Source organism: Gordonia metallireducens (assembly GCF_021245825.1).
In the GTDB taxonomy this organism is placed as follows: domain Bacteria; phylum Actinomycetota; class Actinomycetes; order Mycobacteriales; family Mycobacteriaceae; genus Gordonia; species Gordonia namibiensis.
Genome location: NZ_JAJQJP010000014.1, coordinates 1 through 57,149, shown reverse-complemented (window position 1 = coordinate 57,149; position 57,149 = coordinate 1). Strand labels below are relative to the sequence as shown.

Here is a 57,149-nt window from a genome sequence, read left to right as displayed (position 1 = left end):
CTGTCGGCGCGGCAGCGGCCGTGCCCGGGGTCGGGACGATGACGGCCTTCGGCGCGATGACCGGTGACACCGCCTTCTTCCTCGAGGCCTCGGCGCTGCTCGCCCTGTCGATCGCCGAGGTCCACGGCATCGGCGTCCACGAGACCGACCGACGCAAGTCGCTCGTCCTGGCTGTCGCGCTCGGTGAAGAGGGAGTGCTCGCCCTCGGCCGGGTCGTCGGCACGCGTGGCGGTCCCCTGCGTCGCCTCGGCGGTGCCGCTCTGCCGTCGGGCGCGATCACCAAATTGAACAAGACCCTGATCAACAAGCTCGTGCGCAAGTACGCGATCCGGCGCGCGCCGTTGATCTTCGGCAAGTTGATGCCGGCCGGCATCGGTGCGGTCATCGGTGGCGCGGGTAGCCGCGCGCTCGGCCGCAAGGTGGTGCACAACGCGCGTGAGGCGTTCGGGCCCGCTCCCGCCTTCTGGGTTCTCGACGCCGAGGTGGTGAACGAGACGAGCCCGCTGCCGCCCGGTTCCCGGTGATCCCGGAGTCCACCGCGCCTCCCGCCACCGGGAGCACCCCCACCACGTCACCGGGCTGGATCCGGAAGCTGCTCGACGAGGCGTGGCGTTACCGTCGCATCGTCATCGTGACCCTGACCGTCACGATGATCGCGGTGGGCGTCGACGTCGTGATGCCCCTGCTGGCCAAGGCCGCGATCGACCGGGCCACCGGCGTCATCGACGACGACCTCGCCCTGTCCACCATCATCACCGGCCTTATCGCCCTCGCGTTCGTGCGCTACGCCTGCCACTTCGGACGGCGCGTGTACGCCGGCCGTCTCGCGATCAACGTGCAGAACAACCTGCGCCGGCGCCTGCTCGACACCCTGCTGCATCTCGACGGCCGCAGTCAGCACCAGATCCGGACGGGGCAGATCGTCTCCCGCTCCATCTCCGACATCCAGGTGGTCCAGGGATTGCTGGCCATGGCGCCGCTTTCGATGGGCGCGGCGGTGCAGATGGTCGTCGCGCTCGGTGTCATGGCCTATCTGTCCCCGTTGCTCACCGCGGTTGCGCTCGTGATCGCGCCGCTGATCGCCCTGGAGGTGTTCCGGACCCGCCGGAAGCTCTTCGCGGCGACGTGGTCCGCGCAGCAGTCCGCGGCCGACGTGGCCCAGCACGTCGAGGAGACCGTCACCGGCGTCCGTGTCGTCAAGGGCTTCGGCCAGGAGGACCGCGCCGTCGACGGACTGGTGACGCGCTGCCGCACCCTGTTCGCCCGGCGTCTGCGCGCGGCACGCATCAACGCCCGGTTCGGGCCCACCCTGAGCGCCATCCCCCAACTCGGCATGGTCGGCGTGATCGTCGTCGGCGGCTATCTGACGATGACGGACGCGATCACCGCCGGCACGTTCCTCGCGTTCACCACCTACGTCACCGCGATGACCGGCATCGCCCGCCTGCTCACCAATCTCATCGTCAACGCCCAGCTCGCCCGCGCCGCGGTGGAACGCGTCTACGACGTCATCGATCACCCGCGCGATCCCGGCGAGACCGCCACCGGCACGCTTCCCGACGGCCCACTCGGGGTCGAACTGGAGAACGTCTCCTTCGCCCACCACACCCATGAGGCCGACGATCCGCCCGCCGTGCTAACCGGGATCGACCTGCGTATCGAACCCGGCGAGTGCGTGGCGATCGTCGGGCCACCCGGCTCCGGGAAATCGACCATCGCCGACCTGGTCAGCCGCTTCGAGCGACCCGATGCCGGCACGATCTCCCTGGTCGGCGCCGACGGCCCGCACCCGGTGGACTCGCTGACGCCGACCGCGCTGCACGAAGCCCTCGCCACCGTCTTCGACGAGCCGTTCCTCTTCTCCGACACCATCACCGCGAACATCGCCATGGGCCCGGGCGCCACCGCCGACCCCGCTTCCCTCGCCGACCGGGTACGAGCCGCAGCAGCCGCAGCCGAGGCCACCGAGTTCATCGAGGCACTCCCCGACGGCTACGACACCGTCGTCGGCGAACGCGGCCTGACCCTCTCGGGCGGACAGCGCCAGCGGATCGCACTGGCCCGCGCCCTCTTCGCCGACCCGCGCGTCCTGGTGCTCGACGACGCGACGTCGGCGGTCGACGCCACCACCGAGGCCCGCATCCTCGGCCGCCTGCGCGACCAGAAACGGACCATGCTGGTCCTCGCCCACCGGCGGTCGACGCTCGTGCTCGCCGATCGGGTGGCCGTGCTCGACGAGGGCCGGATCACCGCGATCGGCACGCCCGCCGACCTCGAGGCCTCCTCGGCGCGGTTCCGCGAGCTGATGTCGAACGCCTCCGTGGAGCCGCACAACGACGGAGCCGCACCCAACCCGTCGAGCGTCTCCGACGACCTCATCGAGAGCCTCTGGCCCACAACGCATCTCCCGGAGGAGCAGGCCTACGCCCGGACCGGTGCGCCGGTCGGCGCCGGACCGCGGGCCGGGCAACGGGGTGGAGGCGTCGCGAGCGCACTGGGTTCGATGCCGGCGACCCCCGAACTCCAGGCACGGGTCGACGCCCTGCCACCGGCCGTCGAGGACCCCGCCGTGGATGTCACCGACGCCCGCCGCGAGAACCCGCGCTTCACCCTCCGCGGACTGCTCAGACCGGTCCGCTGGCTGCTCGCCTTCGCACTCGTGGCCATCGCCGTCGACACCCTCGTCGGCCTGGCCTTCCCCAGCATCGCCCGCGCGGTCATCGACGCGGCCGGCGATCACGACCAGCACACCCTGTGGTGGGCGGCGATCGGCGGCGTGGCACTCGTCGGCGTCGGGTGGGTCGCCGCGTCCCTGCTGACGATGACCTCCACCCGAGCCGGTGAACGCGTCCTGTTCGGACTGCGCATCCGCAGCTACGCCCACATCCAGCGCCTCGGCCTGGACTACTACGAGCGCGAGCTGTCGGGCCGGATCATGACGCGCATGACCACCGACATCGACGCGCTGTCGACGTTTCTGCAGACAGGTCTGACGTCGGCGATCGTCGCGCTCCTGACCCTGGTGGGTGTCACGGTCGCATTGCTGGTCACCGGGCCGTTGCTCGCGCTGCTGGTGCTCCCGGTCTTCCCGCTGCTCATCGTCGCCACGGTGGTCTTCCGGCGCGTCGCGAGCGCCGCCTACACGCGGTCCCGCGAGCTGATCAGCACGGTGAACGCCGACTTCCAGGAGAACATCGCCGGGATCAAGACCACCCAGACCTACCTCCGCACCGACGACGCGCAGAAGCGTTTCGGCCTGCGTTCGGCGGCGTGGGTTGCGGCCCGGATGGTGTCGCAGCGGGCGATCGCCTCGTACTTCCCGTTGATCATGTTGATGTCGGACATCGCCACCGCGATCGCACTCGGCGTCGGCGCCGGCCAGGTGGCCGACGGCTCGCTCACCGCGGGCACCCTGGTGGCCTTCGTCCTCTATCTCACGATGCTGTTCGGTCCCGTCCAGCAGCTCTCCCAGGTCTTCGACGGCTACCAGCAGGCGGCGGTCGGACTCCGGCGTATCGGCGATCTGCTGCGGACCCCGAGTTCGCTGCGGGTCAACCCGGACGCCACGACGCCGCCGGCCACCGGCTTCGACGGCGAGGTCGAGTTCGACGGGGTCGGCTTCCGGTATCAGGGCGCGGAGTCCGACGCCCTGCACGACGTCGACCTGAACATCCCCGCCGGGTCCTCGCTCGCCCTCGTCGGCCGGACCGGCGCGGGCAAGTCGACGATCGTGAAATTGCTGGCCCGCTTCTACGACCCGACCACCGGACGTGTCCTCGTGGACGGCACCGACATCGGCGACCTCGTCCTCTCCGGATACCGCAGCCGCCTGGGACTCGTCCCGCAGGAGCCACACCTCTTCACCGGGACCGTCGCGGACAACATCGCCTACGGCCGGCCGGATGCCGACCGCGCCGCGATCGTCGAGGCCGCGGCCGCGGTGGGCGCCCTACCGATGATCGCCGGCCTACCGGGGCGCATGAACCATCCCATCGGCGAACGCGGCCAAGGCCTCAGCTCCGGTCAGCGCCAGCTGATCGCCCTGGCCCGCGCCGAACTCGTCGACCCCGACCTCCTCCTGCTCGACGAGGCGACCGCCACGCTCGACCAGGCCACCGAGGCGCAGGTCCTGGCCGCCGGACGGGCGATGACGCGGCGCCGGACCTCCGTCATCGTCGCGCACCGGCTGGCCACCGCGGCCCGCGCCGATATGATCGCCGTGGTCGACGGCGGCCGAATAGTCGAACTCGGAACACACGACGAACTCCTGGCGTTGCACAGTTTGTATCGCGGCTTCTGGGAGGCCGGTGTGGATCCCGACGAGGCCGCGGTGACGGAGCCCGGTGGAATGGTGCCCGCTGCGCGTACAGACGCAGTGGATGCCGACTCCCGAGCGGGCTCGAAACAGGACGCTCGACGTGGCGCGTCCGCAACCGACAACCAGACCATCCGCGCCGGATCACCCGAGATGACGATCTGACTTCGTAGTAGCAGGTCGGTGGGTGTGACGCACCAGACGACGCGTAGCATCGGCAGATGGTTCACCGATAGTCTCCACAAGGGACGTCAGCGTGGCAGAGAACCCGGCACCTTAAGGGAATTGAGGCGAGATACCGCTGTGAGCAGCAGTTCGATTTCTGACTTCGGACAGAACACCTGGCTGGTCGAGGAAATGTACCAGCAATTCAAAGAGGACCCGAGCTCGGTGGACCCGAGTTGGCATGAACTCTTGAAGAGTTACAAGCCCGGAGACAACGGTGGTTCCGCGTCCGCCGCACCGGCCTCCTCCACCCCCTCCTCCAACGGCAGCGCACCGGCGAAGCCCGCGGCCGAGTCGGCACCGCGCAAGCAGGTGACACTCGACCAGGAGCCGACGCGGACCACCTCTGCCCGCAAGCCCTCCCCTGCCAAGGAGTCGACCGCGACCAAGGCCGCCTCCGGCCACAGCGTCGCGAGCCGTGACGGTTCCGCCCGTTCCCAGCCGAAGCCTTCTGCCGCTGCCAAGCCCGCTGCCGCCAAGCCTGCAGCCGCCGAGTCCAAGAAGGATTCCGCAGACGGCAACAAGGTGCTCCGCGGCCCCGCCGCGGCCATCGCCAAGAACATGGCGCTGTCGCTGCAGATCCCGACGGCCACCAGTGTCCGCGCGGTTCCCGCGAAGGCGATGATCGACAACCGCATCGTCGTCAACAACCACCTCGCCCGTACCCGCGGCGGCAAGATCAGCTTCACCCACATCCTGGGTTACGCGATCGTCCAGGCCATCAAGGCCTTCCCGAACATGAATCGGCACTACGCCGAGATCGACGGCAAGCCCAACGTCGTCACCCCTGCGCACACCAACCTCGGTCTGGCCATCGATCTGGTCGGCAAGGACGGCAACCGCACGCTCGTCGTCGCGGCCATCAAAGAGTGCGAGACGATGGGCTTCGCCGAGTTCTACAACGCGTACCAGGACATCGTCCGTCGTGCGCGTGACGGCAAGCTCGGCGCCGACGACTTCTCCGGCGTCACCATCTCGCTGACCAACCCCGGCACCATCGGCACCGTGCACTCCGTGCCGCGCCTGATGAAGGGTCAGGGCGCGATCATCGGCGCAGGTGCGATGGAGTACCCGGCCGAGTTCCAGGGCGCCAGCGACGAGCAGATCGCCGAGCTCGGCGTCGGCAAGCTGATGACGCTGACCTCGACCTACGATCACCGCATCATCCAGGGTGCGGAGTCGGGCGACTTCCTGCGCACCATCCACGAGCTGCTGATCGACGACGCGTTCTACGACGAGATCTTCACCGCGTTCCACGTGCCCTACGAGCCGGTCCGCTGGCGTCGTGACATTCCGGCCGGCCTCGTCGACAAGAGCACCCGCGTCCTCGAGCTGATCGCGGCCTACCGCAGTCGCGGCCACCTGATGGCCGACATCGATCCGCTGATGATGAACAGCGATGCGCGCAGCAGCCATCCTGATCTCGACATCGCGACCTACGGCCTGACCCTCTGGGATCTCGACCGCACCTTCAAGGTCGGCGGTTTCCACGGCCAGGAGAAGATGAAGCTCCGCGACGTGCTGTCGATCCTGCGCGACGCCTACTGCCGCCACGTCGGTGTGGAGTACACCCACATCCTCGAGCCGGAGCAGCAGAAGTGGCTGCAGGAACGTGTCGAGGTCAAGCACGTGAAGCCGCCGGTCGGCGAGCAGAAGTACATCCTGAGCAAGCTGAACGCGGCGGAGGCCTTCGAGACCTTCCTGCAGACCAAGTACGTCGGTCAGAAGCGCTTCTCGCTCGAGGGTGCCGAGTCGGTCATCCCGATGATGGACGCGGTCATCGACCAGAGTGCCGAGCACAACCTCACCGAGGTCGTGATCGGTATGCCGCACCGCGGCCGCCTCAACGTGCTCGCCAACATCGTCGGCAAGCCGTACTCGAAGATCTTCTCCGAGTTCGAGGGCAACCTGAACCCGTCGCAGGCGCACGGTTCGGGTGACGTGAAGTACCACCTCGGAGCCGAGGGCAAGTACTACCAGATGTTCGGCGACAACGAGATCAACGTCTCGCTGACCGCCAACCCGAGCCACCTCGAGGCGGTCGACCCGGTCCTCGAGGGCCTGGTCCGCGCCAAGCAGGATCTCATCGCCGACGCCGACGACGAGAGCTTCCCGATCCTGCCGCTCATGTTGCACGGCGACGCCGCATTCGCCGGTCAGGGTGTGGTCGCCGAGACGCTCAACATGGCGATGCTTCCCGGTTATCGCACCGGCGGCACCGTGCACATCGTCGTGAACAACCAGGTCGGCTTCACCACCGCCCCGGAGCACTCGCGTTCCACCGAGTACTGCACCGACGTCGCGAAGATGATCGGCGCGCCGATCTTCCACGTGAACAGCGACGATCCCGAGGCCTGTGTCTGGGTCGCGAAGCTCGCCGTCGACTACCGCCAGACGTACCACAAGGACGTCGTCATCGACCTCGTCTGCTTCCGTCGCCGCGGCCACAACGAGGGTGACGACCCGTCGATGACGCAGCCGGCGATGTACGAGGTCATCGACACCAAGCGCGGCGTCCGCAAGAGCTACACCGAGGCCCTGATCGGTCGTGGTGACATCTCGACCAAGGAGGCCGAGGACGCCCTGCGTGACTACCAGGGACAGCTCGAACGGGTCTTCAACGAGGTCAAGGAACTCGAGAAGTACCACGCCGAGCCGTCGCCGTCGGTGGAGTCCGACCAGACCCTGCCGACCAAGCTGGTGACCGCGGTCGACAAGGAAGTGCTACAGACCATCGGCGACGCCTTCGTCAACGTCCCGGAGGGCTTCAACCCGCATGCGCGCGTGAAGCCGGTCCTCGAGCGTCGCGCCGAGGCCGCCCGCAACGGCGGCATCGACTGGGCCTTTGCCGAGCTCCTCGCATTCGGTTCGCTGGTCATGGAAGGACGCACCGTCCGCCTGTCCGGTCAGGACTCGCGTCGCGGTACGTTCACCCAGCGTCACTCGGTGCTCATCGACCGGGAGAACGGTTCGGAGTACACCCCGCTGAACCACCTGCTGCCCGCCGACGCCGAGGACAACGGCGGCCGCTTCATGGTCTACGACTCGCCGCTCTCCGAGTTCGGGGTCGTCGGCTTCGAATACGGCTACTCCGTGGGCAACCCGGACGCACTCGTCCTGTGGGAGGCGCAGTTCGGCGACTTCGTCAACGGCGCACAGTCGATCATCGACGAGTTCATCTCGTCCGGTGAGGCCAAGTGGGGCCAGCTCTCCGACGTCGTGTTGCTGCTGCCGCACGGTCATGAGGGCCAGGGTCCCGACCACACCTCGGGCCGCATCGAGCGCTTCCTGCAGCTGTGTGCCGAGGGCTCGATGACGGTGGCACTGCCGTCGACCCCGGCGAGCTACTTCCACCTGCTGCGTCGTCACGTGCTCGACGGCATCAGCCGCCCGCTCATCGTCTTCACCCCGAAGTCGATGCTGCGCAACAAGGCTGCCGTCAGCCCGCTGTCGGACTTCACCGACGACAAGTTCCGTTCGGTCATCGACGATCCGAAGTTCGCCAAGGGCGACGCCGACCGCAGCAAGGTCAAGCGCGTTCTGCTGGTGAGCGGCAAGCTCTACTACGAGCTCGCGGCGCGTCGTGACAAGGAGGATCGCGACGACATCGCGATCGTCCGCATCGAGCAGCTCTACCCGGTGCCGCACCGTCGCCTGCGCAAGACGCTGGAGCAGTACGGCAACGCCAGCGAGTTCCGCTGGGTCCAGGAGGAGCCGGCCAACCAGGGTCCGTGGCCGTTCCTCGGCCTGTGGCTGCCCGAGGTGCTACCCGATCTCCTCGGTGGCCTGCGCCGCGTCTCGCGTCGCCCGATGTCGGCCCCGTCCTCGGGTTCGAGCAAGGTCCATGCGGTCGAGCAGCAGGAGATCCTCGACGAGGCGTTCGGCGAGTAGCGAACCCTCACAGACGCTCAAGGAGGCCCCTGCCGGAATCATCCGGCAGGGGCCTCCTGCTGTTCAGGGGTTCACCGGCCGTAGTGCGTGAGATCAGCTTTCGATGCAGATGGATGTGCGGGGGGCGCGGCGTCCTTCGGCCATCCGCACGATCGCGGCCGACCGGCCGCCCGGATTGCCGCGTCCCGTGCTTCCCACGCACGAGATCCTCTCCTTCTAGACGATCGGCGCACCCCGGGTTTCATCCGCAGCACGGTGGTTATTCCTCCGGTACAGAGTTCGCCGTGGCCGAGCCCGTGCCGCGGCGCCGTCCGCCGACAACCGGAGGTCGATCCCTCATGTCAGCCGCGAACGTACGGGCCACCCGTTCACCCATCCGGACCGCAGCGCTCGTCGTGGGCGCGGTCTTTCTCCTGGTCGGAATCCTGGGCTTCATTCCGGGGATCACCACCGACTACGACACGTTGACCTTCGCCGGCCACCATTCGGAGGCCGCACTTCTCGGCACCTTCCAGGTGTCGATTCTCCACAACATCGTCCACCTGCTGTTCGGCATCGCGGGCATCCTGATGGCACGCGCGGCGTCGGCTGCGTTTCTGTATCTCGTCGTCGGCGGTGCCGTCTATCTCGTGCTGTGGGTCTACGGCCTGGTCATCGACCACGACAGCGGCGCCAACTTCGTGCCGGTGAACACCGCCGACAACTGGCTGCACTTCGTGCTCGGAGCCGGCATGGTCGCGCTCGGTCTCCTACTGCGTGGCCGCCGGGACCGACCCACGACGGCAGACGTCAATCCCGCGGGCGGTCCGGCGGTCTGAGGTCCGTCGCTACCCGGCTGCCTGCCCGGCGGCACCGGCCAGCGCCGGAAGGGCGGCGGTGATCAGGCCGAGGAGTTCGTCACGCGTGACCGTCGGCGAGGTCAGCCAGCCGATCGTCGTCTCCTCGACGAAGGCAACCCAGCCGTGGACGCTCAGCACGACGGTCGGGGTGACCTCGACGCCGAATGCCGGTGCGTGATCGAGAACCCGGCCGACCATCACCTCACGGGTGCGGTCGAAGACGTCGCGCATCGCGGGGTCCGAACTCGACGCCCCGCGGATGAGCGCGGTGTAGGCGGAGCGGTTCTCGCTGACGAAGTCGACGAACGCCGCCATCGAGGCGGTGAGGATGGCGATCGGATCACCCAGGGACTCGTCGGGCTCGGTGCACGCGAGCATCCGGTCGGCCTGGGCCTGCGCGATCGCTACGTGATAGTCCTGCTTGGAGGCGAAATAGTGGAACAGCAGCGCTCGCGACACCCCGGCCGCGTCGGCGATGGCGTCGATGGTGATCTCTTCCAGGGGGCGGTCCCGCACCATCTCCAGACCGAACTCCAGCAGCTGGTCACGACGCGCCTCCGGACTCATCCGGGTGCGCTTGGATGCGGTTCGCTTGTCCTCGATCACCGGCCCGGCAGCCGTTCCTCTACTGGTCACTCGGCCAGACTACTCCTATTGAGTGTTGTTCAATAACTATTGACACGTGTTCAGTATCACCCCTATGGTGGCATCATGACAACGAACGATGTAGAGATCGCCATCATCGGGGCCGGCTTCTCGGGGCTGGGTGCCGCCATCCGGATGAGGCAACACGGATTCGACGACTTCGTCCTGCTCGATCGCGGTAGCGACTTCGGCGGGACCTGGCGCGACAACACCTACCCCGGCGCCGCCTGCGACGTGCCGTCGCAGCTGTACTCCTACTCGTTCGCGAAGAACCCGACCTGGTCGCGGTCGTACTCGCACCAGCCGGAGATCCACGCGTACATCAACGACGTCGCGGCCCGCCACGACATCGCCGCCCGGTCCCGATTCAACACCGAGGTCACCAACGCAGCCTGGGACGAGGACGAGGGCCGCTGGATCATCAACACCGCACGCGACGGCAAGACCGAGCAGATCCGCGCCCGCGTGATGATCGGCGGCGTCGGACCGCTCTGCGAGCCGAACCTCCCCGACATCGAGGGCATCGAGTCCTTCGAGGGCAAAATCGTCCACTCGGCCCGCTGGGACAACGACCACGACTTCACCGGGCAGCGCGTCGCGGTCATCGGCACCGGCGCATCGGCCATCCAGTTGGTCCCGGAGCTCGCCAAGGTGACCTCACGCCTCGACGTCTACCAGCGCACCGCACCGTGGATCGTCCCCCGCACCGAGCGCGCCTACACCAAGCTCGAGCACTGGGCCTACAAGAACGTCCCGGGTTACCAGTCGGCCGTACGCGGCGGGATCTACGCCGCCAACGAGGTCGTCGCGTTCGGCCTGACCTACTCGCCGACCGCGCTCAAGCCCGTCGAGCTGCTGTGCCGGGCGAACATCCTGCGCGGCATCGGTCGTGACGCCGAGCTCCGCCGCAAGGCCACCCCCACCTTCCAGGTCGGCTGCAAGCGCATCCTGCGGTCCAACGACTGGTACCCCGCCCTCGCCCGACCCAACGTCGACCTCGTCACCGACGGGATCGACCGCATCACCGCGAACGGTGTGGTCGCCAAGGACGGCACGAAGCGTGAGGTCGACGTCATCGTCGTCGCCACCGGCTTCCACGTCACCGACTCCCCCGTGTTCGAGAAGATCGTGGGCAAGGACCAGCGCAGCCTCGCCGACGTCTGGTCCGAGATCGGCATGCAAGGCTACAAGGGCTCGTTCGTCCACGGCTTCCCGAACATGATGCTGATGGTCGGACCGTCGACCGGCCTCGGCCACACCTCGATGGTGTACATGATCGAGTCGCAGCTCAACTACCTCGTGGACTACCTGAAAACCGCTCGGGCACAGGGAATCACCCGGACCGAGGTGCGACTGTCGGCCCAGCAGGAGTACAACGCGGGCATCCAGCACAAGCTGCGCAACAGCGTGTGGGTCAACGGCGGCTGCGCCTCCTGGTACAAGGACGCCAACGGCAACATCACCACGCTGTGGCCGGGATTCACCTTCGCCTTCCGCAACACCACCCGCCGCTTCGACATCGCCGCATACGATGTCACCCGCGGTGCGCGTCGTCCACTGACCTCCGCCCCGGGCCGGGGCGACGAGTCGACGTCGGATCAGCCGGCGGCCGTGAACGCCTGAGCGTTTCCACGCCCACAGATTTCGACACCATCTCGAGGAGAGACAACTCATGAAGGACTTTCGCGACAAGGTCGTGGTGATCACCGGTGCCGGTTCGGGCATGGGCCGCGACATCGCCGTCAAACTGGCCGCACAGGGCGCCCGCCTCGCCATCTCCGACGTCACACCCGACGGGCTGGCGGAGACCGAGCGTCTGGTGAAAGCGGCCGGCGCAGAGGTGCATTCGCAGCTTCTCAACGTCGCCGAGCGCGAGGCCGTGCTGACCTACGCCGACACCGTCAAGGACCATTTCGGCGTGGTCAACGTGGTCTTCAACAACGCGGGCATCGCGCATCACGGTGAAGTCGAACGCACCGAGTTCAAGGACATCGAGCGCGTCATGGACGTCGACTACTGGGGAGTCGTCAACGGCACCAAGGCGTTCCTGCCGCACCTGATCGCCTCCGGCGACGGCCACATCGTCAACACGTCGTCGCTGTTCGGTCTGCTCGCCGAACCCGGTCAGGCCGCGTACAACTCGGCGAAGTTCGCCGTCCGCGGCTTCACCGAGGCGCTGCGCCAGGAGATGATCATCGCCAAGCACCCGGTGAAGGTGTCCTGCGTACACCCGGGCGGTATCAAGACCGCGATCGCCCGCAACGCGACCGTGTCCGGCGACCACGATCAGAAGGCCACCGCCGCCTTCTTCGACCGTTACCTCGCGCGGATGTCGTCCGAGGACGCCGCCGACGTCATCATCGCGGGCGTGCGGAAGGACAAGGCGCGCATCCTCGTCGGCGCCGACGCCAAGATCCTCGACATCGCGGTGCGCATCGTCGCGTCGAAGTACCAGTGGGTTTCGGCGAAGGCCACCAGCTGGGCGCTGTCGAAGGCCCAGTAACGCCTACAGGCCGTGCTCGGCCAGCCACTCGAGCGCGACCTCCCGCGGATCGCTGCCCGTCTCGACCTCGCCCGCCATCGTGGCGAGGTCGGCGGTGGTGATCTCGCCGGCGACCTTGTTCATGGTCTTGACCTGATCACGGTTGAGCGCGGCCGACCGGAAGACGGGCACGAGCACCTCGGCGCGCGGCCCGGACTGTTCGTCCGGAGCTGCCTCGGTGCTCGGCTCGTCGGCGGGCGGGTTGTCGGCGGTGTCACCGCCACCGGCCGAACCGCGTAGCGCCTGAACATCCGACGACGCGTTCTCGGCGTCCTCTCCCGCGATGTCGAGCGGGGTGAGGAGGCCGACCGCATTGCCCTCCGATGCTCGCCGGAGCACCTCGTCGGTGGTTCCGGCCGTCTGCACCGGCCCCAGACGGCAACCCGCGGAGGCGAACGCATCGAGCGTCGCCGGGTCGGGGTCGGAGGTGGCGACCACCGGCAGTCCCGGCGGGAGGAGTGCGCAGTCGTCGAGTCCACTAGCGCCGACGCTGCCCGCGAGGGTCGTCGACACGAAGATCTGCGGTGCACCGGACACCGGTGTCTCGTCGCCCACCGAGACCCCCTGCGGCAGCGAGCGGTTCAGTTCGACGTAGACGTCCTCGGCACCGACTGCGGTCGACGACGGGGCGAGCATCGTCAGGAGGTCCCCGGTGAAGGCCGGGAAGAGGTCGAGGTCGGCGCGGTCCATCTCGTCGAGCAGCTCCGCGTCGTCTCCGCGCAGTTGATCGGCGGACACGACCGAACCCGCGTTCCGCAGGGCGCCCGCGTACACCTCGGCCATCACCCGCATGGCGGGCTCTTCCGACGAGCCGATCACGATGCCCCGCGGCGGCGAGCCGGCTTCGTCCCCGCATCCGGCGAGGACGACGGCGAGGGCTGCGATCAGCCCGGTGACCACCACGAGACGCTTGCGGACGAGACGTTTACGCACGTTGTCACCGTATCTGTTGTGGGCCGCCATCTGTTCTGCCCCACCGGCTTCAGACGCCCTCGGCGATGAAGCCCATGATCGAGCTCGCGATGAGCTGGACGGCGATCGCGGCGAGCAGGAGGCCGGCGATCTTGGCCAGCAGGGTGATACCGCCGACGCCGAGTACGCGGATCAGGACCGTCGAATACCGGAGTACCAGCATCACCACGATGTGCACGCTGATGATCGCGGCCGCGATGGCGAGATAACCGGCGGTCTGACCGTCGACGCTGCTGACCTGGACGATGACCGCGGCGATGGCGCCCGGTCCGGCGAGCAGCGGGGTGCCGAGCGGCACGAGCGCCACGTTGACGTCGTCGGACGCCTTCGGGTTGCCCGCGTTGCCCAGTCCGGTGAGCAGCTGGAGTGCCACCAGGAGCAGTAGCAGGCCACCCGCACCCTGGAGTGCGGGGATGCCGATGTGCAGATAGTTCAGGATCGCCTTGCCGCCGATCGCGAAGACGCTGATCACCAGGAGGCTCACCAGGGGCGCCTGCCAGGCCGCGCGTCGCCGGTATTCGGGCGACCGCTGGCCGACGAGGCTGAGGAACAACGGAATCTGTCCGGGCGGGTCCATGATGACGATCAGCGTGATCAACGTGGTCGTGTACACGGTGACGTCGAAGGGCACGGCCGAATCTTACTGGGGAGGCGTGCCCGGGCCCCGCGGGTACCATCGGCAGGCGTGGCGACGATCCCCCGTTCCGGTCCGCGCGGCCTCCCGCCGCGCGGAGAACACCACCCGGCGCCCGCCTCCGAGAAGCCGGCGCGGGTGTCGCGCGCCGTCGTCGACTGCGCGGTCTACATCAACGGCCACCGTCAGCCGGGTGACATCTCCTATCGCGACGCGCTGTCGCAGGTCCGCGAATCCGGCGAGGGTTTCGTGTGGGTGGGCCTGCACTCCCCCGACGACTCCCAGATGACCGATGTGGGCACGACCTTCGGCCTGCACGAACTCGTCGTCGAGGATGCCGTGCACGCGCACCAGCGGCCGAAGCTCGAGGTGTACGACGACACGCAGTTCCTTGTGCTGAGGACCGTGCAGTACGTCGAACACGAGTCGATGGCGATGGCCAGCGAGGTCGTGGAGACCGGCGAGATCATGGTGTTCGCCGGGCCCGACTTCGTGATCACGGTGCGCCACGGTGAACACACCGAGTTGTCGGGCATGCGACGGCATCTCGAGGGCCGCCCCGAACGACTCGCCCTCGGACCGACCGCCGTCCTGCACGCCGTTGCCGACAAGGTCGTCGACAGCTATCTCGCGGTGACCGACCGTATGGACGTCGATGTCGCCGCCATCGAGGAGTCGGTCTTCAGCCGGCAGAACCGCTGGCTCGACATCGACCCGGTCTATCTGCTGCGACGCGAGGTGCTCGAACTCCGGCGCGCGGTCACCCCGCTCTCGACGCCGCTCCAGACCCTCACCGCGAGCGGTAACCCGTTGGTGCCCAAGGAGGTTCGACGACACCTGCGCGACGTCGCCGATCACCTCACGACCGTCATCGAACGGGTCCTGGAGTACGACGAGCTGTTGAACTCCATGCTGCAGGCCGGCGCCGCGAAGGTGGGTATCCAGCAGACCACCGACATGCGCAAGATCTCGGCGTGGGTCGCGATCGCCGCGGTGCCGACGATGGTCGCCGGCATCTACGGGATGAACTTCGACCACATGCCCGAACTGCACCAACCGTGGGGTTATCCGCTCGTCCTCGGTGTGCTGGTCGCGACGTGCGTCGCCCTGTTCGTCGTGTTCCGTCGCAGCCACTGGCTCTGACGGGCGTCCCCGGACACCGATGGCCGGTGAGTGCCGTGACCTAGTCGGTGGTCGACGGCCACCGGGAGGCCAACGTGTCGCACACGGAACGCTGCTCGCTCTCGTCCCGTGCGTGCATCAACAATCCCTCGACGGTGAACACGGCGATCATCACCTCGGCGTCGACGGTCTCCGGCGAGACCCCCGCCGTCTCCAGCTCGGCACGGAACAGGCTGCCCGTGAGCAGGTGGAAGTTGTTGTGCCACTCTGCCACCGCAGGTGAGTGCGGTACGCGGGCATGCACCGTCGTCACCAGACCGCGCATCTCGGTCAATCGCTGCACGATCCACAGCACCCGCGCGGCGATCGGCTCACCCGACACCGCCTGATACATGGGCCATACATCGGCCATCACGGCCGACAGAACCGCGACGAGCACGTCGTCCTTGTCGTCGAAGTACCAATAGATGGTGTTGGCCGCGACACCGGCTTCCTTGGCCAACCTGTTCATCGACGTCGCCTCGTATCCGCCTTCGATGAACAGCCTCCGCGCGGCGGCGACTATCTCCTCACGCTTCTCGTCGGCGGCTTGCGGCCTCTTGTTCCGCGCCACTGAAGAAGTCACCTCCACAGATTCTCTTGAATGCCGTTCAAGACGCTGCTACCTTGTTGAACACCATTCAAGATACCCGGCGAAGGTTTTACCCATGTCACCTCAGTTCAGTTACGTCCGCTCCGATGTCACGTTCCGGTCGGGCGACGCCCGGTGCGCCGCCTGGCTCTACCGACCGGATGGCGTCGAGAACCCTCCGATCGTCGTCCTCGCCCACGGCTTCGCGGCATTCCGGGAACTGCGCCTCGACGCCTACGCGGCACGGTTCGCCCAGGCCGGTTATGCCGCACTCGTCTTCGACTACCGCCACTGGGGCGCCAGCGAGGGCTCGCCGCGTCGCGTCCTCGACATCGCCAAGCAGCACGCCGACTGGGATGCCGCGATCGCCTACGTCCGCGGTCTCGACGGCGTCGACACGAGTCGAGTGGTGGCGTGGGGGACGTCCTTCGCCGGCGGCCACGTCCTGCGACTGGCCGCCCACGACCGCGACCTGGCCGCCGCGATCGTCCAGGTGCCGCACGTGAGCGGGCCCGCGTCTGCGTTCTCCCAGTCCCCGGCACTGGTGAGCCGCCTGATCCTCGCCGGAATACGTGACCAGGTGCGGGCATGGACGGGGCGGCCGCCCTACCGCATGGCCGCCGTCGGGCGACCCGGCGAGATCGCCATGATGACCTCGCCCGGCGCCTACGAGCAGGTCGAACACATGGGAGACATGCGCGAGGAGCTCCTCGCCGAGAACGATGTGGCCGCACGAATCGCGTTGCGGGTGCCCTTCTACTCGCCCGGACGCCACGCAGCCGACATCGATGTCCCGGTGCTGGTCCAACTCGCCACGAGGGACGACGTCACACCCATCGACAAAGCCCAGGCCATCGCGCGTCGTATACCGAAGGGTGAAGTCCACACCTACGACTGCGCCCACTTCGAGCCGTATCTCGATCCGTACTTCGACACCATCATCGAGCACCAGATCGACTTTCTCGACCGCCACGTGGGTGACCGTCGATGACCGCGACCGATCGTCGACGCACCGCGCTCGTCACCGGCGCCTCCGCGGGGATCGGAACCGCCTTCGCCCGACATCTCGCCGCCGCGGATCACGATCTGATCCTCGTGGCGCGACGCGCGGACCGGCTCGCGGAGCTGGCAGGCGACCTCCATCGGCAACACGGGATACGCGCCGAGATCATCGCGGCCGACCTCGGCGACCCGGCGGCTCCCGCCGCGATCGTCGATCGCGCTGCCGAGCTGGGCATGCCGATCGACGTCCTCGTCAACAACGCCGGCTTGTCCTCCGCCACGAAGTTCTCCGACACCCCCTGGGACTCGGTGGCCGCCGAACTGCAGTTGATGGTGACCGCGGTGACCGAGCTCATCCATCGGGTCGTACCCGCCATGAAGGCGCAGCGCTGGGGACGCATCGTGAATCTGTCGTCCCTCGCGGCGGTGTCGCCTCCGGGAGAAGGCCTGCTCTACACCGGGATCAAGAGCTACGTGCTGAACATGTCACAATCGCTCGACATGGAGCTCAAACCGTTCGGAATCCACGTGACAGCACTGTGCCCGGGCTTCACACGTAGCGAATTCCATGACGTCATGGGCACCCGTGACGCCGCGGACCGGCTGCCCGGAATCCTCTGGCAGCAGCCCGAGGACGTCGTCCGCGAAGGTTGGGCCGCGGTCACCGCAGGGAAACCCGTCTGCATTCCCGGAGTCGTCAACAAGGTGTCCGCGGCAGCCATGCGTCCCATCCCCGGACGCATCGGCTATTTCCTGGGTCGCACACTCAACCCCTTCAAGTGATGGCCGTCGTCATGGTCGACGACCGGGCGCGAACGGACCCGCCGCGAACGCGATTGTCCGGTGACCGCACCGGGTAGACGACACGGCATGAGCACCACCGACACCGATGCCACTGTCGAGGCCCTGATGGAGCGCGCCGGACGGACCTACGCCGACGACGCGGGGATTCCGCTGAAGGACACCCCGTCGCCGCTGTTCGAACTCCTGGTCCTGTCACTCCTGCTGAGCACTCGGATCTCCGCCGACATCGCAGTCGCCGCAGCTCGCGAGGTGTTCGTCGCCGGTTACCGCACGCCGGAGAAGATGGCCCGGGCGTCGTGGCAGAGCCTCGTCGACGCACTGGGTCGCGGACATTACAAGCGCTACGACGAGAGCACCGCCACCCGCCTGCAAGAGGCCGGCCACAAGGTCGTCGACGACTACCACGGGGATCTCCGTGAACTCGCCGCGAAGGCCGACTCCGACCCGGATTCCGCCGCGACGTTGTTGCAGGAGTTCACCGGAATCGGCCCGGTGGGCGCTGACATCTTCCTGCGCGAGGTGCAGTCGGTGTGGGATTGGGTCGCACCGCACTTCGACAAGCGAGCCCTCGCCGCCGCGAAGGAGCTCGGCCTGCCCGACGATCCCGACCGTCTCGCGGATCTCGCCGGCGGCAGGCCCGAGGTGCTCGCCGCCGCCCTGGTGCGGGCGTCGCTGGACAAAGACATGATCGACGACCTCAGGGCCGGCTGACGCGGGCATATCCTGGGAGGGCGGCCGCGGACATCCAGGTTTGAGTGCTGCGCTCTTCGGGCATTCGAGGACCCATTCGCGTCCACTGCGGACAACGAACGTGAGGAGTGCTGGTGTCAGCTGAGGCGATTGCAACCGATCCGACGACGGATGGGGTCTTTCGTGTCCCGACGCTGCCCCGCGCCCGCGGTCCGCTGTCCCGAGCGGTGATCGATCTGCTGCGCAGCAAGCCCGACGCGACCCCGGCGGTCGAGATGCCGGGCGCGCTACACGATGCCGACCCGTACGGCGACGACCTGCAGCTGGCGCTGTACCTCTGCTACGAGATGCACTACGTCGGTTTCGCCGATGCCGATGTCGACTGGGAGTGGCAGCCGGCGCTCCTGTCGCTACGCGCCGGTCTCGAGCGGCGGTTCCTGGACGCCCTCCACCGCGACGTACCCGCCGCTGCCGAGGACGAGTCGGTGCAGGCCGAGATGGACGACCTGTGCATCGAGAACCTCGACGGCGACGGCGCGTCGTACTTCCTCCGCGACAACGGAACCTGGGAGCAGTACCGGCAGATGTTCGCACTGCGGTCGCTGTATCACCTCAAGGAGGCCGATCCGCACGCCTGGGCGATCCCGCGACTCCGCGGGCAGGCCAAGGCGTCTTTCGTAGCAGTCGAATTCGATGAGTTCGGCGGCGGTCGCGGACGTGCCGTCCACCAGGAACTCTTCGCCGACCTGCTCCGCGCGTCGGACCTGTCCGCCGACTATCTCGGCTACCTCGACACCGTCCCCGCCGCCGCTCTCACGCCGGTGAACCTGATGTCGCTGTTCGGGCTGCACCGACGCTTCCGCGGCGCGGCCGTCGGTGATCTCGCCGCCACCGAGATCACCTCGTCGCCGGGGTCGCAGCGGCTGCTCGCCGGACTCGAACGTCTCGACGCACCCGAGGCGTGCCGGCATTTCTACCGTGAACACGTCGAGGCCGACGCGGTCCATGAGCAGATTCTGCGCACCGACGTGGTCGGCGACCTCGTCCGAACGGATCCGGGTGCCGAGGCCGACGTCATCTTCGGAATCCGCACGTTCCTGTTCGTGGAGGACGCACTCGAAGCGCACGTGATGGGTGCGTGGGAACGCGGCGAGAGCGCCTTCCCCGGGATTTAGGCGGACGGACTAGTCGGCCGAGCGCCGACGCCGCTTGCGATGACTCGTGTCGCACAGCGGATAGTTCTTGCTTCGCCCGCATGCACAGATGGCCACCATGAAGCGGTCGGACTGCACCCGGCAGCCATCCGGTAGTTCGATGTCGACCGGGCCCTCGACGAGCACCGGTCCCCCACGTACCACCCGCACCGCGGTGCGCTCGGCGCCCGCGCCGTTCTCGGTTCGCGCCACGGTGACGTCCTCCAGGGTCATGACTGTTCCGTGTCAGCAGTGTGACCCTCGGCCGGCTTCCCGTCGACCTTCTTGCCGCTCGGTGCGACGGCCGCGATGCCGACCAGGCGCTCGACGCGGCATCCCCGCTCGAGCAGTCCGCGTTCCTCGAGCCACTCGGCCCGCGCGGTCATGACGGGGCCGAACGGGATGAATCGCTCCGAGACGACCTCGGCGTGCAGACCGCCGTCTCGAAGAGCACGCAGCGATGCCTCCTCGTCGGCGAACTCCGAATGCACCAGCAGGAACGCTCCGCCGGGACGCAGCAGCGCCGGGACGTGCGCACACAGGAGGTCCAACACCACCCGACCGTCGAGACCCGCATCCCAGGCGTGCGAAGGTCCCGCCGGGTGGTACCGGGGATCGTCGACCGGGGGCGTCGGCACGTAGGGCGGATTGCAGGTCACGACGTCGTACTGCCCCACGTGGCGGGTCAGATCACCGTGCTCGACGGTGATGGACACCCCGGCCGTCACCGAGGCCCGGCGAGCGTAGGCGACCGCGTCGGCGGAGGCGTCGACGGCGGTGACCTCGGCTGCGCCCCGGCGGGCGGCGGCGATCGCGATCGCACCGCTACCGGTACACAGGTCGAGGACGTTCTTGCCGTCCACGCCCAGCGAACGCACCATGTCGATGAGCAGTTCGGTGTCCTGCTGGGGCAGATAGACCTCGCCGACCGTGGCGATCCCGGAAATGGCGGTGGTTGCCCGCGGCGTTGCGGGCGATGCGGATGTGAGCGTCACCAGTGCATCGTTCCCGTTCGGGACGGTGGTGAAACCTCAGCCCGGCGTGGCCGAGGCACGATTCGGCTCCGTGACGTCGATACCGGCCTCCCGCCACGCGTCCCGGAGAGCGTCCGCGCCCTTGAGCCGCACCCAGGCCGCCTCGTTCGCGGTGATCGGCACCGCCCGGAGCAGACGGACGGGGTCCATCCGATCGGGCAGCTCGACCTCGCCGAGCTCATCAGCGGACAGCAGCACCGCCGTGCAGGTGGCGCCGTCCCACAACGGTTCGCCCAGATCGACGAGCGCGTCGGAGTCGAGGATCAATCCCTCGACGGCCGGTGCGGCCGCCAGCGTCGCCAGGCGCTTGTGCAGGCCCGGGAGCGGCGTACCCGCACGCATTCGGACGACCAGTTCCGCGCGTGGCCCCTTCACGGGATCGGCGTGGAGATCGGTCGGATCCGACATCGGATGGCGTGCACATCCCGATGTCACGTAGACCAGCTCGCCGGGAGCCGGGTCGTCCAGCACGAATCGCAGTACATCGATCGGTTCGACGCCGAGGAACGTCACCGACGCCCGCTGTGGTTCGGCGCCCAGCCGATCCCGGAGATGTTTCCCGACGAGGTCGGTCACCGCTTCAGTCACGTCCGACAGGCTACCGAGAAGTCTGCGACCGATTTGAGCCCTCGTCTAGCCTGGAGCAATGGTCCGGGTTCTGGCGGTCGCCGACGAGGTGGTGGACTCTCTCACCTACGGCGTCGGTATCGAGGGGCGCCCCGACCTCATCCTGGGCGCCGGCGACCTCCCGTTCGACTATCTCGAGATCCTGTCCACGCTGTGCGATGCCCCGTGCGTCTACGTCCCCGGCAACCATGACCGGGAACTACGGGGTTACCGTCGCGGGCGTACCGGGTGGACCCGCGCGGGCCTCCCCACCGAGGACCCGGGTCCGTGCGGCGGCATCAACGCCGACGGCCGCACCGTGACGGTCGCCGGATTGCGCATCAGCGGACTCGGCGGTAGCCGCTGCTACAACGGCGGGACCAATCAGTACACCGATATCCAGCAACGTCTACGGTCGATGCGGCTGCGCTGCGGCAACGTCTTGTCGAAACCCGCGCAGGCGAACTCGGGCGGCACCGACATCCTGCTCACCCACAGTCCCGCGCGCGGCGTCGGCGACGGGGACGACACCCCGCACCAGGGTTTCGACTGCTATCACCCGCTCGTGCGCGCACTGCGCCCGACGCTGCTCGTGCACGGGCACGTCCACCCCTACGGCAGCCGCCCGCGCGACCTACCGATCGGCGAGACGACGACGTCGATGAACGTCGTGGGCTTCTGCCAGTTCGACATCGATCCCGCGACGCGGAAGGTGGAGATCGTGAGGCGCAGACATGGCGCGTGACACCGGATTCCCCGAGGCCGACGCCGGCTACGACTTCGCCCGGTTACGACGTCAGGCCGAACGTGCCCGTCTCGCACAGTGGTTCATGCGGCAGCCGGCCGACGTCAACACCATCCTGCCGTTCGACGAGGTCGTCGCGGCGCTCGGCGCCACGGGCAAGACCGTGATCGGACTCCAGGTCGTCGAGGTGTCCTCGATCGTCGGAAGCGTCGACCGCACCAAGGATTTCGACCGGTACTTCCGTCCCACCTCGTCGCACATGCGGGAACGGTGGCAGCGGATCGCCGCCGCCCAGCGCCGCGGCGAGTCGGTGCCGCCGGTGCAGCTCTACCGGGTCGGGTCGATGCATTTCGTCATCGATGGGCACCACCGCGTGTCGATCGCCATCGCGCGCAACCTGACCACGATCGACGCCTACGTCACCGAGATTCACACGCGTATCTCACCGGAGGGCATCAACGCACCGTCGGACCTGATCCTCAAGGACCACCGGCGGTTGTTCCTGTCACGGGTCCCGCTCGAGGGTGCACAGGCCGAGGCGATCAAACTGACCGACGCCTTCGACTACGCCGAACTCGCGGAGAACGTTGAGGCGTGGGGTTTTCGGCTCTCCCAGGAACTCGGCGAGTTCCTGAGTCGTACCGAGGTCGCCCGACGCTGGTTCGGCGAGGAGTTCCTGCCCGTCGTCCGCATGGCCCGTCGGGCGGGCATCCGCGACGATCTGACCAGCGACGCCGAGCTCTACATGTGGGTGGCCTGCGAACGCTATCGCCTGGTGCGCAGGCACGTCTGGGACGAGAAGGTCTTCGACGAACTGCGCGACCACTCCGACCGTAAACGGCGGTAGTGGTCGCGCAGCGACGTGACGCGGGCCCGGATCAGCGGCGGCGCAGCGATTCTCCCGAGCTCTGGTCGAAGACCGCCACCTTCGAGGCGTCGTAGAACAGCTCGGCGGTCGAACCGCGGGTGACCTTCGAGTCCGGCGACAACCGGGCGATGAGCTGGTTACCACCGAGATCGGCGCCCGAGTCGGCGGACAGTTCGGCGAGCGCATCGCTCGACGCCCGGTTCGACCCGTTGCCGATACCGAAGTAGGCGTAGATGTCCGACCCCATCGACTCCAGGACGTCGATGTTCGCGGTGAACGTCGCACCCTGGCGGCGAGTGGTGTCGTCGACGAGGGAGGCGTCCTCGAGGTGCTCGGGGCGGATGCCGATGAGAACCTCACCGCTGCTTCCGACGTCGCCGGCGCGCGAGACCACGGCGCGGTGGTCGTCGAGGGCGATCGTGCCGATCGCGGTCTCGATGCCGTCCGTGCCCAGGCGACCGGACAGGAAGTTCATCGCGGGCGATCCGATGAAACCGGCGACGAACACATTGGTCGGGTTGTTGTACAGCTCTTGGGGCGAGCCGATCTGCTGGACGTGTCCGCCGCGCAGCACGACGACACGGTCGCCGAGGGTCATCGCCTCGGTCTGATCGTGCGTCACGTAGACGGTGGTGGTCCCGAGTCGCTGCTGCAGCTGGGCGATCTCGGTGCGCATCTGCACACGCAGCTTGGCGTCGAGGTTCGACAGCGGCTCGTCCATGAGGAATGCCTTGGGCGAGCGCACGATCGCGCGACCCATCGCCACACGCTGACGTTGACCGCCGGACAGGTTGGCCGGCTTGCGGTCCAGGTACTGCCCGAGATCGAGGATGCGCGCGGCCTCGTCGACCTTGGCGGCGATCTGATCCTTCGACAGCTTCTGCAGCGTCAGCGGGAAGGCGATGTTGTCGCGCACCGTCATGTGCGGGTAGAGCGCGTAGCTCTGGAACACCATCGCGATGTCGCGGTCCTTGGGGGCGCGCTCGTTGACGCGCTCCCCGCCGATCCGCAGCTCGCCCGAGGAGATGTCCTCGAGTCCCGCGATCATGTTGAGCGTCGTCGACTTTCCGCATCCCGACGGTCCGACGAGGATGACGAACTCGCCGTCGCCGATCTCGATGTCGACCCCGTGGACCGCGGTGGAGCCGTCCGGGTACTGCTTGGTGACCTTGTCCAGAACGATGTCTGCCATGGGTTATCCCTTCACGGCGCCGGAAGTCAGACCGGCCACGATTCGACGTTGGAAGAACAGCACGAAGATGATGATGGGGATGGTGATGACGACCGCGGCGGCCGAGATCGAACCGGTCGGTTCCTCGAACTGCGAGCTGCCGGTGAAGTTCGCGATGGCCACCGGGGCGGTGATCGCTCGTTCGGTCGAGGTCAGCGACAGGGCGAGGAGCAGGTCGTTCCAGGCGAAGATGAACACCAGGATCGCGGCGGTCACCACACCCGGCGCGGCCAGCGGCGCGATCACCTTGCGGAACGCCTGCCACGGGGTGGCGCCGTCCATCTTCGCCGCCTTCTCCAGCTCCCAGGGGATCTCTCGGAAGAAGGCCGACAGCGTGTAGATCGCCAGCGGCAGCGCGAAGGTGATGTACGGCAGGATCAGGCCCGGCCAGGTGTCGAAGAGACCCAGTCGACGCTCGATGTTGAACAGCGGTGTGACCAGCGAGATCTGCGGGAACATCGCGATCAGCAGCGCCGCGCCGATCAGCAGCTTCTTACCCGGGAAGTCCAGGCGCGCTACCGCGTACGCGGCCATCGTGCCCAGGACCACCGCGATGACCGTGGTGATGAGTCCGACGCCGATCGAGTTGATCAGCGCCGAGGTGAAGGCGCTGGTGTCGAAGATCGACTTGTAGTTGTCGAGGGTGAACTCGGTCGGGATGAACTTCCCGTCGGTCACGCTCGACGCCGGCTTGAACGACAGGCTGATGATCCACAGCAGCGGGATGAGTGCATACAGGATCACCAGGATGTTGGCGATCGACCACCACGCCTTGGATTTTCCGCTCGAATTCACCGGATTACCTCCCCTCGTCGTCGGAACCCGGTGCGGCGGTGCCGAACCCCTTGATGAACACGAACGCGATGATCGCCACGCAGACGAAGATCAGGATCGAGATCGCCGACCCGACGCCCAGATTGAATGCGCCGAACAGGTTGTCATAGCCCAGCATCGACACCGAATAGGTGTTGTTGGAACCGCTGGTGAGCACGTAGATGTTGTCGAACACGCGGAACGCGTCGAGCGTGCGGAACAGCAGCGCGACGAGGATGGCGGGCTTCATCAGCGGAAGGATGATGCGCCACAGGCGCGTCCACGCTCCCGCGCCGTCGACCTGTGCGGCCTTCAGCAGATCGTCGGGCACCAGCGCCAGACCCGCCAGCAGCAGCAGTGCCATGAACGGCGTGGTCTTCCAGACCTCGGCGAGGATGATGATCGCCAGCGACGGCCACTGCTCGGTGAGCGGCGCGCTGCCGTCGGGCAGCAGGTTCGCCAGGTAGCCGGTGCCGGGCGTCCACGCGTAGTACCAGGAGAACGCCGCGGCCACGGTCACGATGCCGTAAGGGATCAGGACCACCGTGCGGATCGTGCCGCGTCCGAAGATGGTGCGGTGCATGACCAGGGCGATGGCCATGCCCAGGATGAGCTCGATGAGCACCGACACGACCGTGATGCCCACGGTGACACCGAATGCCGTCCACCAGTAGTTGTCGGTCAGCACCGTCGCGTAGTTCGAGAACCAGACGAACTCGCGCTCGCCGGGCGCCGACAGGCTCATCTTGTTCAGCGAGAGCCAGACCGCGTAGATGATCGGATAACCGGTCACCAGCAGCATCATCAGCGCCGCCGGGGCGACGAGCCAGAGTGCGAGTCGCCGCTCGGCGGTCTTGCCCTCACTGCGCTTTCGGGGCTTCGGAGCGGCCTCGGCGCGGGGTCGTTCGGCGACTGCGGTGGCAGCCCCCGATGACGGTGCGACGCCGACGGATCCGGGACTCGATCCCACCGGGTTCACCCCCGACGACGCCGACGGGGTCGAACCGGAGGGTGCCTCGTGGCGGCCTCCCGGAGGAGCCTTCCACAGCTCGTCGGAGTGGACCGGCGGGTTGTCGCCCACGATCGGGATCGGACCGGTCTGCGCCGGCGCATCGTCGGGCAGCGCGTGACGGCCGGCGCGGAACGTGGACTCGTCCGCGGAGTCGTCCTCGTTCGGCCTGCGCCCGGGTGTGTTGTCGTCGGTCACGGAACCAACCCTTCCCCGTCGATTGCCTTCTGGACGGCCTCGGCGAGTTCGTCCACCAGTGTCTCCGGATCCCACGCCCCGACCGGGCTCAGCTTCGCCTGCAGCAGGGTCGAGATCGCCTGGTACTCGGGCGACTTCGGCCGCACCGCGGCATGCTCGGGCTGGAGCTGGCGCTTGATCTCCTCCGCCATCGGGTAGGCGAGCCGGAAATCGGCGTCGTCATAGATGGATTCGATCACCGGAGGCGGGCCCGCATTGAGCGAGAAGCTCTTCTGCGAGGCCTCGCTGGTGATGCACTCGGCGGCCTGCCAGGCCAGTTCCTGCTGCTCGGAGGTGCTCGCGACGGCGATGTTGATGCCGCCGAGGGTCGTCTTGGTCGGCAAGCCCTCGAAGCCCGGGTACGGCGCGAAGTCGAAGACCTTCTGCATCTCGCGGTTGAGCGGGATGACGTCGCGGTCAGACGGCGGATTCGCGCTGTCGGCGTACAGGTTCGCGTACTGCGTCAGGTCGAGGAACGGCACTGCGCCGGAGACCGCGTTCTCGCGCATGCCGGGGAACACGAAGGGCCAGTTGACCTCATACAGGGCCTTACCGCTTTCCATGCCCAGTCGGGCCGCCCCCTCGTCGGAGTTGGTCAGCGACGGGTCGGCGCCCGGTGCGGTGGCCACCGCCTTGAGCGTGCGGAGTGCACGGACCGTGGCGGCGCGATGTTCCGGGGTGTCGTTGAGGGTGACCTGGTCGGGGTTGTCGGGGTCGACGACCTGGCCGCCGGCGCTGACGAGCACCGAGTTGAACCAGACCATCAGGCCCTCATACTGCCTGCCCTGCACCATGATGTAGGTCGGTCCGCCGTTGCGGCCGCTGACCAGAGCGTCCTCGAGCATCCCGTCCCACGTCGAGGCGGGGCGTCGGCGGTCGACCTTGTCCTCGAGGACATCCTTGCGGTACCAGAGCAACTGGGTGTTGGTGGAGAACGGGATCGCGTAGAGGCGTTCGCGCTCATCCTCATCCGTCTTCCACACCGCGGTGTCGAGGGGGCCGCCGAGCGAGCGCGCGGAGACCTCCGCGGCCATCGCGTCCGGCACCGGGACCATCCAGCCGGCGTCGGCGAACTCGGCGGTCCACACCACGTCCATGCCCATGAGGTCGAGCCCGGAGTCGTTGCCCGCGAGGCGACGGGCCAGCTGCAGTCGCTGATCGTCGGCCCCCTTGGGCAGCGGCGTCGTGACGACCTTGTAGGCACCGTTGGAGTCGGCCGAACACTTGTCGCCGATCGCGGCGAAGGTGTCGGCCCCGTCGGCCGGCGGATAGAAATTCAGTACGCCCGCTTCATATCCCGAGCCACACGCCGACAGCACGGGGAGCGCCGCGGCCGCGGCAACCGCTGCCGCGAGAACCTTTCGCCTTACGCGACTTGTGGTTCGAGAGCCGGGCGGGCCGCCCTCCGATCGCCGGGAAACCCCCGATCGGCCAGTGCGGCCCGTTCCATCATCAGTGCTGACCCTGCTCCGCACGCAGCCTCCTCGATGTCGTACGCGGCGAACACCCGAGGTGCTCCGCCGTGAGCGTCCGAGGTGCAACGCTATACGGCGCGATTCGTGACATGCAACACATCCGGGATGGGCGTGCCACTCCCCTTCTGATTGTGATCGCCCCGTGTCCCTCTAGGACAGGAGTCTCACATCGTCAGGCGGGCGAGCATGTCGCGCGCTTTCTCTGCGCTTTTCGGGTCGCAGAGGACGTCGTAGCGTCCGGCGACCAGTTGCATCGTCGATGCGAAATCGCGCTGTCCGCGGGTCGCCGCGTACGGAATCGTCGCCGAGATCACACCGAAGACCATGCCGCCCACGATGCCGGCGATGATCGGCCCGAGCGGCGAGCCGGTGAAGACGAGGGCGACGAGGCATCCGAAGAAGAACCCGAGCCAGGCGCCGGACACCAGACCGCCGCCGATCACCTTGCCCCACGTGAGGCGCCCGATGACACGCTCGACCTGCATGAGGTCGACGCCGACGATCGTGACGTCCTGGACCGTGAAGTTCTCGTCGGACAGGTAGTCCACCGCACGCTGGGCCTCGGCGTAGGTGCTGTAGGAGCCGATCGGCCAGCCCTTGGGCGGGGTCGGCAGGCCCGGCGTCTCCCGGCTCGGGCGCATGGGATTCGTCATTTTCGGGACCTCCCTTGTGGAAGTGAGTCGACGGACATCGCGGCTGATCCATACTCGCCGACGACGTTCGCCGAACCGTTGGCACTACCCTTACTCCCATGTCGTCGGTGAGCAAGGTGTTCGTGGCCAGATTAGTCGGGTTGGCCGTCCTTGGTCCCGATGGTGAATCCATCGGGCGGGTCCGGGACGTGGTGATCTCGATCCGATTGTCGGGTCAACAACCGCGCGCACTCGGCCTCGCCGTCGAATTGACCACCCGCCGAAGGATTTTCGTCCCGATGCTGCGCGTGACCGGCATCGAGCCGCGCGCGGTCACCCTCAACACCGGAACGGTGAGCCTCCGGAAGCTGCACCTGCGTCCCGGCGAGGCCCTGGCGATCGGCCAGATCCTCGACACGCGGGTCCGTGTCACCGATCCCGATCTCCCCGAGCTCGCCGACGCCGACGTGACCGTGGTCGATCTCGGTATCGAGCGCACCCGCACCCGGGACTGGGTCGTGTCGCGGGTGGCCGTCCGTGCGGGCCGCCGTGGGCTGCGCCGGCGTCACGAGACCCACGTCGTGGAATGGTCCAGCGTCCAGGGGATCACGCAGTCCTCCCTCGATCTGCCGGGACAGGGCGTCGCCCAGGCGCTGATGCAGTTCGAGGGGATGCGTCCGGCCGACGTGGCCAACGCCCTGCGCGAGCTGCCGCCGAAGCGACGTGGCGAGATCGCCGCCGCACTCGACGACGAACGGCTCGCCGATGTCCTCCAGGAGTTGCCGCCCGACGACCAGAAGGCGATGCTCACCGCGCTCGGCCGCGACCGGGCGGTCACGATCCTCGAGGAGATGGACCCCGACGACGCCGCGGACCTCCTCGGCGAGCTGCCCGACACCGAGGCCGAGGCCCTGCTCGAGGAGATGGACCCGGAGGAATCCGAACCGGTCCGCCGACTCCTGTTGCACTCCCCCGACACCGCCGGTGGTGTGATGACCTCCGAGCCGATCATCGTCACCCCGTCGACGACGATCGCCGAGGCGCTCGCCCGCGTCCGCAACCCCGACCTCACCCCTGCCGCGGCGAGCATCGTCTTCGTCGTGCGCCCTCCGACGTCGACGCCGACCGGCAAGTACCTCGGCTGCGTCCATCTGCAGGCGCTGCTGCGGGAGCCGCCCGCCCACCTCGTCGGCGGCATCCTGGACACCGACCTCGCCCAGCTGCACCCCGAGGACTCCCTGGAGACGATGACCCGCTACTTCGCCACCTACAACCTCGTCTGCGGCCCGGTGGTCGACGAGGCAGGCCACCTACTCGGCGCCGTCAGCGTCGACGACCTCCTCGACGAGATCCTGCCGCGCGACTGGCGTGAGACCGAACCCGAGGACATCGACAGGCCGTCCGGCGCCGGCGCCCAGGTGAGGATCCGATGAGCGAACAGGGCGGACGCAAACTCGACACCCCGAGCACGCGGCGCACCATCTCGTTCAATCTCGACTCCGACGTGGTCGGGATGTACAGCGAACGGGTCGCGCGGTTCCTCGGGACCGGCCGGTACCTGGCCATCCAGACCGTGGTCGTGATCGTGTGGATCGCGCTGAACCTGGTCGCGGTGACGATCCGCTGGGACCCGTATCCGTTCATCCTGCTGAATCTGGCGTTCTCCACGCAGGCGGCCTACGCCGCCCCGCTGATCCTGCTCGCGCAGAACCGCCAGGAGAACCGGGACCGGGTCGCGCTCGAGGAGGACCGGATGCGGTCGGCGCAGACCAAGGCCGACACCGAGTTCCTCGCCCGCGAACTGGCCGCCGTCCGCCTGGCCGTCGGCGACACCGTCACGCGCGACTACCTGCGCAAGGAACTCGACGACCTGCTCGACGGACTGACTGAACGGCTCGCGGCTCGCGAGGCGGAGAGCTCCGACGAAGCGGACGGCGACGACCGATCCCACTAGCGAACCGTCCCCGGGCCTCGTCCGATGACCGCTCGACATCACTCCGTTATGTCACTCCAGTAACTTCTCTCCCATGAGTTTGCCGCCGTAACTTTTCGCATCGCAGCGACGAAGTGAGTGACGACGAGCAAATGTGGAGTTCGCCATTGGGTCATCAGACCCGATATGTATGGTGGGTCACAGTTCGGCCGGGGCGGGGTGTCGGTCACATGGCACCAGAACCGGTCGGGCGCATTCGCTCTCGGCTCCAGGCCGTGCGGCCAGGAGCGGGCAATCACTGCGTCCTCGGGGGCAGACGTGTGGTGTTTTGACAACGGAGTACATGTGATCGTGCAGTCGGGAACGAAGAATCGGATGGCGAGCCATCCGCGGGGATCGGCGGTGAACCGCCGAGTGCACACAGCGGCGGGCCGCCCGGCGTACGGGCGCACAGCACACAACGGTGGCCGTCGGTGAGCCCGCTCGATTTGGTGCGGCGCCGTCGCGGGCCGCAGCGTCCCCTGCACTTCCCCCGCCGGGCCGCGACCATCGTCGTCGGTGGCGCCCTCGTCGGCACCATGGTCCTGGGCACCGCCTCGTCGAGCGCCCATGGCGTGCTCGCCGCGACCAACCCCGAACCCGAGGCCCCGGTCGTCGTGGCCGACGTCGTGCCGGGTTCGCCGGTCGCCCTGCTCGGTTTCGCACCGCCGCCGGAGAAGCCCGCGGCCGCCGCGCTGCCCGCTGCACAGTTCCGGATCGCGAACGATCTCCCCTCGGGTCCGCTCGGCATCCCCGGCGTGGTCCTGCAGGCCTACAAGCTCGCCGCCAACCGGGTCGGCGCCGAGAGCCCGCAGTGCAAGCTGCCCTGGTTCCTGCTCGCCGGCATCGGCCGCATCGAGTCCAACCACGCGAGCAACGGCTCGGTCGACCAGTACGGCACCACGATCAACCCGATCGCCGGTCCCGTGCTCGACGGATCGCTGGCCGGTAACGCCGTCATCAAGGACACCGACGGCGGCCGTATCGACGGTGACCCCAGGCACGACCGCGCCATGGGTCCGATGCAGTTCATCCCCAGCACCTGGGCGGCGTGGGGCTCCGACGCCAACGGCGACGGCAAGGCCGATCCCAACAACGTCTTCGACGCCACCTACTCGGCGGGTCGCTACCTGTGCGCCGGCGTCAGCGACATCATGGCCGAGGGCACCCGCGTCGCTGCCGTGCTGCGATACAACCGCTCGATGGAGTACGTGTCCAACGTGATCGGCTGGGCGACCGCCTACGCCACCGGCGTGATGCCCACCAACCCGATCCCGGAGGCCAAGCGCAAGGCGTCGAGCTCCAAGAGCAGCAAGAGCAAGTCGAGTTCGTCGTCGTCCTCGTCGACGCCGCCGTCGGGTCCGTCCTCCTCGTCGCCGTCGGTGCGCACGCCGGCACCGCCGCCGCAGAATTGCTTCATCGTCTGTCTGCCGACGATCACCCTGCCGGGACAGGCCCCGCCGCCGACCAAGAAGCAGGCACCGATCACCAAGAAGGCGCCGCAGCCGAACCCCAGGGTCGGGGTGCCCGGACCCGCGACGACTCCGGTGCCCGTCCGCTGATCCGGCCTCGTGCAACCGACCCCGGGACCACCACCGGGGTCACCCGGTGACGCCGGTACGCTGGAGCAGATGACTACAGGAGTTGCGCCCACGGAATCGGCAGTTCGCGCCGCTCTGGGCAAGGTGAAGGATCCGGAGATCGGCAAGCCCATCACCGACATCGGGATGGTCAAGTCGGTCACGATCAACGACGACGCGAGCGTCGACGTCGGGATCTACCTGACGACGTCGGGGTGCCCTCTGCGGACCGAGATCACCCAGCGCGTGGAGAAATCCGTCGCCGATGTCGCCGGTGTCGGCGCGGTTCGCGTCGAACTCGACGTGATGGACGACGAACAGCGCACCGAATTGCGCAAGAAGCTGCGCGGGGACAAGGCCGAACCGGTCATCCCCTTCGCCCAGCCCGGGTCCCTGACCCGCGTCTACGCCGTCGCCTCCGGCAAGGGCGGCGTCGGAAAGTCCAGTGTCACGGTCAATCTCGCGACCGCACTGGCCGAGCGCGGACTCACCGTCGGCGTTCTCGACGCCGACATCTACGGCCACTCCGTGCCGCGGATGCTCGGCAGCGACGCCAAGCCCACCCAGGTGGAGCGGATGATCATGCCGCCGATGAACCACGGCGTGCGGTTCATCTCCATCGGCCAGTTCACCGACGGGAACACCCCGGTCACCTGGCGCGGGCCGATGCTGCACCGCGCGCTGCAGCAGTTCCTCGCCGACGTCTACTGGGGCGACCTCGACGTCCTCCTGCTCGACCTGCCGCCGGGTACCGGCGACGTCGCGATCTCGATCGCACAGCTGATCCCGGGTGCGGAGATCCTCGTGGTCACCACCCCGCAGCAGGCCGCCGCCGAGGTCGCCGAGCGCGCCGGCGCGATCGCCCTGCAGACCCGCCAGAAGATCCTGGGCGTCGTGGAGAACATGTCCTGGCTCGAACTGCCCGACGGCACCCGCATGGAACCGTTCGGTTCGGGTGGCGGCGAGAAGGTCGCGGAGCGACTCACCCGCGCGGTCGGCGCTCCCGTCGAACTCCTGGGTCAGGTGCCGCTGGAGACCGCCCTGCGTGAGGGCGGCGACGCGGGTGTCCCGGTGGTCCTGTCGGCCCCCGACTCCCCCGCCGGATCCGCCCTGCGGGCGATCGCCGCGAAGCTCGCCGTGCGCAAGCGCGGACTGGCCGGCATGAGCCTCGGGCTCGACACCATCCGCCACTCCTGAGAGGAGTCAGGTCAGGTCGCGTCCCAGTCGGTGACGGCGGGACGACGACCGGGCCGGCGTTCGACCGGAGCACCACCCGAGGACGGCTCGGCCGACGGTGTGCCGGTGTTCTTGTCGAGCGACATCGGCGCTGACGCCGGTTTGATCGGCGGCGCCGGCGTGGTGCTGCGATCGACGGTCGTGGCGTCTTCTCCGAGACGGAACAGCGAGTCGTCACCGTCCAGCAGATGCTTGGTGACGATCGAGCGCGGTGTCATGCCGCGTAGCTCGTTGAGGTCGGCGAGCGGTTTGCGCAGGTCCTCGAACTCCGGACCCAATTCGTCCTTGAGCTGGTTGGTCGCGCCGGTCGCGTAATCGCGCACCTTGCGCAGCGACTGCATCGACCACGACACCGCGCCGGGGAGTCGTTCGGGCCCGAGGATGACGAGGGCCGCCACGATCAGGATCGCGATCTCGCCCCATCCGATACTGCTGAACATCTACCTCGTCCCGGTGTCAGTCGCTCTGCGGCGTGATCTTGCCGTTGAACGTGCGCCCGTCCCGCCAGTACTGGAACGGGATCTCCTCACCGATCTTCGCGGTCCGGACCGCGACATTCAACTCGTCGGCGCTTTCGATGGGCCGTCCGTTGAACGAGGTGACGACGTCGTTCTCGCGGACACCCGCACGTTCGGCCGGTCCGCCGGACACCACGTTGCGCACCTGCGCGCCCAGGACCCGCTCGTTGCGGACCGAGCTGGCGTTGATTCCGATCTGGGCGTGGTTGACCTTGCCGTCGCGGATGAGGGCCTCGGCGATGGGCTTGGCCTCGTCGATCGGGATGGCGAAGCCGAGGCCGATGGAACCGCCGCCGGCACCGAGCCGACCTGCGGTGTTGATGCCGACGACCTTGGCGTCGGCGTTGACCAGCGGGCCGCCGGAGTTGCCGGGGTTGATGGAGGCGTCGGTCTGGATCGCGTCGATGACCGCATCGGTGTCGGACTCGGCGTCGGGTGTGAGGGCCACCGCACGGTTGGTGGCGCTGACGATGCCGCTCGTCACGGTCCGGTTGAGGCCGAGTGGCGATCCGAAGGCGACGACCTCCTCGCCGATCTGCAGATCGGCGGAACTACCGAGGACCGAGACGGTGGGATTTTTCACGTTCTCGACCTTGAGCACCGCGAGGTCGGTCTTGGGGTCACGACCGACGATGCGGGCGGCAACCCGCTGACGGTCGAAGAAGATGACCTCGAGCTTCGCGGCCTTGTCGTTCGCGGCCATCGCGATCACGTGGTTGTTGGTGAGGATGTAGCCCGACTTGTCGATGACGAAGCCCGAACCGGTCGAGTAGGCCCCGGACGCGCGGACGTCGATGGCGACGACGGACTTCTCGACGGCCCGCGCGACCTCGGCGATCGACGAGCGCGGTGCCGATCCGTCACCGGAGTCGTCGGTGGACAGCTCCACCGAATCGGTGGTCAGCGGGGCCGCGACCTCGGCGGTCCAGCGCCCCATCAGGCCGCCGACGAGAGCGATGAGCAGGGCGATGATCGCGAGCGTTGCGAGCGCGCTCCAGCTGATCCGGTTGCCCAGCAACACATCTCGAACACCGAGCTTGGGCCCGGGGTCGGTGGCCGGCGCCGCCGACGAGGTCCGCAGTGCCGGGTCGACGAGCCGCGCCGGGCTCTCCGGGTCACGCCAGGGGTCGTTGCCTCGCGGCTCCTCCTCGGTCTGGCCGTAGGAGGCGAGCGGGTCGCGCTGGAGGGTCTCGTCGGAACCCGGCGGGCGGCCGAAGGCCTCGGCGAGCACCGGATCCGGATCTGCGACGTGGGGTTGCGGCGCGGACTGACTGTTCGGCGTGGTCGCGAAGGACCCGCGAACCCCGGAGGGCCGGCCGAAGACCTGCGCGGTCGACGGCGACACCGGGGAGTGCCGTGGCCGTCCGGGCGTCAGGCGTTGGGTGTTCGGGGGATCTTCGCGGCGGGCGAACTGCGCGTCACCACCGGGAATCGAGGTGTCCTCGTCCTGCGATCCGGTTCCGTCGGCCACGTTCACCGACCCCGACGGCGGAAGTTGCGGCCACGGCCGGTCTCACGCGTGAGCGGGTTCGCGGGCGGGCGCATCGCGTCGCGGGCGCCGGGGATGCCGTCGGTCGGGGCGTCCGAGCCGAGATCGATCTCGCGGGTCGGGATCTGGGAGAGCGCACCGAGCAGCGAGGCGGGCACCGACACCTGGCCGGACTCGCGGAGTCGGGTGCGGGCCAGGGACTGGGCGTCGACGGCTGCCACACATTCGGGGCAGAGCGCGAGGTGGTGGGAGGCGCGGGCGTGTGCCGACATACCGAGCTCACCGTCGACGAAGGCGGCGACCGCCTCGGGGGCGAGATGTTCGGTGGGTGCGAAGCGGCGCCCGCCGGCGGTGCCGGGCGCACGATAGCCGCGGTTGGGCAGGAAGGACGACGGGGCCGGTGTCCAGGAGTCCGCACTCCAGGAGGACCGCCGGCGACGAAGATTTGGGGTCGGGGGCTCGACACCGCCGCCCCGGGTCGGACGCCCGCGATCGCCGTCCATCATCGTCGGTCACCCCTCTCCACGACGTGTCCGCCGCAATCCGATCTCAGCCTGCCGAGTCTGTTCGCCACGGTACTCACCGCCGGCGGACTGTGCCGCCGCGCGTGGCGTGCACGCAACGTCTCAGCTTATCCGAGTCAGACAACGACGCTCGTCGTCTCGTGGTTCCCGGACCTCGCCGACCAGACAGCGGAGGTGAGGTGTCCGACGATCGACCGATGCCGGAACGGCACGTCAGCTGTGGGCGCCGATGGCGACGGAACGGCTGCTGGTGTGGCCCTGAGCCGCCAGCGCGTCCCGGATGCTCTGCCGGCCGCGATGAATGCGGCTGCGGACGGTGCCGAGCTTGACGCCCAGCGTGGCGGCGATCTCCTCGTAGGACAGACCCTCGATGTCACACAGGACGACGGCGGCGCGGAAGTCGGGCGCCAGCGAGTCGAGTGCGCGCTGCAGATCGGGATCGAGATTGGTGGCGTCGAAGATCTGCTGCGGGTCGGGAGTGTCGGCCGGCACCCGGTCGTACTCCTCCGGCAGCGCCTCCATGCGGATCTTGCTGCGGCGGCGGACCATGTCGAGGAACAGGTTGGTGGTGATGCGGTGCAGCCAACCCTCGAAGGTGCCGGGCCGGTAGTTCGACAGCGACCGGAACACCCGGATGAAGGTCTCCTGGGTGAGATCCTCGGCGTCGTGCTGATTTCCCGACAGCCGGTAGGCCAGGCGGTAGACGCGGTCGGCGTGCTCGCGCACCAGTTCGTCCCATGACGGCATCAGCATCTCGTCGCCGGTGGCGTCGAAGCCTGCCGTGCCCGCCGGAACGGCGGACGCGTCGTCGATGGAATCGCGGGAATCGGTCATGGTGGGTGGTCGGTTCCTCTCTCGTGAACACAGCCCGGTGACCCTGAGCACTCACCGTGTGGAACAACGTCGCACCGATCGGGTATTCCCCGTTCGGCGGGCGTTCACACCAACCAGGAACGGAAATACCGTCAACCGGACGCCTTTACCCTCTCCTACCGGAGTGTGGTCGCCGTATGAGTCGGCTGAGTGTTCCCTGAGGATGTGGAGCGGCCCGGATTCGCGCAGGTCGGCGTGCCATGTCCGGGTTGTAGCGACCGGCGGTTAACCTCGACGCGTGACCGAGTCAACCCCGTCCGCCGGCCCCGATCTGATCGCCTACGCCGAGTCGGCGATCGTCGAGGACGATGCCGTCATCGCCGCCCGTGCTCGCGCCGAGGAGCTGGGCGCCACGCCCGTGAGCCCCGCGGTCGGTGCGCTGCTCGCGCTCCTGGCCCGTACCGCAGATGCCAAGGCGGTCGCCGAGATCGGGACCGGCACCGGCGTCAGCGGCCTGTGGCTGCTCAACGGCATGGCCGCCGACGGTGTCCTGACCACCATCGACCCCGAGCCCGAACACCATCGCGCCGCACGGGCGTCGTTCGCCGGGGCCGACATCTCCCCCGGCCGTACGCGTCTGATCAACGGCACGCCCTCCGATGTGCTGCCGCGCCTGTCCGACTCGTCGTACGACCTGGTCTTCATCGACGGTCCGTTGCTGGACCTGCCGCGGTTCGTGACCGAGGCGGTGCGCATGCTGCGCGACGGCGGCGTCGTGGTGGTGCACAACGCGACCGCCGACGGCACCGTGGGCGACCCGTCCCGCACCGACCCGCCGACGGCCGCTGCTCGCGAGGCCGCCCTGCTGATCGCCGACGACGAGCGCCTGCTGCCGGTCGTCATCCCGCTCGGACCCGGTGTGCTGGCCGCCGTCAAGACGCGCTGACCCGAACACAAACCCACCCTTTTTCGGCATATCCACCCCCTCGAGGGGTGCTGGGTTTGCCGAAAAAGGGTGGGTTTGCGGATTCTACACGCTCGCCGAGCTCGCGAGGCGCCTCTACACGTCCGTCGAGAAACGGATTCCGTTGTCGGGGATCTCGATTCCCGGCCAGACCCGGGCGCCGCGCAGGAGTTCGCAGCGCGCGCCGATGTCCGCGCCGTCGCCGACGACGGTGTCGCGGATCAGTGCCCGCGGACCGATACGCGCGCCGAACCCGATGATCGAGCGCTCGACGACCGCGCCGGCCTCGATGACCGCACCGTCGAAGACCACCGCACCGTCGAGGCGGGCGCGGGGGCCGACCTCGGCTCCGCGGCCGACGACGGTGCCACCGATGAGCAGCGCACCCGGGCCGACGCCCGCACCCTCGTGGACCAGCGACTCACCGCGCCGGTCACCGAGTGCCGGCGACGGCGCGATGCCGCGAACCAGGTCGGCCGAACCGCGGACGAAGTCCTCCGGGGTGCCCATGTCGCGCCAGTAGGCGTGGTCGACGTGCGCGTGGACGTGCTTGCCCTCGGTGAGCAGACGCGGGAACACCTCGCGCTCCACCGAGACGGGCACGCCGTACGGGATCGATTCGATGATCTCGCGCTCGAAGACGTAGGTGCCGGCGTTGATCTGGTCGGTCGGCGGGTCCTGGGTCTTCTCCAGGAAGGCGGTGACCCGACCGTCGGCGTCGGTCGGCACGCACCCGAATGCGCGCGGATCGCTGACCCGGACCAGGTGGATGGTGACGTCGGCGTCGGCCTTGCGGTGGGTGTCGATGACGTCACGGACATCGGTGCCGCCGAGCACGTCGCCGTTGAAGACGACGATGGTCTTGGCGGTCAGCTCGTCGAGGACGTTGCGGATACCGCCGCCGGTGCCGAGCGGCTCCTCCTCGGTGACGTAGCGCATGCTCAGTCCGAGCTTGGAGCCGTCACCGTAGTACTCGCTGAACGTCTCGGCCTTGAACGAGGTGCTGAGGACCACGTCGCGGATACCGGCCGCCTGGATGCGCGACAGCAGGTGGGTGAGGAAGGGCAGGCCCGCAGTGGGCAGCATCGGCTTGGGCGCCGAGAGGGTGAGCGGGCGGAGCCGGGTGCCCTTGCCGCCGACGAGGACGACCGCCTGGACGTCCTCGGCGACCGGACCCGATCCCCCGACGGCTTCACTCCCCACCGAGTCGCGCACGGTGTATTGATCCACTTGATCGGTCCCTTCTTCGTGATGATCGGTACTCACTTCAGCACCTATCCGTTGGTTTCGCTCGTCGGGGTGTCCTGGGCCGACAGCGCGCGGCGGGCGGCCCGTACCGCGAGACGGGAGCGCACGGCCAGTCCGGCCCGCAGCGCCAGCCGCAGCGGGGCGCGTAGGACGCCGGGGTTGCGGTCGGCCTGGAACCGGTAGGCGCTCTCGTGGTGCGCGGGCAGCATCTTCTCCGGGTGCCGGCCCGCGCTGTGTCCCTTGGTGTGCACGATCTCGGCGGAGGGCACGTAGACGTTCTGCCAGCCGGCCTTGCCGAGTCGGTCGCCGAGGTCGACGTCCTCCATGTACATGAAGTAGCGCGGGTCGAAGCCGCCGACGGCGTCGAAGGCCTCGCGACGCATCAGCAGGCACGAGCCGGAGAGCCACCCGACGGCCCGTTCCGAGGGGGCCTCGTCGTCGGCGCGGTAGGCCGCGGTCCACGGGTTGGACTTCCACACCGTGCCGAGGATGGCGTGGCCGGTGCCGGAGACGAGGTCCGGGACACGACGCGCCGACGGGTAGACCGTGCCGTCGGGTTCGCGGATCAGCGGTCCGAGCGACCCCGCACGCGGCCAGCGTTGCGCGGCGGCGAGCAGCTCGTCGATCGAGCCGGGCTTCCACTCGACGTCGGGGTTGGCGATCAGCACGAACTCGATGTCGGGATCGAGTTCGGCGACGCCGCGGTTCATCGCACGCCCGTAGCCGAGGTTGCCGCCGGTGCGGACCAGCGTGACGGACTCGTAGTCCTGCTCGGCCTTCTCTGGTGCGCCGTCGTCGGAGCCGTTGTCGGCGATGATGACCTGCGGCATCACCTCGGTCACGGCGTCGAGACTGCGGAGGAATGTCGCGAGGTGATCACCGGAGGAGTAGGTCACCGTGACGACGGCTAGCTGAGCGGGCACCGGCTCAGGGTAACGAACCCTCTGACGTGACGATCGACGCGTGCAGCGCGGCACGCCAGTCCCGCAGCGGGGTCAACCCTGCCGCGGCCCAGGAACGCCCGGAGAGCACCGAGTAGGCCGGGCGCGGTGCCGGGCGCGGAAACTCCGCCGTGGTCGTGGGCAGCACGCGTGACCGTTCGGCGCCGACCTCCTCGAAGACGGCCGCGGCCACGTCGAACCAGGTCGCACGGCCCGCGTTGGTGGCGTGCAGGACGGCGCCGGTGACCTCGGGGCGGGGCCCGGCGGCGACGAGTTCCCACAGCCCGTCGGCGAGGTCGAGGCAGTACGTGGGCGACCCGAGCTGGTCGTCGACGACCGACACGGTGTCGCGGGACTGCTCGAGGCGCCGCATCGTCCCGACGAAGTCGCGGCTCTCGGGACCGCCGGTGTACACCCAGGCGGTGCGCACGACGGTCGCGCGTGGGTCCGCCTCGAGGACGGCGCGTTCGCCCGCCAGTTTGGTGGCCCCGTAGACGGTGGCCGGTTCGCCGCTCACGTCGTCGGGTTCGTAGCCGTCGGGGCGGTCGGTGTCGGGTGCGGCACCCGGGAACACGTAGTCGGTGGAGACGTGGATCAGCCACGCCCCCGCGGCGGCGGTGTTGGCGGCGAGCACGGCGGGACCGCTGACGTTGACGCGGCGTGCACCGGCGAGGTCCGACTCGGCACCGTCGACGTCGGTGTAGGCGGCACAGTTGACGACGACGTCGTCGGGGCCGAGGTCGCCGAGCGCGGCCGCCACCGACGTCTCGTCGGCGATGTCGATGTCGGCCGAGGTCAGGGGGCGCCACACCACGGAATCGGGTGCCTGCGCCGACCTCCCCTGGAGTGCGCTGCCGAGCTGACCGCCGGCGCCGACGATGTACACGGTGGGGGTGCTGGGCGTGACACGCATGCGCTCCATCGTGCCGCAGACCACGGTGGTCCACGACTCCGCCGTCATCCACGTGACGACCGCTACTCCACTCCTCGGCGTTGCGTTCTCGAATTCCCGAATCACTTCAGTAGCCTGGCGACAGGACAACACCAACTTTCACTTCTGCACCGACAATCCCAGGGCGCGGACCTACCGGGCGCCACCGTCGAGCAGCATGATGACCTCGAAAGGGACCGCTGACCAGTGGATTCACCATCCGACGGCGCACGTGGGCGGCCGCGCCCCCGGCGTGCGGTACCGCCGGAGCCGGGTAACCGGCGCACTCCGGATGCCGAGAACGGCCGACGGCCCGTGCGCGGCGAACGCGCTGGTGAACCGGGACGGCCTAATCAGGGTGCCCGCCCGCGTCCTGTGGACGCCGAGGCGGCCGGTCCGCGACGCCGCGTGGTTCGGCGTGCTCCCGAGCAACCCAACCGAGCAGACTCCGCGCAGCGTGCACGACGCCAGCCGCCCCCGGAACGGATCCCCGCCCGGGACGAGGGGATGCCCCGACGACGCCCCGCCGCCGAGCGTGATCCCCGGCGGCGCGTGCCCCCGCAGGATCCGGCAACGCCCCGCCGGCCGCGTCGTGCCGACGAGCCTCTCGGTCGACGATCCTCCGGCGAGATCCACACGCGGTCGAAGCCCGCCGAACGTCAGCGGCCCGCGCCGCAGGACCCCGCCCGCAAGCGCCGGCCCCGACCCGACGCCGAGCAGGCTCCGGCTCCGGCTCCGGCGAAGAAAAACGCCGCGAAGAAGGCCGGTCCGGCGAAGGTGGCAGGACCTCGGAAGGCGGCCGCCGCGAAGTCCGGCGCCCCGAAGTCGGCTGCTCCCAGAGCGACTGCCGAACAGGGTTCGGTCCAGAACGCCGTCCCCAGCAAGGGCGCACCGAAGACGGGGGCACCGAAGACTGGGGCACCCTCGAAGACCGCCTCCGGCGCTCCTCGACGTAGGAAGCGCGGATCGGCAGCCACCGCCGGCGCCGCCGCGGTGACCGAGAAACTCGCGGTGAGTGCAGAATCCACCGCATCCGCGACGCCGCCGACCGCGCCGCCCGGCACCTCGTCGCGCCCGCGCGCCCATTGGGCGTCGGGAGCCGGGTGGGGTCGTGCGCTGATCGCGATCGCATCGGTCGCCGTGCTGCTGTGTACCGGTTACGCCTGGAACACCATGTCCGATCTCGAGACCCGCATCACGCAGCTCGGTGGCCTCGGCCTGGGCGGCGCGAAGGACGGCGCCGTCGACATCCTGTTGGTGGGCACCGACTCCCGCACCGACGCGAAGGGCAACCCGCTCTCGCCGGAGGAGATCAAGCTCCTCCGTTCGGGCGAGGAGGTCGCCACCAACACCGACACCATCCTGCTGGTGCGTATCCCCGAGGACGGTTCGTCGGCCACCGCGATCTCGATCCCGCGTGACTCCTACGTCGACGTGCCGGGAATCGGCATGAGCAAGATCAACGCCGCCTACGGCACCACCCGCGAAGGCGTGCGCGCCCGCGCCGTCGAGGCCGGGCAGTCGCCCGAGGAAGCGGAGAAGGAAGGCACGCTCGCGGGCCGGAAGGCGTTGGTGGACACCGTCGCCAACCTCACCGGCGTCCAGGTCGACCACTACGCGGAGGTCGGTCTCCTCGGCTTCGTCCTGCTGACCAACGCGGTCGGCGGCATCGACGTCTGCCTCAACGCGCCGGTCCGGGACCCGTTCAGCGGCGCCCGGTTCCGCAAGGGCGTCCAGACGCTCGACGGTCCCCGCGCCCTGAGCTTCGTGCGTCAACGTCACGGACTCCCCCGTGGCGACCTCGACCGCATCACGCGCCAGCAGGCCTTCATGGCGTCGCTGACCCAGAAGGTGCTCTCCGCAGGCACTCTCACCGATCCGGGCAAGCTCTCGGAGATGCAGAACGCGGTGGCGCGCTCCATCGTGATCGACGACGGCTGGAACATCATCAACTTCGCCGAGCAGCTCAAGGATCTCAGCGGTGGCCGCGTGAAGTTCGCGACCATCCCGATCGTGACCGAGCAGGGCTGGAGCGAGGACGGGCTGCAGTCCGTCGTCGAGGTCGATCCGCAGGCGGTGAAGACCTACACCAGCAATCTCCTCACTCCGCAGCAGGCGGCGGGCGACACCCAGCGCGGCGACTTCAAGGTCGACGTCGTCAACGCCGGCACGATCGATGGGCTCGGGTCGAATGTCGCGAACATCCTGACCAACAAGGGTTATCAGTCCGGGGACACCTCGAGTGGCAAGGCCGACACCAAGGACTCGGTGGTCTACGCCAAGGAGAACGGCGACGCCGCCCGACTGCTCGCGAAGGACCTCGGCGGCGTGAAGGTCGTCGAGGACCCGAATCTCGCCGATGACCAGCTCAAGGTGATCCTCACCAACACCTACGCCGGACCGGGCGGGCTCGGCGACACCGGCGACCAGACCGACAACACCCCGGCCAGTGAGCGCGTCGGCAACAAGCGGCCGCCGATCACCGCCGGGACCAAGGGGCCGATGTGCGTGAACTGACCACTCCGAACACCGTCGCCGACGCGATCTTCGGTGCGGTGGCCGATCATTCGCGTCCGCTGCTGACCTACTACGACGAGGCGACGGGCGAGCGTACCGAGCTGTCGGCGGCCACCCTCGGCAACTGGGCGGCGAAGACCGCCAACTATCTGACCGACGAGATCGGCGTGGGTGCCGGGGATGTGGTGGTCGTGGATCTGCCCGAGCACTGGCAGACAGCCGGAATCGTGCTCGGCGCACTGTGGTCCGGCGCCGATGTCCATTTCCCGGGACCGGACGCCACGGAGGCCGCGTCGGAAGCGCTGGTGGTCTTCACCTCTCGTGACCGGCTCGACGGCCATCCCGACGCCGACGAGGTCGTGGTGGCGTCGCTCGATCCGTTCGCCCTGCCCCTGCGTGACCTTCCGCCCGGGGTCGGCGACTACGGCAGCGTCGTACGGGTGCACGGTGACCAGTTCGTCTCCCGGTCCCCCGCGGTCGAGGCGCTCGACGGCGCCCCGACGGCCGAGGTGATCACCGAGGCCCGCACGGTCGCCGAGCGGGACGGCATCGGCGCCGGCACCCGGGTGGTGTCGACGCGCCCCTGGCACGGCGCATCCGACGTTCTCGCGCACCTGCTCGCGCCGATGATCGCCGGCGGAAGTCTCGTGCACGTCGCCAACGCGGACGCGGAACGGGTGACTGCGATCGCCGAGGTCGAGAAGGCCGGCGTCGTCTTCGCCGAGTGAGTTCTCGATTGCCGCAAATGCCGCGCGACCCCGCGGGAGCAGACACCAAGGCCCCGCGGGATCGCGGGTTTTGAGGCACAGTGGGCACATGCGACTACCTGACGCACTGGCCCGGTTCAACAAGATCGTCACCAATCCGATCCAGCGGATGTGGGCGCCTCATCTGCCCCCGTTCGCCATGGTCGAGCACGTCGGCCGCAAGTCCGGGAAGACCTATTCGAACCCGGTGCTGGCCTGGGTGGACCGTGACAAGCTCACGATCGTCCTCACCTACGGCAGGCACACCGACTGGGTGCGCAACGTGCAGGCGGCGGGTTCGTTCACCATCGTCCGCAAGGACAAGCGCTATCGGGTGACCGGACCCCGCGTCGTGCCGTCGGACTCCCCCGACCTCGCCGGCGGCGCGAAGATCTTCGCGATGCCCTTCGAGTCGGCGCTCCTCGGCACCCTCCACAAGGACTGAGCCGCGATGGCCGACGATCCGCTCGACGACTTCGCCGCGGAGGACGTGACCCTGCGCGGCGACACCCGCCGTGTGTACCGCAAGGGCACGGGTCCGGCGGTCATCGTGATCGCCGAGATGCCGGGCATCAGCCCGAAGGTGGCCAATGTGGCCCGGCGCATCGCCGATCTCGGCGCGACGGCCGTCATGCCGTCGCTGTTCGGGGTCGACGGCCAGGACCCGCGGCCGGACAATCTCGGCCGCGTGGGAGCGGTGCGCAACATGCTGGGCACCATCACCAAGACCTGCATCACCCGCGAATTCACCATTCTCGCAACGGGAAAGACCTCACCGGTCGCAGCGTGGCTGCGCGAACTCGCCGCCCTCGAGCACGATCGCTGCGGCGGTCCCGGCGTCGGCGCAGTCGGGATGTGTTTCACCGGCGGGTTCGCGCTGGCGATGGCCACCGACGAACGGATGGTGGCGCCGGTGCTCTCCCAGCCGTCGTTGCCGTTCGCGGTGCTCCCCGGGCGCGCCCGCGCAATCGACGTCGACGCCGCAGACCTCGCCAAGGTCCAGGCGCGGTGCGCACGCGGTCTCGAGGTGATGGGTCTGCGCTTCGCCGGCGACCAACTCTCGCCGCGGTCGCGCTTCACCCATCTCCAAGAACTTCTCGGCGACTCGTTCATCGGGATCGAACTCCCCGACGACACGGCGAACCCGGATTCGATGTTCCCCCGGCCGCATTCGGTGCTGACCGAGGATCTCTACGACGAACCCGGACAACCCACCAGGGAGGCCTTCGACCGGGTGATGGACTTCTTCACCGACAAACTCGGCTTGCCGCCCACCACTCCGGAATCCCCTGCCGCACAGGGCTAGTCGCCGAGCAGCTCCTGCTGCAGCGCGGCATCCTTGTCGAGGACCATCTGCTCGAGGCCCTTCTGGAACGACACCATCCGTTCCTGCAGGGCAGGGTCGGACGAGGCGAGGATGCGCACGGCGAGCAGCCCGGCGTTGCGCGCTCCGCCGACCGAGACGGTCGCGACGGGCACACCCGCGGGCATCTGCACGATCGACAGCAGCGAGTCGAGGCCGTCGAGGTGACGCAGCGGCACCGGCACACCGATGACCGGGAGCGGCGTCGCCGAGGCGACCATTCCCGGAAGATGCGCCGCCCCACCGGCTCCCGCGATGATGACCTCGATGCCATTGGCGGCGGCACCGGCGGCATAGTCGAGCATCCGCTGCGGGGTGCGGTGTGCGGAGACGACGCCCACCTGGAACGGCACGTCGAACTCGGCGAGCGCCTCCGCAGCGGCCTTCATCGTCGGCCAATCGGAGTCGCTGCCCATGATCAGGCCCACCCGGGGACCCCGGAACTCTGCGGTCTCACTCATGAATGCACATCCCATCCGTCGGTCCACGTCGCGTGCGACATCCACTGCGCGGCACGCTCGGCGCGCTCACGCACCGATTCCATCGATTCACCCTGGCGGCCGACGACATTCACGTGGCCGATCTTGCGGTCGCGCCGCTCGCCCTTGCCGTACAGATGCACCTTCGCCTCGGGCATGCGCGCCATCAGGTGGTGCAGACGCTCGTCCATGGACATCTCCGGGGCCGCCGGTGCGCCCAGGATGTTGGCCATCACGGTCAGCGGCGAGCTCGGCGCGGTGTTGCCCAGCGGGTAGTCGAGGACGGCACGCAGATGCTGCTCGAACTGCGAGGTGACCGCGCCGTCCATCGTCCAGTGACCGCTGTTGTGCGGACGCATCGCGAGTTCGTTGACGACGAGCTCCCCGTCGACGGTCTCGAAGAGTTCCATCGCCATGACGCCGACCACGCCGAGTTCATCAGCCAGACGCAACGCCATCTGCTGGGCCCGCTCGGCGACCTCGTCGGAGAGATCCGGTGCGGGCGCGAGCACGACGGCGCACTGGCCATGACGCTGGATCGTCTCCACGACCGGCCACGCGGCGCCCTGCCCGAACGGGGACCGAGCGATCATCGCCGACAGTTCGCGGCGCATCGAGACCTTCTGCTCGGCGAGCAGCGCCGGTGCGTCGGACGGGTACTCGTCGAAGACCGCGAGCGCCTCGTCGGCGCCGTCGACCAGCCAGACCCCGCGGCCGTCGTATCCGCCGCGGACCGCCTTGATGACGATCTCCCACTCGTTGGCCTCGCCGAACTCGACGAGACGCGCACGGGCGGCCTCACGGTCGCCGGCAAGATCGGCGAACGCCGGTACCGGCAGACCCAGCTCGGCCAGCCGCACGCGCATGGCCAGCTTGTCCTGGGCGAAGTGCAGCGCCTTCGACGGCGGGAGGACCGCCACCCCTTCGGCTTCGAGCGCCTCCAGGTGCGCCAGCGGCACACCCTCGTGGTCGAAGGTCAGTGCGGCGGCACCTGCGGCGGCGCGGCGGAGATCGTCGAGTTCGTCGTGCGAACCGAGGACGATGTCGGCGCTCACCTGCGCGGCGGGATCGGACTCGGACGCGGCCAGGACGCGCAGACACTGGCCGAGGGCGATCGCGGCCTGATGGGTCATCCGGGCGAGTTGTCCGCCGCCGATCATCGTGACCTTCGGCATACCCGACGCTGCACCGGCACTCCGTGCCGCTTCGGGAGTGGGAGGCACCGTGGAATTCGAGGTCACCGGCCCGTTTTCGGGCCCTTCATCCGGCACGCGAGGATTCACGCGAACCATCGTTCCATGTCCGGTCCGTCATCCGCACAACCGCCCGGAGAACTGTCCCGACCGATTTGTTTCGTACACTCGGATCTTGTGCCATTGATCGACGAGCTGATCGCTCGCCTCCCAGCGCCGGTCCGACGGCTCGTCATGCGGCACCACGAACTCATCAAGTTCGCGATGGTCGGCGGCACGACGTTCGTCTTCGACCTCGCCATCTTCTACAGCCTCAGTCTCACGATCCTCGAGACCAAGCCGGTGATCGCCAAAGTCATCGCCGGTGTGCTGGCGACGATCCTCAGTTACATCCTCAACCGCGAGTGGGCCTTCAAGAACCGCGGGGGCCGGGAGCGGCACCACGAGGCGCTGCTGTTCTTCATCATCAGCGGGATCGGTGTCATCCTGCAGGCCGCACCGCTGTTCATCGGCAACAACGTCTTCGACATGCGGTCCAACCTCAGTGTGTCCGAGGTCGTCGTCGTCGACTTCGTCCTCGGCTACATCATCGGCAACCTGATGCAGATGGCCTTCCGGTTCTGGGCGTTGCGCAAGTTCGCGTTCCCCGAGGAGCTGCTGCGCGGCGGCGATGCCGGGTCCACCGACCTGCACCCGACGCTCGCCGAACTCAACGATGAGGAACTCGGTCACGCGTGATGCCGGTGTCCGAGTCGTCCTGACCCGGATCCTCCTGCTCGTCCGGGTCCTCGCCGTAGCCGCTCGCATACCGGGCCGGGACGACGATCGCGAAGACCGGTGGGCGTCGCACGGTGAGTTCCAGTCGTCCGCCGTCGGCCTCGATGAGCGCCCGCGCCAGGGACAGTCCGACGCCGCTGCGACCGGCACCCGGCCGTTTCCCGGCCGAGAACCCCCGCCGGAAGATGTGCGCGGAGATCTCGTCGGCCACCCCCTCGCCCTCGTCGGCGACCGTGATGCGGACCAGATCACCGGCCTGCAGCGTGCTCACGTCGATCCGGCACATCCCGCGGCCGTGCTGCAAGGCGTTGTCGACGAGCACGCTGACCGCCTCGCGTAGGCGCCCGGACTGCGAGGTGAGTGCCTGTGGCGCCCCGTCGACCTCCACGGTCAGCTCACGGGCCTGGGCATCGAAGGCGTGGCGAAAGTCCTCGACCAGCGTGGTGAGCATCTCCCCGACGTCGATGAAATGCGGTGCGGGTTCGTCGGCCCGCGAGGCCTCCACCAGTTCGTCGAGTTCGGTGGCCAGTCGTTCGACCTGATCGAGCGCGGCCTCGGCCTCGGTGACCACCGCCGGGTCCTCGTGCAGTGTCAGTTCCTCGAGGCGCAGCTGGATGGCGGTCAGCCGGCTGCGCAGCTGATGCGACGCGTCGCCGGCGATCTCACGCTCCCGCTCGATCCGCAGCGCCTGCGCGGTGTTGGCGTCGGCGAGCGCCCGGGACACCCGATCGAGCTCGGCGATGCCGTACATCTTCCATTCGGTGCGGAAGTCGGCACGCCCGAGCGTCGCCGCCCGGTCGGCGAGATCGGTCAGGGGGTCGACGATCCGGCCGGCGGTCACGGCGGCCACCACCGATCCGCCGATCACCGAGGAGAGCACGACGAGCAGGACGATCCCGGTCGCGGTCATCTGGTCGTCGCGGACCTCGTCGCGCGGGATGGACAGGGTCAGCATTCCCGCGGAGCCCAGACCGATGGATTCCGACAGCCGGGGACCCCCGATGTCGGCGCCCACGACCAACCGCTGAGCCGTCCCCTCGAGATCCGGGTAGGTGATCGTCAGACGCCCGTTCGGCGGCAGGAGCAACTCGAAGGACTCCCGGTTGACCGAGTCGCGCGGGATTCGCCCGTCGGCGCCCTCCTGGCGGATGAGCTGATCGGCGATGATCTTGAGCCGGTTGTCGAGGTCCTGGTGGGCGTTGTCGGCGACCCACCACCAGGCGACCACGCTCAACGGGATGCCCAGCAGACAGCCGACCGCGATCAGGACGCCGATCATGGTGGTGAGCAGGCGTCGCCGCATGGACGCCGGGCGGCGCATCGAGGCCGGTCGCATGGGCATCGGCTTAGGGATCGAACCGGAAGCCGACGCCGCGCACGGTCACGATGTGCCGCGGGCGGCTGTGCCGGTCGTCGCCGATCTTCCGGCGCAGCCACGAGATGTGCATGTCGAGGGTCTTCGACGACCGCAGATCCGCCGACCCCCAGACCTCGGTCAGGATCTCCTCGCGCGTCACGACCTCGCCGGCGCGCTCCATGAGGAACCGCAGGAGATCGAACTCGCGGTTCGCCAGGGTGAGGTCCTGTCCGTCGGCCAGGACGCGACGCGCCCGGGCGTCGAGCCGGATCTCGCCGCCCTCGAGCACCTCGTCACCGTCGCCGGGCTGACGGCGCCGCAGCAGGGCGCGCACGCGGGCGAGGAGTTCCGCGAGCCGGAAGGGTTTGCCCACATAGTCGTCCGCACCGGCGTCGAGCCCGACGACGAAGTCCACCTCGTCGGTGCGCGCGGTGAGCATGAGGACCGCGAGCGCGGGACGTTGGGCACGCACCCGCCGGCAGACCTCGAGTCCGTCCAGAACGGGCAGGCCGAGGTCGAGGATGAGCAGCTCGTAATGACTGTCGAGAGCCTTCTCCAGCGCGTCGGCGCCGGTGCTCACGACCTCGCACCCGTATCCCTCACGGGTCAGTGCACGTGCGAGCGGTTCGGCGATCGCGGCATCGTCTTCGGCGAGCAGCACGTTGGTCAACGCTCCCGCGCCCCTCTGCTCTCGGGACGGTCGGCGGGTCCGTCCGGGTCGCCGTAGGCGGCGTCGGGGTGGTCGTCGTCGCCGTACATGTCGAGCACCTCGTGGTAGAGCAGCGAGTGGACCTTCTCCACCTGCGGGATGTCGTCGAAGGACAACGGTTCGTCGGAGGCCGACTCGATGACCAGCGTGCCGGTCCGCAGCATCCGGTCGACGACGCCGTGCCGGAACTCGACGGTGTTGATGCGCCGGATCGGGATGTCGATCCCGGACCGCGTGAGGATTCCGTTGCGGAACATCACCCGGCGGTCGGTCAGCACGAAGTGCGTTGTCTTCCAGGACAGCAGCGGGCGGATGAAGTACCAGATGAGGCCGAGCGCCCACACCACGCCGACGACGATCAGCAGCACTGTCCGCGGCGTCGAACCCATCGACGATCCGGCGATCACGCCGGCGAGGACACCCGCGCCCGCGGTGATGATCCCGAACAGCAGGAACGGCCCGAGCAGACACTTCCAATGAGGGTGCCGGTGGAGAACCACACGTTCACCGGGCGCCAGGTTCTCCCGCGGGTAAGCCATGCGGCTCAGCATAATCGGGACGGGCGTGCCCGGGGGGCACGCTGAGTAGACTGCGAGGCACCAGTACCGATCGACTGCCGGGCACATTGGGGCGGTCGGCGAGGAGAATGTGATGACCTACCAGGACCCGCGGGGCCCGCACCGCGATCCCGATCCCCGGACCGCCCGCTACGAGTCCGGCTACAACCCCGATTCGCGTGCCTACAGCCAGCAGGGCGCGCCCTACGAGGAGCCGTACCGCGACCAGTACCCCGCCGAGCCCTACGGCGGCGGCGACGCCTATCGCGCCGCGGGTGGATACGCGGAGCAGCCGCGGCCGGCCCGGGCGCCGCGCCGCGGCCCCGACGTCAACCCGGTCACCTTCGCCGGTGGCGTGGTGATGACCGGTGTGGTCACCGGCCTGGCGGCCTGGCTGGTCGCGTGGATCATCTCGGCCTTCGTCGAGAAGGTGAACGAGTCCGGCAAGCTCGGTGTGTGGAATCCGGTGGCCGCCAGCGAGATCTGGTTCGGCGTCGTCGGCTTCCTGTGCGCGCTCGCCGCGGGCGCCCTCTGGTACGTCCTCCAGCTGATCACGCCGGCGCCCAACCAGTTCTACCGCTGGATCGTCGGACTGCTGCTGGTCGCCGCGGTGCTGATCCCGATCCTCACCTACCAGCAGACCTCGGTCGGCATCGAGACCGCGATCCTGCACTTCGTCATCGGCCTGCCGCCGTTGACGATCATCCCCGCGATGGGCATCAAGAGCCTGCAGCGCCCTGCCGGCTGAGCCGCGTCTCCCCGCCGGCTGAGCCCCGTCTCCCCGCCGGCTGAGCCCCGTCTCCCCGCCGGCTGAGCCCCGTCTCCCCGCCGGCTGAGCCCCGTCGAAGTCAGACCGGCCGCAGGTGCGTGACGTCGCCTGCGGCCGCGATCACCTGCCGCCCGTCGGCGTCGACGACGATCCGCCCGGATGCGTCGACGCCGGTCGCGGTGCCCACGACCTCCTCGTCGCCCGGCAGCACCAGCCGGACGCGCCGCCCGATGGTGTCGCTGTCCTCCCGATAGCGAGCCGCGAGTCCGTCGACGTCGTGCGGCCAGAGGTCGAGCAGCTCCGACAACGCCCGCAGGTACGACGCCGCGAGCTCGGTGAGCGGGACGTCTTTGCCGGTCGCCAGCTGCAACGACGTCGCGGTGGGCACCGGCAACTGCTCCTGCGTCATCGTCGTGTTGAGGCCGGTCCCGATCACCGCCACTCCCCCGTCCCCGTGCCGGGTGTGCGGCGAACGCGTGTACTCCGACAGGATTCCGGCGGTCTTGCGCCCCTCGATCAGAACGTCGTTGGGCCACTTGAGGGTCGGCCGCACGCCCACCGCCTCGCCGATGCCCTGGACCGCGGCGAGGCCGGCCAGCAGCGACAGCCAACCGAGGTCCTCGGTGTGCTCACCGACCTCCACCGCCACCGACATCGCCAGCTGGGTCCCGCGCGGCGCGGTCCACGTCCGGGCGTGGCGTCCGCGGCCCGCGGTCTGATCGGTGGTCAGCCGCACCGCCCCGTCGATCGATTCGGTGGCCGCGCGTGTCACGAGATCGGCGTTGGTCGACCCCGTCGCGTCGACCACCTCGATCCGGTGCCAGCGCGTGTCGGCGAGTCGGGTCCGGAGCAGATCGGCGTCGAGGGTCATGTCTGAAGAACCTACTGGGTGCCTCGCCGAGGGATGACGAGCGGCGCAAACCCGCCGAAACGTTCGCGTAGCAAACGGTCCCTAGTGTGCGCACATGGATGTCGATGTCTTCGCCCAGCCCTCGAAACACCCACGGATGCACGGCGGATCGGCTCGAGGCCGCCACTCCACCGTGCGATGGGTGCGCGACATGATCGCGGCGTCGATCCGCGCGGGCCATCTGCCGGAGTCGGCACAACTCGCCGAGGACGCGCTCGTCAGCGAACTCGGCGCGAGCCGCGGAGCGGTCCGCGCCGCGCTCCGGTCGCTCGCCGAGGACGGTCTTCTCGTCCGGAGACCCCGGGTGGGGACCATCGTCCATCCGCGACATGCGCGGCTCGAGATCTCCGACACCGTGGACAAGTCGTGGCAGGACCCCGAGATCTCGCTGCAGATCCTCGATCAGCGCACGGTCGCGACGACCGAGTTCCTCCGATCATGTCTGGCGACGGAGGACGAATCCGTCCGGCTCCTCGACATCTTGTTCCGACGCCACGGCGAGGTGATCGGGGTCCGGACCGCCTACTTCTCCGCGGAGGTCACGTTCGACTTCGACGCGTACACGGGTCCGGTCACGATGGGTTCCCTCTCCTCCCTGCACTTTTCGGCGCCCATCGCGAATGTGGTGACCGAGGTGACGGCCGCGGCTGCCGACGCCCGGACGAGCGAACAACTCGGTATCGCCGAGGGCTCGCCGGTGTTGTGCCGGACCCAGGTGTTCTCTGATGCAGACGGGCGTCCGCTGCAGGTGTCCTTCGACCACTACCGCGCCGACCGGACGTCGTTCGTCACCGACCCGCTGGCAGTCACGATGCAGGATTGAGCATCGTCGCAGGTAGAGGGCGCGAGCACCGGCGCAAAGTTCGTTTACGCCGTCGGAACGGTCCACGAAACACCGGATTCCTACCTTCATCTCAGAACGCCCCGGCGATCTTCTCCCGCTCACCTCACCCCAGGAGTCTCGATGATGAAGTACGGCGTCTTCCTCCCGACGGTCAACAACGGTTACATCCTGTCCAAGGCCTCCCCGCAGTACATGCCGAGTTATGAACTGAACAAACAGATCTCGGTCGACGCCGAGGCCGCCGGCTACGAATTCGTGCTGACCATGTCCAAGTTCCGCGGCTACGGCTCCGAGGGCAGCGGCTTCTGGGACTACGCCCAGGACCCGCTCGCGGTCGTCGGACCGCTCATCGGCGCGACGTCGACCATCAAGATCTGGGGCTCGGTCGGCGCACCGTCGGTCCATCCCGCGATGGCCGCCCGGATCGCCGCCACATATGACGACGCCGGCGGCGGACGGTTCGGCATCAACATCGTCGCCGGATGGAACCGCAGCGAATACGCGCAGATGGGTCTGTGGCCGGGCGAGGACTATCCGAGCAAGCGCTACGGCTACGTCGACGAGTACGTCCACATCCTGCGGACCCTCTGGGAGACCGGACGGATGACGTACGAGAGCGAACACTTCCGGCTCGACGACTGCCTCGTGCAGCCGACACCGCGTCACGGGGTCACGGTGATCATCCCGGGTCAGTCCCCGCGGTCGATCGAGGCCGCCGCCAATCGCGCCGACGTGAACTTCGTGCTGGGTGACTTCGACCAGGTCGCCAAGGCGCGCGCCGACCTCGTGACCGTCGCCTCGCGGGCGGGGCGCGACGTCGGAACCGCTGCGCTGTACGGCATCATCACCGCCCCCACCGACGCCGAGGCGGTGGAGATGGTGCAGTCGTTCGCCGCCGACACCGACGTCGAGGCCGCGGACGGGCTCCGCGCCGCAGCCGCCGGCGACCCGACCGGGATGTCGGCGAAGATCCAGACCCAGGAGCGTCGCCAGGTGCTCGACGTCGACTTCGACCACCCGACCCGCGCCGCGGTCGTCACCGGTTCCTGTCTGTTCCACCCGCACCTCGTCGGCTCCTACGACCGCGTCGCCGCGTTCCTCCACGATCTCGACCGGGTCGCCGGCGTGGACCGCAGCGTGTTGTCGTTCCCCGACTACACGACCGATGTCTCGGCCTTCATGCAGAACGTGGCACCGCGCGTCAGTCACCTCGCCGCGGTGTGAGTCGGATCGCGGTCTCGCGCGGGTCGTCCGTCGACCCGCGCGGGACCGCGTTCGTCCAGCTCAGGGGCACCCGAGGGCACCGAAAAACGGACAAACGGACCACCACCGACCGATCGCTCGGGAACCTGAGGGATATCTCACGTTGATCCGGTTGACGTGGCTCACACTCAGGTAGTTAGCATCGACAGTCATGACCACAGCTTCACGCGACGATTCCGCCGCTCCCGACATCCACACGACAGCGGGGAAGCTCGCCGATCTGCGCAATCGTCTCGAAGAGGCGAAGCACCCCGTGGGCGAGGCCGCCGTCGAGAAGACTCACGCGAAGGGCAAGCTGACCGCCCGTGAGCGGATCACCCACCTGCTCGACGAGGGATCGTTCGTCGAACTCGACGCACTCGCCAAGCACCGCAGCACCAACTTCGGTCTCGCCGAGCGTCGACCGGTCGGAGACGGTGTGGTCACCGGTTACGGCACGATCGACGGCCGCGAGGTCTGCGTATTCTCGCAGGACGCCACTGTCTTCGGCGGCAGCCTCGGTGAGGTCTACGGCGAGAAGATCGTCAAGGTCATGGATCTGGCCATCAAGACCGGCCGCCCGCTGATCGGCATCAACGACGGCGCCGGAGCCCGTATCCAGGAGGGCGTGGTCTCCCTCGGCCTGTACGGCGAGATCTTCCACCGCAACGTCCGCGCGTCGGGCGTCATCCCCCAGATCTCGCTGATCATGGGTGCCGCCGCCGGCGGCCACGTGTACTCGCCCGCACTGACCGACTTCGTGGTCATGGTCGACAAGACCAGCCAGATGTTCATCACCGGCCCCGACGTCATCAAGACCGTCACCGGTGAAGAGGTCACGCAGGAAGAACTCGGCGGCGCGACCACCCACATGGCCAAGTCGGGCACCGCACACTACGTCGCCTCCGACGAGGAGGACGCGCTCGAATACGTCAAGGAGCTGCTGAGCTACCTGCCGAGCAACAACCGCGCCGACGCACCTCGCCTGCCGGTCGCGCAGCCGGCCGCCGGGTCCATCGAGGACACCCTGAACGACGAGGACCTCGAGCTCGACACGCTCATCCCGGACTCGCCGAACCAGCCGTACGACATGCACGAGGTCATCCGTCGCATCCTCGACGACGACGAATTCCTCGAGATCCAGGCCGATTACGCGAAGAACATCATCGTCGGTTACGGCCGCGTCGACGGACGCAGCGTCGGCATCGTCGCCAACCAGCCGACCCAGTTCGCCGGCTGCCTCGACATCGACGCCTCGGAGAAGGCCGCCCGCTTCGTGCGCACCTGCGACGCCTTCAACATCCCGATCGTCACCCTGGTGGACGTGCCCGGCTTCCTGCCCGGTACCGACCAAGAGTACCGCGGCATCATCCGACGCGGCGCCAAGCTGCTCTACGCCTACGGCGAGGCAACGGTCGGCAAGATCACCGTCATCACCCGCAAGGCCTACGGCGGCGCATACGACGTCATGGGCTCCAAGCACATGGGCGCCGACGTGAACCTCGCGTGGCCGACCGCGCAGATCGCCGTCATGGGCGCCTCCGGCGCCGTCGGCTTCGTCTACCGCAACCAGCTCAAGGAAGCCGCCGCGAAGGGCGAGGACGTCGACGCACTGCGCCTCGAGCTGCAGCAGGAGTACGAGGACACCCTCGTCAACCCGTACGTCGCCGCGGCCCGCGGATACGTCGACGCGGTCATCCCGCCGAGCCACACCCGCGGCCAGATTGCGACCGCGCTCAAGCTGCTCGAGCGCAAGATGGTCAACCTGCCGCCGAAGAAGCACGGGAACATCCCCCTGTGAGCGAGAGCGGCGTGAGTGAGGCATCCGTGAACGAGAGCACCGAGAAGGCAGCCGAGAAGCCGTTCCTGACCGTCGTCAACGGCAACCCGACCGACGAGGACCTCGCCGTTCTGGTGAGTGTCCTGGCCGGCGCGGGCGCCGGTGGTGGCGAGCCGGAACCGGAGATCCGCAACGACTGGGGTCGTCCCGTCGACCGTCTGCGTCCGCAGTGGGGCGCACCGTCGAGCTTCACCAACCTGCGCTACTGACACGTGCCTGACTCCCAGATCGGGTCGAACACACACGAGACCGGGCCGGCCACCGCCGGCCCGGTTTTCGTGCTCGGATCCGCTTCCCCCGCCCGTCTCCGGGTGTTGCGGGCCGCGGGTGTCGAGCCGGTGGTCCGTGTCTCGGACGTGGACGAGGACGCGGTGCTCGCCCAGTTGCCGCCCGGCACCCCCGCCGATGCCGTGGTCGCCGCGCTGGCGCGCGCGAAGGCCGAGGCCGTCGCCGCGCTCCCGGACCTCGCCGGCGCGGTCGAGAACGGCGAGACGGTCGTGGTGATCGGCTGCGACTCGATGCTGCTTCTCGGCGACCGCCTGCTGGGCAAGCCACACACCCCCGAACGCGCACTGGCCCAGTGGGGCGAGATGCGCGGGCGCAGTGCCGATCTGCTCACCGGCCATCACCTGATCCGGCTGAGCCCCGGCGCCGGTTCCGCCACCGCGGCCGGGACCTCCTCCACGACAATCCATTTCACCGACGTCCACGACGACGTGATCGCACGCTACGTGGACAGCGGCGAACCGTTGCAGGTCGCGGGCGCGTTCACCCTCGACGGCCTCGGCGGCTGGTTGGTCGAGCGCATCGACGGCGACCCGTCGTCGGTCATCGGGATCGGCCTACCGCTGGTACAGCGCCTGCTGACCGAGGTCGGGTTGTCGGTCACCGACTTCTGGCTGCATTAGCCCACCCAGATTGATGTCGCGCGCGACATCAATCTGTGGGAACGACTTCAGCCGAAGTCGGACAGCCGGACTGATGTCGCGTGTGACGTCATTCCGCATTCGTCCATCCGCGGCGATGCCGCTCCCGAGGTGCGAGCGAGCGCTACCACTCGCTCCCTGATCCGAAACAGCACGACGCACCCATGTCCGCTGCCTGATCCGAAAGAGCGCGACGCCCCCAGCTCTGCTGCCTGATCCGAAAGATCGCGACGCACCCAGCTCTGCTGCCTGAGGTGCGAGGAGCGCAAGCGACGAGATGGTCCTATAGCTTGTCCAGTGCTCCGAGGTCGGTGGTGAGGTCTTTGAAGACTTCGCGGGCGACGTAGCGTTTGAGGCAGCGGATGATGTCTTTCTTCGTTTTGTGTTCGGCGGAACGGCGTTCGACGTAGGCGCGGGTGGGTGGATGGTTTTTCATCCGGCCGACCACGATCATGTGCAGGGCGCTGTTGGCTTGCCGGTCACCACCTCGGTTGAGTCGGTGACGATGGGTTTTGCCCGAGGAGGCCGGTAGTGGGGCGACGCCGACGA

The 57,149-nt window shown here is 68.5% G+C and carries 55 protein-coding genes (1 of these 55 running past the window's edge); 29 read left to right on the top strand and 26 right to left on the bottom strand.

Annotation, left to right across the window (positions count from 1 at the left end; genetic code table 11):
- From LQD00_RS03800 to LQD00_RS03785, 4 genes are all read left to right on the top strand, one after another.
- Nucleotides 1-524, top strand: partial view of a hypothetical protein gene (locus LQD00_RS03800; RefSeq protein WP_232715736.1) — the 3' portion only. It extends 202 nt beyond the left edge of the window; the window shows 524 of its 726 coding nt (coding positions 203-726); its start codon lies off the left edge, out of view; the stop codon is at nt 522-524.
- Nucleotides 521-4,480, top strand: a complete 3,960-nt coding sequence (locus LQD00_RS03795) for an ABC transporter ATP-binding protein (protein WP_232715735.1) — start codon at nt 521-523, stop codon at nt 4,478-4,480. The genes LQD00_RS03800 and LQD00_RS03795 overlap by 4 nt, the downstream gene beginning before the upstream one ends.
- A 138-nt stretch (nt 4,481-4,618) precedes the next feature.
- Nucleotides 4,619-8,431 carry a multifunctional oxoglutarate decarboxylase/oxoglutarate dehydrogenase thiamine pyrophosphate-binding subunit/dihydrolipoyllysine-residue succinyltransferase subunit gene (locus LQD00_RS03790; RefSeq protein ID WP_308195918.1) on the top strand — a complete coding sequence of 1,271 codons (3,813 nt, stop codon included), beginning with the start codon at nt 4,619-4,621 and terminating at the stop codon, nt 8,429-8,431.
- Between the two features lie 338 nt (nt 8,432-8,769).
- Nucleotides 8,770-9,249 carry a DUF4383 domain-containing protein gene (locus LQD00_RS03785; protein WP_232715734.1) on the top strand — a complete coding sequence of 160 codons (480 nt, stop codon included), beginning with the start codon at nt 8,770-8,772 and terminating at the stop codon, nt 9,247-9,249.
- Nucleotides 9,250-9,258: 9 nt separating this feature from the next.
- On the opposite strand, the gene LQD00_RS03780 is transcribed toward LQD00_RS03785, so the two are convergent.
- Nucleotides 9,259-9,906 (bottom strand): TetR/AcrR family transcriptional regulator, encoded by a 648-nt coding sequence (locus LQD00_RS03780; protein WP_232715733.1) that lies wholly within the window; start codon nt 9,904-9,906, stop codon nt 9,259-9,261.
- Nucleotides 9,907-9,981: 75 nt separating this feature from the next.
- Between LQD00_RS03780 and LQD00_RS03775 the strand changes: the two genes are divergently transcribed.
- Complete coding sequence (locus LQD00_RS03775) at nt 9,982-11,538, top strand: flavin-containing monooxygenase (RefSeq protein ID WP_232715732.1); 1,557 nt, start codon at nt 9,982-9,984, stop codon at nt 11,536-11,538.
- A 49-nt stretch (nt 11,539-11,587) separates the two neighbouring features.
- Nucleotides 11,588-12,418, top strand: coding sequence for an SDR family NAD(P)-dependent oxidoreductase (locus LQD00_RS03770; RefSeq protein WP_006865835.1), 831 nt, complete (start codon nt 11,588-11,590; stop codon nt 12,416-12,418).
- A 3-nt stretch (nt 12,419-12,421) separates the two neighbouring features.
- Here LQD00_RS03770 and LQD00_RS03765 read toward each other — a convergent pair whose 3' ends face one another.
- Both LQD00_RS03765 and LQD00_RS03760 read right to left on the bottom strand, forming a co-directional pair.
- The gene (locus LQD00_RS03765) at nt 12,422-13,390 is read right to left on the bottom strand and encodes a glycine betaine ABC transporter substrate-binding protein (RefSeq protein ID WP_232715731.1); all 969 of its coding nucleotides are present in this window, start codon (nt 13,388-13,390) and stop codon (nt 12,422-12,424) included.
- A 49-nt stretch (nt 13,391-13,439) separates the two neighbouring features.
- Nucleotides 13,440-14,060 (bottom strand): MarC family protein, encoded by a 621-nt coding sequence (locus LQD00_RS03760; protein WP_006865837.1) that lies wholly within the window; start codon nt 14,058-14,060, stop codon nt 13,440-13,442.
- 54 nt (nt 14,061-14,114) lie between these two features.
- Between LQD00_RS03760 and LQD00_RS03755 the strand changes: the two genes are divergently transcribed.
- Nucleotides 14,115-15,206, top strand: coding sequence for a magnesium and cobalt transport protein CorA (locus LQD00_RS03755; RefSeq protein WP_232715730.1), 1,092 nt, complete (start codon nt 14,115-14,117; stop codon nt 15,204-15,206).
- A 40-nt stretch (nt 15,207-15,246) separates the two neighbouring features.
- On the opposite strand, the gene LQD00_RS03750 is transcribed toward LQD00_RS03755, so the two are convergent.
- Nucleotides 15,247-15,798: a TetR/AcrR family transcriptional regulator gene (locus tag LQD00_RS03750; protein ID WP_232715756.1), complete on the bottom strand. Its 552-nt coding sequence runs from the start codon at nt 15,796-15,798 to the stop codon at nt 15,247-15,249.
- A 94-nt stretch (nt 15,799-15,892) separates the two neighbouring features.
- Here LQD00_RS03750 and LQD00_RS03745 point away from each other — a divergent pair, with 94 nt between their 5' ends.
- The 4 genes from LQD00_RS03745 (at nt 15,893) to LQD00_RS03730 (ending at nt 19,487) form a co-directional block, all read left to right on the top strand.
- Nucleotides 15,893-16,807, top strand: coding sequence for an alpha/beta hydrolase (locus tag LQD00_RS03745; protein ID WP_232715729.1), 915 nt, complete (start codon nt 15,893-15,895; stop codon nt 16,805-16,807).
- Entirely contained in the window at nt 16,804-17,601 is a 798-nt protein-coding gene (locus LQD00_RS03740) for an SDR family NAD(P)-dependent oxidoreductase (protein WP_232715728.1), read from the top strand. The genes LQD00_RS03745 and LQD00_RS03740 overlap by 4 nt, the downstream gene beginning before the upstream one ends.
- An 87-nt stretch (nt 17,602-17,688) precedes the next feature.
- Complete coding sequence (locus LQD00_RS03735; RefSeq protein ID WP_232715727.1) at nt 17,689-18,333, top strand: HhH-GDP family DNA glycosylase; 645 nt, start codon at nt 17,689-17,691, stop codon at nt 18,331-18,333.
- Nucleotides 18,334-18,440: 107 nt separating this feature from the next.
- Nucleotides 18,441-19,487, top strand: coding sequence for an iron-containing redox enzyme family protein (locus LQD00_RS03730; RefSeq protein ID WP_232715726.1), 1,047 nt, complete (start codon nt 18,441-18,443; stop codon nt 19,485-19,487).
- A 9-nt stretch (nt 19,488-19,496) separates the two neighbouring features.
- On the opposite strand, the gene LQD00_RS03725 is transcribed toward LQD00_RS03730, so the two are convergent.
- From LQD00_RS03725 to LQD00_RS03715, 3 genes are read right to left on the bottom strand one after another with little or no spacing between them, the layout of a single operon-like run.
- Complete coding sequence (locus LQD00_RS03725) at nt 19,497-19,739, bottom strand: CDGSH iron-sulfur domain-containing protein (RefSeq protein WP_232715725.1); 243 nt, start codon at nt 19,737-19,739, stop codon at nt 19,497-19,499.
- On the bottom strand, nt 19,736-20,500 hold the full coding sequence (locus LQD00_RS03720; protein ID WP_232715724.1) for a HemK2/MTQ2 family protein methyltransferase: 765 nt from the start codon (nt 20,498-20,500) through the stop codon (nt 19,736-19,738). The genes LQD00_RS03725 and LQD00_RS03720 overlap by 4 nt, the downstream gene beginning before the upstream one ends.
- 36 nt (nt 20,501-20,536) lie before the next feature.
- A complete protein-coding gene (locus LQD00_RS03715; RefSeq protein ID WP_232715723.1) occupies nt 20,537-21,127 on the bottom strand; it encodes a suppressor of fused domain protein in 591 nt (196 codons plus the stop codon).
- A 58-nt stretch (nt 21,128-21,185) separates the two neighbouring features.
- On the opposite strand from LQD00_RS03715, the gene LQD00_RS03710 reads away from it, so the two are divergent.
- Both LQD00_RS03710 and LQD00_RS03705 read left to right on the top strand, forming a co-directional pair.
- Nucleotides 21,186-21,890: a metallophosphoesterase family protein gene (locus LQD00_RS03710; protein WP_232715722.1), complete on the top strand. Its 705-nt coding sequence runs from the start codon at nt 21,186-21,188 to the stop codon at nt 21,888-21,890.
- Nucleotides 21,880-22,737 carry a chromosome partitioning protein ParB gene (locus LQD00_RS03705; protein ID WP_232715721.1) on the top strand — a complete coding sequence of 286 codons (858 nt, stop codon included), beginning with the start codon at nt 21,880-21,882 and terminating at the stop codon, nt 22,735-22,737. The genes LQD00_RS03710 and LQD00_RS03705 overlap by 11 nt, the downstream gene beginning before the upstream one ends.
- A 31-nt stretch (nt 22,738-22,768) precedes the next feature.
- Here the strand turns inward: LQD00_RS03705 and LQD00_RS03700 are convergent, their stop codons facing one another.
- From LQD00_RS03700 to LQD00_RS03680, 5 genes are all read right to left on the bottom strand, one after another.
- Nucleotides 22,769-23,950 carry an ABC transporter ATP-binding protein gene (locus LQD00_RS03700; protein WP_005196259.1) on the bottom strand — a complete coding sequence of 394 codons (1,182 nt, stop codon included), beginning with the start codon at nt 23,948-23,950 and terminating at the stop codon, nt 22,769-22,771.
- Between the two features lie 3 nt (nt 23,951-23,953).
- Nucleotides 23,954-24,784: a carbohydrate ABC transporter permease gene (locus LQD00_RS03695; RefSeq protein ID WP_232715720.1), complete on the bottom strand. Its 831-nt coding sequence runs from the start codon at nt 24,782-24,784 to the stop codon at nt 23,954-23,956.
- A 4-nt stretch (nt 24,785-24,788) separates the two neighbouring features.
- The gene (locus LQD00_RS03690; protein WP_308195917.1) at nt 24,789-26,009 is read right to left on the bottom strand and encodes a carbohydrate ABC transporter permease; all 1,221 of its coding nucleotides are present in this window, start codon (nt 26,007-26,009) and stop codon (nt 24,789-24,791) included.
- On the bottom strand, nt 26,006-27,367 hold the full coding sequence (locus LQD00_RS03685) for an extracellular solute-binding protein (protein WP_232715719.1): 1,362 nt from the start codon (nt 27,365-27,367) through the stop codon (nt 26,006-26,008). Before LQD00_RS03685 ends, LQD00_RS03690 begins: the two co-directional genes overlap by 4 nt.
- Before the next feature lie 320 nt (nt 27,368-27,687).
- Nucleotides 27,688-28,176 (bottom strand): general stress protein, encoded by a 489-nt coding sequence (locus tag LQD00_RS03680; RefSeq protein WP_006865852.1) that lies wholly within the window; start codon nt 28,174-28,176, stop codon nt 27,688-27,690.
- Between the two features lie 98 nt (nt 28,177-28,274).
- Here LQD00_RS03680 and LQD00_RS03675 point away from each other — a divergent pair, with 98 nt between their 5' ends.
- From LQD00_RS03675 to LQD00_RS03660, 4 genes are all read left to right on the top strand, one after another.
- Complete coding sequence (locus LQD00_RS03675) at nt 28,275-29,588, top strand: magnesium transporter MgtE N-terminal domain-containing protein (protein ID WP_232715718.1); 1,314 nt, start codon at nt 28,275-28,277, stop codon at nt 29,586-29,588.
- Entirely contained in the window at nt 29,585-30,109 is a 525-nt protein-coding gene (locus LQD00_RS03670) for a DUF1003 domain-containing protein (protein WP_232715717.1), read from the top strand. Before LQD00_RS03675 ends, LQD00_RS03670 begins: the two co-directional genes overlap by 4 nt.
- Before the next feature lie 452 nt (nt 30,110-30,561).
- On the top strand, nt 30,562-31,689 hold the full coding sequence (locus LQD00_RS03665) for a lytic transglycosylase domain-containing protein (protein ID WP_232715716.1): 1,128 nt from the start codon (nt 30,562-30,564) through the stop codon (nt 31,687-31,689).
- 69 nt (nt 31,690-31,758) lie between these two features.
- On the top strand, nt 31,759-32,904 hold the full coding sequence (locus tag LQD00_RS03660; protein ID WP_232715715.1) for an Mrp/NBP35 family ATP-binding protein: 1,146 nt from the start codon (nt 31,759-31,761) through the stop codon (nt 32,902-32,904).
- Between the two features lie 11 nt (nt 32,905-32,915).
- Here the strand turns inward: LQD00_RS03660 and tatB are convergent, their stop codons facing one another.
- The 4 genes from tatB to sigE form a co-directional block, all read right to left on the bottom strand.
- Nucleotides 32,916-33,383, bottom strand: coding sequence for a Sec-independent protein translocase protein TatB (gene tatB, locus LQD00_RS03655; RefSeq protein ID WP_232715714.1), 468 nt, complete (start codon nt 33,381-33,383; stop codon nt 32,916-32,918).
- 16 nt (nt 33,384-33,399) lie between these two features.
- Nucleotides 33,400-34,938, bottom strand: coding sequence for a S1C family serine protease (locus LQD00_RS03650; protein WP_232715713.1), 1,539 nt, complete (start codon nt 34,936-34,938; stop codon nt 33,400-33,402).
- Nucleotides 34,935-35,456, bottom strand: coding sequence for a hypothetical protein (locus LQD00_RS03645; protein ID WP_232715712.1), 522 nt, complete (start codon nt 35,454-35,456; stop codon nt 34,935-34,937). Before LQD00_RS03645 ends, LQD00_RS03650 begins: the two co-directional genes overlap by 4 nt.
- 231 nt (nt 35,457-35,687) lie before the next feature.
- Nucleotides 35,688-36,308, bottom strand: coding sequence for an RNA polymerase sigma factor SigE (gene sigE / locus LQD00_RS03640; protein ID WP_232715711.1), 621 nt, complete (start codon nt 36,306-36,308; stop codon nt 35,688-35,690).
- Nucleotides 36,309-36,585: 277 nt separating this feature from the next.
- On the opposite strand from sigE, the gene LQD00_RS03635 reads away from it, so the two are divergent.
- Complete coding sequence (locus LQD00_RS03635; protein ID WP_232715710.1) at nt 36,586-37,233, top strand: O-methyltransferase; 648 nt, start codon at nt 36,586-36,588, stop codon at nt 37,231-37,233.
- Between the two features lie 114 nt (nt 37,234-37,347).
- Here the strand turns inward: LQD00_RS03635 and LQD00_RS03630 are convergent, their stop codons facing one another.
- The 3 genes from LQD00_RS03630 to rfbD are packed head-to-tail and all read right to left on the bottom strand — an operon-like array spanning nt 37,348 to nt 40,362.
- Nucleotides 37,348-38,481 carry a mannose-1-phosphate guanylyltransferase gene (locus tag LQD00_RS03630; protein ID WP_154882873.1) on the bottom strand — a complete coding sequence of 378 codons (1,134 nt, stop codon included), beginning with the start codon at nt 38,479-38,481 and terminating at the stop codon, nt 37,348-37,350.
- Between the two features lie 44 nt (nt 38,482-38,525).
- On the bottom strand, nt 38,526-39,422 hold the full coding sequence (locus tag LQD00_RS03625) for a glycosyltransferase family 2 protein (protein ID WP_232715709.1): 897 nt from the start codon (nt 39,420-39,422) through the stop codon (nt 38,526-38,528).
- 4 nt (nt 39,423-39,426) lie between these two features.
- Nucleotides 39,427-40,362: a dTDP-4-dehydrorhamnose reductase gene (rfbD, locus tag LQD00_RS03620; protein WP_232715754.1), complete on the bottom strand. Its 936-nt coding sequence runs from the start codon at nt 40,360-40,362 to the stop codon at nt 39,427-39,429.
- A gap of 516 nt (nt 40,363-40,878) precedes the next feature.
- Here rfbD and LQD00_RS03615 point away from each other — a divergent pair.
- The 4 genes from LQD00_RS03615 (at nt 40,879) to LQD00_RS03600 (ending at nt 44,940) form a co-directional block, all read left to right on the top strand.
- Complete coding sequence (locus LQD00_RS03615) at nt 40,879-42,888, top strand: LCP family protein (protein ID WP_232715708.1); 2,010 nt, start codon at nt 40,879-40,881, stop codon at nt 42,886-42,888.
- Nucleotides 42,876-43,616, top strand: a complete 741-nt coding sequence (locus LQD00_RS03610; RefSeq protein ID WP_232715707.1) for a TIGR03089 family protein — start codon at nt 42,876-42,878, stop codon at nt 43,614-43,616. The genes LQD00_RS03615 and LQD00_RS03610 overlap by 13 nt, the downstream gene beginning before the upstream one ends.
- An 88-nt stretch (nt 43,617-43,704) precedes the next feature.
- On the top strand, nt 43,705-44,079 hold the full coding sequence (locus LQD00_RS03605; RefSeq protein ID WP_006865867.1) for a nitroreductase family deazaflavin-dependent oxidoreductase: 375 nt from the start codon (nt 43,705-43,707) through the stop codon (nt 44,077-44,079).
- 6 nt (nt 44,080-44,085) lie between these two features.
- The gene (locus tag LQD00_RS03600; protein ID WP_232715706.1) at nt 44,086-44,940 is read left to right on the top strand and encodes a dienelactone hydrolase family protein; all 855 of its coding nucleotides are present in this window, start codon (nt 44,086-44,088) and stop codon (nt 44,938-44,940) included.
- Here the strand turns inward: LQD00_RS03600 and purE are convergent.
- Both purE and LQD00_RS03590 read right to left on the bottom strand, forming a co-directional pair.
- Nucleotides 44,937-45,458, bottom strand: coding sequence for a 5-(carboxyamino)imidazole ribonucleotide mutase (purE, locus tag LQD00_RS03595; protein WP_006360458.1), 522 nt, complete (start codon nt 45,456-45,458; stop codon nt 44,937-44,939). The two genes, LQD00_RS03600 and purE, sit on opposite strands and share 4 nt — an antisense overlap.
- Nucleotides 45,455-46,768: a 5-(carboxyamino)imidazole ribonucleotide synthase gene (locus tag LQD00_RS03590; RefSeq protein WP_406566948.1), complete on the bottom strand. Its 1,314-nt coding sequence runs from the start codon at nt 46,766-46,768 to the stop codon at nt 45,455-45,457. The genes purE and LQD00_RS03590 overlap by 4 nt, the downstream gene beginning before the upstream one ends.
- A 78-nt stretch (nt 46,769-46,846) precedes the next feature.
- Between LQD00_RS03590 and LQD00_RS03585 the strand changes: the two genes are divergently transcribed.
- Nucleotides 46,847-47,407, top strand: a complete 561-nt coding sequence (locus LQD00_RS03585) for a GtrA family protein (protein WP_040535547.1) — start codon at nt 46,847-46,849, stop codon at nt 47,405-47,407.
- Here LQD00_RS03585 and LQD00_RS03580 read toward each other — a convergent pair.
- The 3 genes from LQD00_RS03580 to LQD00_RS03570 are packed head-to-tail and all read right to left on the bottom strand — an operon-like array spanning nt 47,379 to nt 50,051.
- A complete protein-coding gene (locus tag LQD00_RS03580) occupies nt 47,379-48,749 on the bottom strand; it encodes a sensor histidine kinase (protein WP_232715752.1) in 1,371 nt (456 codons plus the stop codon). The genes LQD00_RS03585 and LQD00_RS03580 overlap by 29 nt on opposite strands.
- A 43-nt stretch (nt 48,750-48,792) precedes the next feature.
- Nucleotides 48,793-49,473 carry a response regulator transcription factor gene (locus LQD00_RS03575; protein WP_232715705.1) on the bottom strand — a complete coding sequence of 227 codons (681 nt, stop codon included), beginning with the start codon at nt 49,471-49,473 and terminating at the stop codon, nt 48,793-48,795.
- Nucleotides 49,470-50,051, bottom strand: coding sequence for a PH domain-containing protein (locus tag LQD00_RS03570; protein WP_232715704.1), 582 nt, complete (start codon nt 50,049-50,051; stop codon nt 49,470-49,472). Before LQD00_RS03570 ends, LQD00_RS03575 begins: the two co-directional genes overlap by 4 nt.
- A gap of 112 nt (nt 50,052-50,163) precedes the next feature.
- On the opposite strand from LQD00_RS03570, the gene LQD00_RS03565 reads away from it, so the two are divergent.
- The gene (locus tag LQD00_RS03565; protein WP_006865874.1) at nt 50,164-50,817 is read left to right on the top strand and encodes a hypothetical protein; all 654 of its coding nucleotides are present in this window, start codon (nt 50,164-50,166) and stop codon (nt 50,815-50,817) included.
- Between the two features lie 100 nt (nt 50,818-50,917).
- Here the strand turns inward: LQD00_RS03565 and LQD00_RS03560 are convergent, their stop codons facing one another.
- A complete protein-coding gene (locus LQD00_RS03560) occupies nt 50,918-51,709 on the bottom strand; it encodes a biotin--[acetyl-CoA-carboxylase] ligase (protein WP_232715703.1) in 792 nt (263 codons plus the stop codon).
- A 94-nt stretch (nt 51,710-51,803) separates the two neighbouring features.
- On the opposite strand from LQD00_RS03560, the gene LQD00_RS03555 reads away from it, so the two are divergent.
- The 5 genes from LQD00_RS03555 to LQD00_RS03535 all read left to right on the top strand — a co-directional run bounded on the left by LQD00_RS03555 (nt 51,804) and on the right by LQD00_RS03535 (nt 56,582).
- Entirely contained in the window at nt 51,804-52,571 is a 768-nt protein-coding gene (locus tag LQD00_RS03555; protein ID WP_232715702.1) for a GntR family transcriptional regulator, read from the top strand.
- A gap of 141 nt (nt 52,572-52,712) precedes the next feature.
- The gene (locus LQD00_RS03550; protein ID WP_232715701.1) at nt 52,713-53,816 is read left to right on the top strand and encodes an LLM class flavin-dependent oxidoreductase; all 1,104 of its coding nucleotides are present in this window, start codon (nt 52,713-52,715) and stop codon (nt 53,814-53,816) included.
- Between the two features lie 190 nt (nt 53,817-54,006).
- On the top strand, nt 54,007-55,635 hold the full coding sequence (locus tag LQD00_RS03545) for an acyl-CoA carboxylase subunit beta (RefSeq protein WP_232715700.1): 1,629 nt from the start codon (nt 54,007-54,009) through the stop codon (nt 55,633-55,635).
- Nucleotides 55,636-55,646: 11 nt separating this feature from the next.
- Nucleotides 55,647-55,883 (top strand): acyl-CoA carboxylase subunit epsilon, encoded by a 237-nt coding sequence (locus tag LQD00_RS03540; protein WP_167330266.1) that lies wholly within the window; start codon nt 55,647-55,649, stop codon nt 55,881-55,883.
- Nucleotides 55,884-55,886: 3 nt separating this feature from the next.
- Nucleotides 55,887-56,582, top strand: coding sequence for a Maf family protein (locus LQD00_RS03535; RefSeq protein ID WP_232715699.1), 696 nt, complete (start codon nt 55,887-55,889; stop codon nt 56,580-56,582).
- Nucleotides 56,583-56,883: 301 nt separating this feature from the next.
- Here the strand turns inward: LQD00_RS03535 and LQD00_RS03530 are convergent.
- A partial coding sequence (locus LQD00_RS03530; RefSeq protein WP_232715698.1) for an IS110 family transposase occupies nt 56,884-57,149 on the bottom strand: 266 nt, incomplete at its 5' end.

Excerpts from the sequence above, each read along its gene's own strand:
- LQD00_RS03570 (WP_232715704.1), bottom strand. The coding sequence starts at position 50,051 with ATGGCTTACCCGCGGGAGAACCTGGCGCCCGGTGAACGTGTGGTTCTC.
- LQD00_RS03560 (WP_232715703.1), bottom strand. The coding sequence starts at position 51,709 with ATGACCCTCGACGCCGATCTGCTCCGGACCCGACTCGCCGACACGCGC.
- LQD00_RS03545 (WP_232715700.1), top strand. The coding sequence starts at position 54,007 with ATGACCACAGCTTCACGCGACGATTCCGCCGCTCCCGACATCCACACG.
- LQD00_RS03710 (WP_232715722.1), top strand. The coding sequence starts at position 21,186 with ATGGTCCGGGTTCTGGCGGTCGCCGACGAGGTGGTGGACTCTCTCACC.
- LQD00_RS03680 (WP_006865852.1), bottom strand. The coding sequence starts at position 28,176 with ATGACGAATCCCATGCGCCCGAGCCGGGAGACGCCGGGCCTGCCGACC.
- LQD00_RS03740 (WP_232715728.1), top strand. The coding sequence starts at position 16,804 with ATGACCGCGACCGATCGTCGACGCACCGCGCTCGTCACCGGCGCCTCC.
- LQD00_RS03555 (WP_232715702.1), top strand. The coding sequence starts at position 51,804 with ATGGATGTCGATGTCTTCGCCCAGCCCTCGAAACACCCACGGATGCAC.
- LQD00_RS03705 (WP_232715721.1), top strand. The coding sequence starts at position 21,880 with ATGGCGCGTGACACCGGATTCCCCGAGGCCGACGCCGGCTACGACTTC.
- LQD00_RS03565 (WP_006865874.1), top strand. The coding sequence starts at position 50,164 with ATGACCTACCAGGACCCGCGGGGCCCGCACCGCGATCCCGATCCCCGG.
- LQD00_RS03775 (WP_232715732.1), top strand. The coding sequence starts at position 9,982 with ATGACAACGAACGATGTAGAGATCGCCATCATCGGGGCCGGCTTCTCG.
- LQD00_RS03785 (WP_232715734.1), top strand. The coding sequence starts at position 8,770 with ATGTCAGCCGCGAACGTACGGGCCACCCGTTCACCCATCCGGACCGCA.
- LQD00_RS03675 (WP_232715718.1), top strand. The coding sequence starts at position 28,275 with ATGTCGTCGGTGAGCAAGGTGTTCGTGGCCAGATTAGTCGGGTTGGCC.
- LQD00_RS03745 (WP_232715729.1), top strand. The coding sequence starts at position 15,893 with ATGTCACCTCAGTTCAGTTACGTCCGCTCCGATGTCACGTTCCGGTCG.
- LQD00_RS03660 (WP_232715715.1), top strand. The coding sequence starts at position 31,759 with ATGACTACAGGAGTTGCGCCCACGGAATCGGCAGTTCGCGCCGCTCTG.
- LQD00_RS03550 (WP_232715701.1), top strand. The coding sequence starts at position 52,713 with ATGATGAAGTACGGCGTCTTCCTCCCGACGGTCAACAACGGTTACATC.
- LQD00_RS03605 (WP_006865867.1), top strand. The coding sequence starts at position 43,705 with ATGCGACTACCTGACGCACTGGCCCGGTTCAACAAGATCGTCACCAAT.
- LQD00_RS03600 (WP_232715706.1), top strand. The coding sequence starts at position 44,086 with ATGGCCGACGATCCGCTCGACGACTTCGCCGCGGAGGACGTGACCCTG.
- tatB (WP_232715714.1), bottom strand. The coding sequence starts at position 33,383 with ATGTTCAGCAGTATCGGATGGGGCGAGATCGCGATCCTGATCGTGGCG.
- LQD00_RS03615 (WP_232715708.1), top strand. The coding sequence starts at position 40,879 with ATGCCCCGACGACGCCCCGCCGCCGAGCGTGATCCCCGGCGGCGCGTG.
- LQD00_RS03580 (WP_232715752.1), bottom strand. The coding sequence starts at position 48,749 with ATGCGGCGACGCCTGCTCACCACCATGATCGGCGTCCTGATCGCGGTC.
- rfbD (WP_232715754.1), bottom strand. The coding sequence starts at position 40,362 with ATGGAGCGCATGCGTGTCACGCCCAGCACCCCCACCGTGTACATCGTC.
- purE (WP_006360458.1), bottom strand. The coding sequence starts at position 45,458 with ATGAGTGAGACCGCAGAGTTCCGGGGTCCCCGGGTGGGCCTGATCATG.
- LQD00_RS03735 (WP_232715727.1), top strand. The coding sequence starts at position 17,689 with ATGAGCACCACCGACACCGATGCCACTGTCGAGGCCCTGATGGAGCGC.
- LQD00_RS03770 (WP_006865835.1), top strand. The coding sequence starts at position 11,588 with ATGAAGGACTTTCGCGACAAGGTCGTGGTGATCACCGGTGCCGGTTCG.
- LQD00_RS03700 (WP_005196259.1), bottom strand. The coding sequence starts at position 23,950 with ATGGCAGACATCGTTCTGGACAAGGTCACCAAGCAGTACCCGGACGGC.
- LQD00_RS03590 (WP_406566948.1), bottom strand. The coding sequence starts at position 46,768 with ATGGTTCGCGTGAATCCTCGCGTGCCGGATGAAGGGCCCGAAAACGGG.
- LQD00_RS03670 (WP_232715717.1), top strand. The coding sequence starts at position 29,585 with ATGAGCGAACAGGGCGGACGCAAACTCGACACCCCGAGCACGCGGCGC.
- sigE (WP_232715711.1), bottom strand. The coding sequence starts at position 36,308 with ATGACCGATTCCCGCGATTCCATCGACGACGCGTCCGCCGTTCCGGCG.
- LQD00_RS03645 (WP_232715712.1), bottom strand. The coding sequence starts at position 35,456 with ATGATGGACGGCGATCGCGGGCGTCCGACCCGGGGCGGCGGTGTCGAG.
- LQD00_RS03725 (WP_232715725.1), bottom strand. The coding sequence starts at position 19,739 with ATGACCCTGGAGGACGTCACCGTGGCGCGAACCGAGAACGGCGCGGGC.